Source organism: Streptomyces sp. LaBMicrA B280 (assembly GCF_049222185.1).
GTDB classification, from domain to species: domain Bacteria; phylum Actinomycetota; class Actinomycetes; order Streptomycetales; family Streptomycetaceae; genus Streptomyces; species Streptomyces murinus.
On the sequence record NZ_JBMJCT010000007.1, the window covers coordinates 164,984 to 213,040 of the forward strand.

The 48,057-nt window shown below is 72.8% G+C and carries 45 protein-coding genes and 3 pseudogenes; 24 read left to right on the forward strand and 24 right to left on the reverse strand.

Going from position 1 to position 48,057, the window contains the following annotated elements; all coding sequences use genetic code 11:
* Nucleotides 1–445: 445 nt before the first annotated feature.
* Nucleotides 446–739, reverse strand: coding sequence for a heavy-metal-associated domain-containing protein (locus tag ACLF5H_RS07460; RefSeq protein ID WP_421675267.1), 294 nt, complete (start codon nucleotides 737–739; stop codon nucleotides 446–448).
* A 238-nt stretch (nucleotides 740–977) separates the two neighbouring features.
* Between ACLF5H_RS07460 and ACLF5H_RS07465 the strand changes: the two genes are divergently transcribed.
* Both ACLF5H_RS07465 and ACLF5H_RS07470 read left to right on the forward strand, forming a co-directional pair.
* Nucleotides 978–1,409 (forward strand): DUF6153 family protein, encoded by a 432-nt coding sequence (locus ACLF5H_RS07465; protein WP_421675268.1) that lies wholly within the window; start codon nucleotides 978–980, stop codon nucleotides 1,407–1,409.
* Nucleotides 1,410–1,499: 90 nt separating this feature from the next.
* Complete coding sequence (locus ACLF5H_RS07470) at nucleotides 1,500–3,146, forward strand: multicopper oxidase family protein (RefSeq protein WP_421675269.1); 1,647 nt, start codon at nucleotides 1,500–1,502, stop codon at nucleotides 3,144–3,146.
* A 53-nt stretch (nucleotides 3,147–3,199) separates the two neighbouring features.
* On the opposite strand, the gene icmF is transcribed toward ACLF5H_RS07470, so the two are convergent.
* Complete coding sequence (icmF, locus tag ACLF5H_RS07475) at nucleotides 3,200–6,430, reverse strand: fused isobutyryl-CoA mutase/GTPase IcmF (protein ID WP_421675270.1); 3,231 nt, start codon at nucleotides 6,428–6,430, stop codon at nucleotides 3,200–3,202.
* 284 nt (nucleotides 6,431–6,714) lie between these two features.
* Between icmF and ACLF5H_RS07480 the strand changes: the two genes are divergently transcribed.
* Nucleotides 6,715–7,863: an acyl-CoA dehydrogenase family protein gene (locus tag ACLF5H_RS07480; RefSeq protein ID WP_421675271.1), complete on the forward strand. Its 1,149-nt coding sequence runs from the start codon at nucleotides 6,715–6,717 to the stop codon at nucleotides 7,861–7,863.
* 139 nt (nucleotides 7,864–8,002) lie between these two features.
* Nucleotides 8,003–9,250 (forward strand): TetR/AcrR family transcriptional regulator, encoded by a 1,248-nt coding sequence (locus tag ACLF5H_RS07485; protein WP_421675272.1) that lies wholly within the window; start codon nucleotides 8,003–8,005, stop codon nucleotides 9,248–9,250.
* Between the two features lie 7 nt (nucleotides 9,251–9,257).
* On the opposite strand, the gene ACLF5H_RS07490 is transcribed toward ACLF5H_RS07485, so the two are convergent.
* On the reverse strand, nucleotides 9,258–9,632 hold the full coding sequence (locus tag ACLF5H_RS07490) for a MerR family transcriptional regulator (RefSeq protein ID WP_421675273.1): 375 nt from the start codon (nucleotides 9,630–9,632) through the stop codon (nucleotides 9,258–9,260).
* A gap of 118 nt (nucleotides 9,633–9,750) precedes the next feature.
* Between ACLF5H_RS07490 and ACLF5H_RS07495 the strand changes: the two genes are divergently transcribed.
* From ACLF5H_RS07495 to ACLF5H_RS07505, 3 genes are all read left to right on the forward strand, one after another.
* Nucleotides 9,751–10,689, forward strand: a complete 939-nt coding sequence (locus ACLF5H_RS07495) for an NADP-dependent oxidoreductase (protein ID WP_421675274.1) — start codon at nucleotides 9,751–9,753, stop codon at nucleotides 10,687–10,689.
* Between the two features lie 61 nt (nucleotides 10,690–10,750).
* Nucleotides 10,751–11,353 carry a nitroreductase family protein gene (locus ACLF5H_RS07500; protein WP_421675275.1) on the forward strand — a complete coding sequence of 201 codons (603 nt, stop codon included), beginning with the start codon at nucleotides 10,751–10,753 and terminating at the stop codon, nucleotides 11,351–11,353.
* A gap of 71 nt (nucleotides 11,354–11,424) precedes the next feature.
* Nucleotides 11,425–12,285, forward strand: a complete 861-nt coding sequence (locus ACLF5H_RS07505) for a class I SAM-dependent methyltransferase (RefSeq protein WP_421675276.1) — start codon at nucleotides 11,425–11,427, stop codon at nucleotides 12,283–12,285.
* Between the two features lie 6 nt (nucleotides 12,286–12,291).
* On the opposite strand, the gene ACLF5H_RS07510 is transcribed toward ACLF5H_RS07505, so the two are convergent.
* On the reverse strand, nucleotides 12,292–13,377 hold the full coding sequence (locus ACLF5H_RS07510) for a barstar family protein (protein ID WP_421675277.1): 1,086 nt from the start codon (nucleotides 13,375–13,377) through the stop codon (nucleotides 12,292–12,294).
* Between the two features lie 139 nt (nucleotides 13,378–13,516).
* Here ACLF5H_RS07510 and ACLF5H_RS07515 point away from each other — a divergent pair, with 139 nt between their 5' ends.
* Nucleotides 13,517–14,818, forward strand: a complete 1,302-nt coding sequence (locus ACLF5H_RS07515) for a DUF4157 domain-containing protein (protein WP_421675278.1) — start codon at nucleotides 13,517–13,519, stop codon at nucleotides 14,816–14,818.
* Here ACLF5H_RS07515 and ACLF5H_RS07520 read toward each other — a convergent pair.
* Both ACLF5H_RS07520 and ACLF5H_RS07525 read right to left on the reverse strand, forming a co-directional pair.
* Nucleotides 14,802–15,788: an amidohydrolase family protein gene (locus ACLF5H_RS07520; protein ID WP_421675279.1), complete on the reverse strand. Its 987-nt coding sequence runs from the start codon at nucleotides 15,786–15,788 to the stop codon at nucleotides 14,802–14,804. The genes ACLF5H_RS07515 and ACLF5H_RS07520 overlap by 17 nt on opposite strands.
* A 33-nt stretch (nucleotides 15,789–15,821) precedes the next feature.
* The gene (locus ACLF5H_RS07525) at nucleotides 15,822–16,274 is read right to left on the reverse strand and encodes a MarR family winged helix-turn-helix transcriptional regulator (RefSeq protein ID WP_421675280.1); all 453 of its coding nucleotides are present in this window, start codon (nucleotides 16,272–16,274) and stop codon (nucleotides 15,822–15,824) included.
* Between the two features lie 71 nt (nucleotides 16,275–16,345).
* Here ACLF5H_RS07525 and ACLF5H_RS07530 point away from each other — a divergent pair, with 71 nt between their 5' ends.
* Entirely contained in the window at nucleotides 16,346–17,296 is a 951-nt protein-coding gene (locus tag ACLF5H_RS07530) for an NAD-dependent epimerase/dehydratase family protein (protein WP_421675281.1), read from the forward strand.
* A 43-nt stretch (nucleotides 17,297–17,339) separates the two neighbouring features.
* Here the strand turns inward: ACLF5H_RS07530 and ACLF5H_RS07535 are convergent, their stop codons facing one another.
* Nucleotides 17,340–18,428, reverse strand: coding sequence for an alcohol dehydrogenase catalytic domain-containing protein (locus tag ACLF5H_RS07535; RefSeq protein ID WP_421675282.1), 1,089 nt, complete (start codon nucleotides 18,426–18,428; stop codon nucleotides 17,340–17,342).
* A 91-nt stretch (nucleotides 18,429–18,519) separates the two neighbouring features.
* Here ACLF5H_RS07535 and ACLF5H_RS07540 point away from each other — a divergent pair, with 91 nt between their 5' ends.
* Nucleotides 18,520–19,413 (forward strand): LysR family transcriptional regulator, encoded by an 894-nt coding sequence (locus ACLF5H_RS07540; protein WP_421675283.1) that lies wholly within the window; start codon nucleotides 18,520–18,522, stop codon nucleotides 19,411–19,413.
* Between the two features lie 84 nt (nucleotides 19,414–19,497).
* Here ACLF5H_RS07540 and ACLF5H_RS07545 read toward each other — a convergent pair whose 3' ends face one another.
* A complete protein-coding gene (locus ACLF5H_RS07545) occupies nucleotides 19,498–20,739 on the reverse strand; it encodes an MFS transporter (protein WP_421675284.1) in 1,242 nt (413 codons plus the stop codon).
* 85 nt (nucleotides 20,740–20,824) lie between these two features.
* Between ACLF5H_RS07545 and ACLF5H_RS07550 the strand changes: the two genes are divergently transcribed.
* On the forward strand, nucleotides 20,825–21,286 hold the full coding sequence (locus ACLF5H_RS07550) for a MerR family transcriptional regulator (protein ID WP_421675285.1): 462 nt from the start codon (nucleotides 20,825–20,827) through the stop codon (nucleotides 21,284–21,286).
* Nucleotides 21,287–21,342: 56 nt separating this feature from the next.
* Here the strand turns inward: ACLF5H_RS07550 and ACLF5H_RS07555 are convergent, their stop codons facing one another.
* On the reverse strand, nucleotides 21,343–22,470 hold the full coding sequence (locus ACLF5H_RS07555) for a helix-turn-helix domain-containing protein (protein ID WP_421675286.1): 1,128 nt from the start codon (nucleotides 22,468–22,470) through the stop codon (nucleotides 21,343–21,345).
* A 286-nt stretch (nucleotides 22,471–22,756) separates the two neighbouring features.
* On the opposite strand from ACLF5H_RS07555, the gene ACLF5H_RS07560 reads away from it, so the two are divergent.
* From ACLF5H_RS07560 to ACLF5H_RS07575, 4 genes and pseudogenes are all read left to right on the forward strand, one after another.
* Nucleotides 22,757–24,106 (forward strand): flavin-containing monooxygenase, encoded by a 1,350-nt coding sequence (locus tag ACLF5H_RS07560; protein ID WP_421675287.1) that lies wholly within the window; start codon nucleotides 22,757–22,759, stop codon nucleotides 24,104–24,106.
* Nucleotides 24,103–24,954 (forward strand): SDR family NAD(P)-dependent oxidoreductase, encoded by an 852-nt coding sequence (locus ACLF5H_RS07565; RefSeq protein ID WP_421675288.1) that lies wholly within the window; start codon nucleotides 24,103–24,105, stop codon nucleotides 24,952–24,954. Before ACLF5H_RS07560 ends, ACLF5H_RS07565 begins: the two co-directional genes overlap by 4 nt.
* A 98-nt stretch (nucleotides 24,955–25,052) precedes the next feature.
* A pseudogene (locus tag ACLF5H_RS07570) lies at nucleotides 25,053–25,226 on the forward strand (MFS transporter); the annotation flags it as partial.
* Nucleotides 25,227–25,359: 133 nt separating this feature from the next.
* The gene (locus tag ACLF5H_RS07575; RefSeq protein WP_421675289.1) at nucleotides 25,360–25,797 is read left to right on the forward strand and encodes a hypothetical protein; all 438 of its coding nucleotides are present in this window, start codon (nucleotides 25,360–25,362) and stop codon (nucleotides 25,795–25,797) included.
* Here the strand turns inward: ACLF5H_RS07575 and ACLF5H_RS07580 are convergent.
* Genes ACLF5H_RS07580 through ACLF5H_RS07605 form a run of 6 tightly spaced genes read right to left on the reverse strand, consistent with a single transcriptional unit; the run spans nucleotide 25,745 to nucleotide 31,999 of the window.
* The gene (locus tag ACLF5H_RS07580) at nucleotides 25,745–26,656 is read right to left on the reverse strand and encodes an STM4011 family radical SAM protein (RefSeq protein ID WP_421675290.1); all 912 of its coding nucleotides are present in this window, start codon (nucleotides 26,654–26,656) and stop codon (nucleotides 25,745–25,747) included. The two genes, ACLF5H_RS07575 and ACLF5H_RS07580, sit on opposite strands and share 53 nt — an antisense overlap.
* Nucleotides 26,657–26,666: 10 nt before the next feature.
* Nucleotides 26,667–28,049, reverse strand: a complete 1,383-nt coding sequence (locus ACLF5H_RS07585) for an STM4012 family radical SAM protein (protein WP_421675291.1) — start codon at nucleotides 28,047–28,049, stop codon at nucleotides 26,667–26,669.
* On the reverse strand, nucleotides 28,046–28,852 hold the full coding sequence (locus ACLF5H_RS07590) for an STM4013/SEN3800 family hydrolase (RefSeq protein WP_421675316.1): 807 nt from the start codon (nucleotides 28,850–28,852) through the stop codon (nucleotides 28,046–28,048). The genes ACLF5H_RS07585 and ACLF5H_RS07590 overlap by 4 nt, the downstream gene beginning before the upstream one ends.
* Nucleotide 28,853: 1 nt before the next feature.
* Nucleotides 28,854–30,095 (reverse strand): STM4014 family protein, encoded by a 1,242-nt coding sequence (locus ACLF5H_RS07595; RefSeq protein WP_421675292.1) that lies wholly within the window; start codon nucleotides 30,093–30,095, stop codon nucleotides 28,854–28,856.
* Nucleotides 30,076–31,041 carry an STM4015 family protein gene (locus tag ACLF5H_RS07600; RefSeq protein ID WP_421675293.1) on the reverse strand — a complete coding sequence of 322 codons (966 nt, stop codon included), beginning with the start codon at nucleotides 31,039–31,041 and terminating at the stop codon, nucleotides 30,076–30,078. Before ACLF5H_RS07600 ends, ACLF5H_RS07595 begins: the two co-directional genes overlap by 20 nt.
* Nucleotides 31,042–31,048: 7 nt before the next feature.
* Nucleotides 31,049–31,999, reverse strand: a complete 951-nt coding sequence (locus ACLF5H_RS07605; protein ID WP_421675294.1) for an STM4015 family protein — start codon at nucleotides 31,997–31,999, stop codon at nucleotides 31,049–31,051.
* A 174-nt stretch (nucleotides 32,000–32,173) separates the two neighbouring features.
* Between ACLF5H_RS07605 and ACLF5H_RS07610 the strand changes: the two genes are divergently transcribed.
* Nucleotides 32,174–32,500, forward strand: coding sequence for a hypothetical protein (locus ACLF5H_RS07610; protein ID WP_421675295.1), 327 nt, complete (start codon nucleotides 32,174–32,176; stop codon nucleotides 32,498–32,500).
* Nucleotides 32,501–32,784: 284 nt separating this feature from the next.
* Nucleotides 32,785–33,891, forward strand: coding sequence for a DUF6745 domain-containing protein (locus tag ACLF5H_RS07615; RefSeq protein ID WP_421675296.1), 1,107 nt, complete (start codon nucleotides 32,785–32,787; stop codon nucleotides 33,889–33,891).
* A gap of 109 nt (nucleotides 33,892–34,000) precedes the next feature.
* Here the strand turns inward: ACLF5H_RS07615 and ACLF5H_RS07620 are convergent, their stop codons facing one another.
* The 4 genes from ACLF5H_RS07620 to ACLF5H_RS07635 all read right to left on the reverse strand — a co-directional run bounded on the left by ACLF5H_RS07620 (nucleotide 34,001) and on the right by ACLF5H_RS07635 (nucleotide 37,392).
* A complete protein-coding gene (locus tag ACLF5H_RS07620; RefSeq protein WP_421675297.1) occupies nucleotides 34,001–34,558 on the reverse strand; it encodes a cysteine hydrolase family protein in 558 nt (185 codons plus the stop codon).
* A 71-nt stretch (nucleotides 34,559–34,629) separates the two neighbouring features.
* The gene (locus tag ACLF5H_RS07625) at nucleotides 34,630–36,054 is read right to left on the reverse strand and encodes an MFS transporter (protein ID WP_421675298.1); all 1,425 of its coding nucleotides are present in this window, start codon (nucleotides 36,052–36,054) and stop codon (nucleotides 34,630–34,632) included.
* Nucleotides 36,047–36,493 carry a MarR family winged helix-turn-helix transcriptional regulator gene (locus tag ACLF5H_RS07630; protein ID WP_421675299.1) on the reverse strand — a complete coding sequence of 149 codons (447 nt, stop codon included), beginning with the start codon at nucleotides 36,491–36,493 and terminating at the stop codon, nucleotides 36,047–36,049. The genes ACLF5H_RS07625 and ACLF5H_RS07630 overlap by 8 nt, the downstream gene beginning before the upstream one ends.
* Before the next feature lie 110 nt (nucleotides 36,494–36,603).
* Nucleotides 36,604–37,392, reverse strand: coding sequence for an SAM-dependent methyltransferase (locus ACLF5H_RS07635; RefSeq protein WP_421675300.1), 789 nt, complete (start codon nucleotides 37,390–37,392; stop codon nucleotides 36,604–36,606).
* Between the two features lie 174 nt (nucleotides 37,393–37,566).
* Between ACLF5H_RS07635 and ACLF5H_RS07640 the strand changes: the two genes are divergently transcribed.
* The gene (locus tag ACLF5H_RS07640) at nucleotides 37,567–38,538 is read left to right on the forward strand and encodes a hypothetical protein (RefSeq protein ID WP_421675301.1); all 972 of its coding nucleotides are present in this window, start codon (nucleotides 37,567–37,569) and stop codon (nucleotides 38,536–38,538) included.
* Nucleotides 38,539–38,688: 150 nt separating this feature from the next.
* Nucleotides 38,689–39,768, forward strand: coding sequence for a fatty acid desaturase family protein (locus ACLF5H_RS07645; RefSeq protein ID WP_421675302.1), 1,080 nt, complete (start codon nucleotides 38,689–38,691; stop codon nucleotides 39,766–39,768).
* Here the strand turns inward: ACLF5H_RS07645 and ACLF5H_RS07650 are convergent.
* Both ACLF5H_RS07650 and ACLF5H_RS07655 read right to left on the reverse strand, forming a co-directional pair.
* A pseudogene (locus ACLF5H_RS07650) lies at nucleotides 39,696–40,818 on the reverse strand (nucleotide disphospho-sugar-binding domain-containing protein). The gene ACLF5H_RS07645 and the pseudogene ACLF5H_RS07650 sit on opposite strands and share 73 nt — an antisense overlap.
* Nucleotides 40,819–41,113: 295 nt before the next feature.
* Nucleotides 41,114–41,719, reverse strand: a complete 606-nt coding sequence (locus tag ACLF5H_RS07655; protein ID WP_421675317.1) for a CatB-related O-acetyltransferase — start codon at nucleotides 41,717–41,719, stop codon at nucleotides 41,114–41,116.
* A gap of 292 nt (nucleotides 41,720–42,011) precedes the next feature.
* On the opposite strand from ACLF5H_RS07655, the gene ACLF5H_RS07660 reads away from it, so the two are divergent.
* The 3 genes from ACLF5H_RS07660 to ACLF5H_RS07670 all read left to right on the forward strand — a co-directional run bounded on the left by ACLF5H_RS07660 (nucleotide 42,012) and on the right by ACLF5H_RS07670 (nucleotide 44,855).
* Complete coding sequence (locus ACLF5H_RS07660) at nucleotides 42,012–42,659, forward strand: FMN-binding negative transcriptional regulator (protein ID WP_421675303.1); 648 nt, start codon at nucleotides 42,012–42,014, stop codon at nucleotides 42,657–42,659.
* A 185-nt stretch (nucleotides 42,660–42,844) separates the two neighbouring features.
* Entirely contained in the window at nucleotides 42,845–43,519 is a 675-nt protein-coding gene (locus ACLF5H_RS07665; RefSeq protein WP_421675304.1) for a CBS domain-containing protein, read from the forward strand.
* A 55-nt stretch (nucleotides 43,520–43,574) separates the two neighbouring features.
* A complete protein-coding gene (locus ACLF5H_RS07670) occupies nucleotides 43,575–44,855 on the forward strand; it encodes an MFS transporter (protein WP_421675305.1) in 1,281 nt (426 codons plus the stop codon).
* Nucleotides 44,856–45,024: 169 nt separating this feature from the next.
* Here ACLF5H_RS07670 and ACLF5H_RS07675 read toward each other — a convergent pair whose 3' ends face one another.
* Nucleotides 45,025–45,936 (reverse strand): universal stress protein, encoded by a 912-nt coding sequence (locus ACLF5H_RS07675; RefSeq protein WP_421675306.1) that lies wholly within the window; start codon nucleotides 45,934–45,936, stop codon nucleotides 45,025–45,027.
* Nucleotides 45,937–46,108: 172 nt separating this feature from the next.
* Here ACLF5H_RS07675 and ACLF5H_RS07680 point away from each other — a divergent pair, with 172 nt between their 5' ends.
* Both ACLF5H_RS07680 and ACLF5H_RS07685 read left to right on the forward strand, forming a co-directional pair.
* Entirely contained in the window at nucleotides 46,109–46,267 is a 159-nt protein-coding gene (locus tag ACLF5H_RS07680; protein WP_421675307.1) for a hypothetical protein, read from the forward strand.
* A 93-nt stretch (nucleotides 46,268–46,360) separates the two neighbouring features.
* Nucleotides 46,361–47,257, forward strand: coding sequence for a universal stress protein (locus ACLF5H_RS07685; RefSeq protein ID WP_421675308.1), 897 nt, complete (start codon nucleotides 46,361–46,363; stop codon nucleotides 47,255–47,257).
* Nucleotides 47,258–47,296: 39 nt separating this feature from the next.
* Here ACLF5H_RS07685 and ACLF5H_RS07690 read toward each other — a convergent pair whose 3' ends face one another.
* Nucleotides 47,297–47,851 carry a hypothetical protein gene (locus ACLF5H_RS07690; RefSeq protein WP_421675309.1) on the reverse strand — a complete coding sequence of 185 codons (555 nt, stop codon included), beginning with the start codon at nucleotides 47,849–47,851 and terminating at the stop codon, nucleotides 47,297–47,299.
* Nucleotides 47,852–47,957: 106 nt separating this feature from the next.
* Nucleotides 47,958–48,057: pseudogene (locus ACLF5H_RS07695) on the reverse strand (IS982 family transposase); the annotation flags it as partial.

The following is a 48,057-nucleotide window of genomic DNA, read 5'->3' on the forward strand; positions in this document are numbered from 1 at the left end:
GGTGACCCCTCACTGGCGGACCCCCCCCGCGAGGCCCACGGTGACGGCCTGCTCGACGGGTCCGGGTCACCGACGTACCGCTGCGGAGCGGCGGCCATCCGCTCGTGCCTGGCGAGGCGCCGGGCCAGGACTGCCGCCCCGGCGCCGTGCTGGATCGTCGGCTCGCAAAGTATCGGCGAGGCGGGGGAGTTGTGCACCGTGCTGAGTACCCCGTGCCGACCTGCCACGCTCGCCCGCGCGCCGTCGCGTTCTCGCGCGCCGCGGCCGCCACGACCGAGCCGGTGACCGGCACCGTCCAGCCGGTGATGAACACCCTGCGTACACGTTGAAGATGCATACCGGTAGGGGGTGTGCGTGCGGTCGTGAAAAGGTGAAGGCCCCTCCATCCCCTGGGGGTTGGAGGGGCCTTCGTCCGGGAGTTGCGGCGCTCTGTCGGGGCGGATCCTCAGATCTGGCCGACGAGTTCGTAGCCCGCCTCGTCCACGGCGGCGCGGACGGCTTCCTGGTCGAGCGGGGCGGCGGAGGTCACCGTGACCTCGCCGGTGTCGGCGACGGCCGTGACCGCGGTGACGCCGTCCAGGGCGGAGACCTCCTCGGAGATGGCGGACTCGCAGTGGCCGCAGGTCATGCCGGAGACCTTGTACACGGTGGTGACGGCGCCGCCGTGGACCTGTACGTCGGTCGCCGCGCCGGTGCCGCAGGAGCCGCAGCAGGAGCCGGAGTTCGTCTGTTCGGTCATGGCCTCTTCCTCGGGTGTGAGCATGGGTCGATCCGCGGAAGGGCGGTCGCCCGGCCTTCCGACCCCACGAACGATATACCCCCCAGGGGTACTCAGTCATCTGATCGTCATCTCGGAGGGTCGGCTGGACGTCGTACCCCTAGGGGGTATAGTGACGTGTCTGGGGCCTGTGGCGGACGGGACGCGGTCCCGCATCGCGTGGTCTCGGGCATGGCCTCGGAGATGGGGAGGGCGGCAGGTGACGTACCGGCGGACCGGTTCCCGCGGCGGCGCGGCGCGCCGGTCGTGGGCCGCCGTCCTGGCCCTGCTCGCCGCCTTCGCCGTCCTGGTCCACCACGACCTGGGCGCGGCCCCCGCCGCACCCGCGACCGCCATGACCGCGATGCCCGGCACGGATCACATCGCGCACCGCATGGCCGGGCAGGACATGGCCGCCGAGGCCCTGACCTCGGCCATGGACCATGACACCGGCGGCGCCTGCTCGGGCGTCGGCATGCAGCACTGCACCTCAGGGGCCGTCGGCTCACCGCAGTGGCTCGATCCGCCGACCGTGCCGATACACACCGTCCAGGCCGCCCCGCCGCGGAGCGTCCTCGCCGGGCGCGGCCTGCCGGGCAATCCGCACCGCGCGCCGCCTGACCTCTCCCTCCTCTCCCGATTGCTGATCTAGGCCGCCCCCGCGCGGCCCGTTCCCCCGTACCCCGTGGGGGCGATGCCGCATGCGCGCAGGTCAACGGCATCCCGAGAAGAGGCATCACAGATGAACAGCATCAACCGTCGGTCCGCCCTGCTGGCCGGTCTCGCCGTCGCCGGGACGGGAGCGCTCGCCGCGTGCGGCGGCTCCGGGTCCGCGCCGGCCCTGGTGAGCCCCGACAGCAAGGTGGTCGCGACCACCGAGAGGAAGCGCAAGGGCACCGGCAAGGTGCGCGAGGTGACCCTGACCGCCGCGCCCGCCGTGCTCGACCTCGGCGGCAAGGTGACGGCGAAGAGCTGGGCCTACGGCGGCCGCACCCCCGGCAAGGAGATCCGGCTCTCGGCCGGTGACACCCTAGCCGCCGAACTCTCCAACCAGCTCCCGGACCGGACCACGACCTCCGTCCACTGGCACGGCATCGCCCTGCGCGCCGACATGGACGGCGTGCCCCCGGCCACCCAGAACGCGGTGCGCGCCGGCCGCAACTTCACCTACCGCTTCCTCGCCGACACCCCCGGCACCTACTTCTTCCATCCCCACGTCGGCGTCCAGCTGGACCGGGGACTGCACGCCCCGCTGATCGTGGAGGACCCGAGGGAACCGCTGTCGTACGACGACGAGTGGGTGGTCGTCCTGGACGACTGGGTCGACGGTGTCACCGGGACCCCTGACCAGGTCCTCGCCGAACTGCGCCATGGCATGGGCGACATGGACATGGACATGGGCGGCTCGGGGCACGGTGGTTCGGGCCACGGCGGCTCCTCCGGCCATGACATGGGGGACATGGGCGGGATGGACATGGGTGATATGGACGGCATGGACATGAGCGGCGGCGCTGCGGGCAAGGGGGGCGGCAAGGCGTCGTCCGGCTCGATGAAGTTCATGCTCATGGGCGCGCGCAGCGGTCTGCTCGGCGGCGACGCCGGTGACGTCAAATACCCGTACCACCTGGTCAACGGCCGGGTGCCGACCGACCCCGACGTCTACACCGGCAAGCCAGGCAAGCGGGTGCGGCTGCGCCTTGTCAACGCCGGCGGCGACACGGCGTACCGCGTCGCGCTCGGCGGCCACAAGCTGACCATCACCCACACGGACGGCTTCCCCGTCGCCCATCAGCAGGTGGACGCGCTGCTGGTGGGCATGGGGGAGCGGTACGACGTCCTTGTCACGCTCGCCGACGGGGTCTTCCCGCTGGTCGCCCTCGCGGAGGGCAAGGACGCGAGCGGCCTGGCGCTGGTGCGCACCGGTTCCGGCGCCGCGCCGAAGGCGACCGTCCGCCCGAAGGAGCTGGACGGCATGATCATGAACGCCGCCGGGCTGACGGCCGCCGACGACGTACGCCTGGACACGCGGAAGACCGACCGCGTCCACCGGATCGAACTCACCGGCGGCATGGCCGCGTACGACTGGGGCATCAACGGCAGGCGGTACGACATGAGGCACCCCACCGCCGACCCCGTCCTGGTCGAGCAGGGCCAGCGGGTCCGGCTGGACTTCGTCAACAAGACCGGCATGTGGCACCCGATGCACCTGCACGGACACACGTACCAGCTCGGTACGGGCGGCCCGCGCAAGGACACCACCATCGTGCTGCCCGGACGCACGGTGTCCGTGTACTTCGACGCCGACAACCCCGGCCAGTGGATGCTGCACTGCCACAACGCCTACCACGGCGAGGCCGGGATGATGGCGCTGCTGGCGTACCAGGCGTGAGAGCACGAGGGGGTGGTGCGGGCCGCCCGGCCCGTACCACCCCCTCCCGCGCGTCAGACGTTGCGCCGGTACTGGCCGCCCACCTCGAAGAACGCCTCCGTGATCTGCTGCAGGGTGCACACCCGCGCGGCGTCCATGAGCACGGAGAACACATTGTCGCCCGCGACCGCCGCCGCCTTCAGGGCGTTCAGCGCGGCGTGCGCGTCCTGCTGGTGCCGGGCCTGGAAGTCATGCACCCGCTCCAGCTGGGAACGCTTCTCCCGCTCCGTGGCGCGGGCCAGTTCGATGGCGCCCGGCTCGGCGCCCTCCGCGTGCGGGTTGCGGAAGGTGTTGACGCCGATGATCGGCAGCGAACCGTCATGCTTGCGCTGCTCGTAGAGCATCGACTCGTCCTGGATACGGCCGCGCTGGTAGCCGGTCTCCATCGCGCCGAGCACGCCGCCGCGCTCGCTGATCCGCTCGAACTCCAGCAGCACCGCCTCCTCGACCAGGTCGGTCAGCTCGTCGATGATGAACGACCCCTGGAGCGGGTTCTCGTTCATCGCGAGGCCCCACTCCCGGTTGATGATCAGCTGGATGGCCAGCGCCCGGCGAACGGACTCCTCGGTCGGGGTGGTGACCGCCTCGTCGTAGGCGTTGGTGTGCAGGCTGTTGCAGTTGTCGTAGATGGCGATGAGCGCCTGGAGCGTGGTGCGGATGTCGTTGAAGTCCATCTCCTGGGCGTGCAGGGAGCGGCCCGAGGTCTGGACGTGGTACTTGAGCTTCTGGGAACGCTCGTTGGCGCCGTACTTCCGCTTCATCGCGACCGCCCAGATCCGGCGGGCGACCCGGCCGAGCACCGAGTACTCGGGGTCCATGCCGTTGGAGAAGAAGAACGACAGGTTCGGCGCGAAGTCGTCCACGTCCATGCCGCGCGCCAGGTACGCCTCCACATAGGTGAAGCCGTTGGCCAGGGTGAACGCCAGCTGGCTGATCGGGTTCGCGCCCGCCTCGGCGATGTGGTAGCCGGAGATCGACACCGAGTAGAAGTTGCGGACCTTGTGCGCGATGAACCACTCCTGGATGTCGGCCATCATCCGCAGCGAGAACTCGGTCGAGAACAGACAGGTGTTCTGGCCCTGGTCCTCCTTGAGGATGTCGGCCTGCACCGTGCCCCGCACGCTCGCCAGCGCGTGGGCGCGCAGCTGCTCCGCCTCCTCGGCCGAGGGTTCGCGGCCCTCGGCGGCGCGGAACCGCTCGATCTGCTGGTCGATCGCGGTGTTGAGGAAGAACGCCAGCACGGTGGGCGCCGGGCCGTTGATCGTCATCGAGACCGAGGTCGTCGGCGCGATCAGGTCGAAGCCGTCGTACAGCGCCTTCATGTCCTCCAGGTTCGCGACCGAGACGCCGGAGGTGCCGACCTTGCCGTAGACGTCGGGGCGCTCGCCCGGGTCGCGGCCGTAGAGGGTCACCGAGTCGAAGGCGGTGGACAGCCGGGTGGCGGGCTGGCCCTCCGAGAGCAGCTTGAAGCGCCGGTTGGTGCGGAACGGGTCGCCCTCACCGGCGAACATCCGCGCCGGGTCCTCGCCGTCGCGCTTGAAGGGGAACACGCCCGCGGTGAACGGGAAGTAGCCGGGCAGGTTCTCCCGCCGCCAGAACCGCACCAGCTCGCCGTGGTCGGTGAACCGGGGCAGCGCCACCCGGGGGACCTTGTTGCCCGACAGCGACTCACGGGTCAGCTTGGTGCGGATCTCCCGGTCGCGGATCCTCACGACCTGCTCGTCACCGGAGTACGACGCCACGACGGCGGGCCAGTTCTCGATCTGCTCGCCGACCTCGTGCGGGAGCCGCCTGCGGGCGTCGGCGAGCAGCGCGTCCACGTTGTCCGCGTCCGAACCGGCCGCCGCCAGCTCGCCCTTGACCAGGTCGAGGCGCTGGACGCGCCGGGCCGCCTCGGCGAGCACCTCGGTCTCGGCGTGGTACGCGCGGACCGACTCGGTGATCTCCGCGAGGTAGCGCACCCGGTCGGCGGGCACCACCTGGCGGATCCCGGAGGAGTGGCGCACATCGACGGGCGCGAGGGTGCCCTCCTGAAGGTGCAGCCCCTTCTCGTCCAGGCACGACTTCAGATGCTGGAAGAGCGCGGTGACCCCGTCGTCGTGGAAGGTCGCGGCCGAGGTGCCGTACACCGGCATGTCCTCGGGCCTCTTGTCGAACGCCTCGCGGTTGCGCACCAGTTGGCGGCTCACGTCGCGCAGCGCGTCCTTGGCGCCGCGCCGCTCGAACTTGTTGACCGCGACCACGTCGGCGAAGTCGAGCATGTCGATCTTCTCCAGCTGGGACGCGGCGCCGAACTCCGGCGTCATCACGTACAGCGAGGTGTCGACGAACGGCACGATCGCCGCGTCGCCCTGGCCGATGCCCGGGGTCTCCACGATCACCAGGTCGTACCCGGCGGCCTTGACCACGTCGATCACATCGGTGAGGTGCTCGGGCAGCTCATGGCTGCCGCGGGTGGCCAGGCTGCGGAAGAACACCCGGTTGCCGTCGAGGGAGTTCATCCGGATCCGGTCGCCGAGCAGGGCGCCGCCGCCGCGCCGCCGGGTCGGGTCGACCGCGATCACCGCGATGCGCAGCTTGTCCTGCTGGTCCACGCGGAAGCGGCGCACCAGCTCGTCGGTCAGCGAGGACTTGCCGGAGCCGCCGGTGCCGGTGATGCCGAGCACCGGCACCACCCGGCCGGCCGCCGCGGCCCGCAGCCGGGCGAGGAACTCCGGTGACAGCTTGCCGAGTTCGGCGCCCGTGATGGACCGGGCAGTGGCGAACCGGTCGCCCGCGAGCACGGCGTCCACGTCGGCGGGCTTGCCCTCCCACAGGTCGAAGTCGCAGTCCCGTACGACGGAGTTGATCATCCCGGCGAGGCCCATCCGCTGGCCGTCCTCGGGCGAGAAGATGGTCACCCCGTGCGCCCGCAGCCGGGTGATCTCCTCCGGCACGATGACGCCGCCCCCGCCGCCGACCACCCGGATGTGCTCCGCGCCCCGCTCGCGCAGCGACTCGACCAGGTACTCGAAGTACTCGACATGGCCGCCCTGGTAGGAGGAGACGGCCACGCCGTGCGCGTCCTCCTCCAGCGCCGCGTTCACGACCTCCTGGACCGACCGGTTGTGCCCGAGGTGGATCACTTCGGCGCCCTGGGACTGGAAGATGCGCCGCATGATGTTGATCGACGCGTCGTGCCCGTCGAACAGAGCGGATGCGGTGACCAGGCGTACGGGGTGCACGGGGGAGTGCAGTTCGCTCATCGGGGGCCTTCCGGGACAGGTCGAGGGGACGCTGATCAGATAAATACTAGGACGTCCTAGTAAAACGCAGTAGTCGGGCCGGATGTGAGCAGCGGCACAGTCGGGGAAGCCTCTTTGTGAATCCGGATCAGTGTGCGGGTGCGGCGCACTGGATCCGATCGACCCGCTTCACCCGCCCTCACTTCACCACTTCCGCCTCAAGTGAATCCCGAGTAGTCTCCGCTGGCGCACTCGATCGCACGACGGCACCGCTGCGGTTCTCGATCCCTCTGAGAAAGCTGGTCATGAAGCGAACCCTTTTCGAAGCCGAGCACGAGGACTACCGCGAGAGCGTGCGGGCCTTCATCGCCAAGCATGTGGTGCCGCACTACGCGGACTGGGACAAGGCGGGCATCGTGCCCCGTGAGCTGTTCACCGGTCTGGGCGAACTCGGCGCGCTCGGCATCGCCGTGCCGGAGGAGTTCGGCGGCGCCGGGATCAAGGACTTCCGCTACAACACGATCCTGCACGAGGAGGGCGCGCGGGTGGGCGCCATTCCGGCGATCCTCGGGCCGACCCTGCACGCGGACGTGGTCCTGCCCTACTTCCTGGACCAGACCGACGACGAGCAGAAGGCGCGCTGGCTGCCCGGCATCGCCTCCGGCGAGACGATCACCGCGGTCGCGATGACCGAGCCCGGCACCGGTTCCGACCTGTCCGGCATCCGCACCAAGGCCGTCCGCGACGGCGACCACTACGTCATCGACGGCGCGAAGACGTTCATCACCAACGGCATCAACGCGGACCTGGTCGTCGTCGCCGTGCGCACCGGCGAGCACCCGCACCGCGGCCTCAGCCTGATCGTCGTGGAGCGCGGCACCCCGGGCTTCGAGCGCGGCCGCAAGCTGGAGAAGGTCGGCCTGCACGCCCAGGACACCGCCGAACTGGTCTTCACCGGCGCCAGGGTGCCGGCGGCCAACCTGCTCGGCGCGGAGGGCGAGGGCTTCTTCGCCCTGACGCGCAATCTCGCGCAGGAGCGGATGTCGGTCGCGATCGCCGGTCTGGCGCAGGCGGTGGCCGCCTTCGACTGGACGGTCGAGTACGTGCGCGAGCGCAAGGCGTTCGGCAAGCCGATCGGCTCCCTCCAGGTGATCCGGCACCGCCTCGCCGAGCTGGACACCGAGATCGAGATCGCCCAGCACTACCTTGACCGCTGCGTACTCGCCCTGAACTCGGGCGAGTTGACGGTGGTCGACGCCGCCAAGGCCAAGTGGTGGTGCACCGAGCTGCAGGGCCGGGTCATGGACGCCTGCGTCCAGCTGCACGGCGGATACGGCTACATGCTGGAGTACCCGATCGCGCGGGCCTGGCAGGACAGTAGGGTGAGCCGGATCTACGCGGGCACGACCGAGATCATGAAGGAGATCATCGGCCGTTCGCTGGAACTCGGCTAGACCGCCGGTCCAGGAGGAGTCGGCTCGCTGTCTGGAGGTACCGGTGAGGGTCGAGGTCGGGACGGAGCCGGGAAGCGTGCGCGCACAGGCGGCGGGACCGGGTGCCCCAGGGGTCCGTGCGGGGGCGACGGGATCCGGTGTGGAGACGGCCGCCCGTGCGGAACCGGTCGCCCCGAGCGGTACGGCCGTGGCGGGACCCGGTGTGGAGCCCGCCGTCCCGCTCGTGCGGGCCACGCGGCCACGCAATCGCCGGGAGCTGATCATCGCCGCCGCGCGGGAGCTGTTCTCCCGGGACGGCTACGCCAACGCGGCGATGAGCGACATCGCGGCGGCCGTGGGCATCGGCCCCTCCGCGCTGTACCGGCACTTCGGCGGCAAGCAGGAGCTGCTGCACGCCGTCGTCACCGAGGCCCTCGACTCCTGTCTGGCCGGCCTGTACCCGGCCGGACCCGGCGAACTCGACGCCCTGGTGCGGGACTTCGCCGAATCCGCGCTGGCCCGGCGCGAACTGGGCGTGCTCTGGCAGCGCGAGGCCCGGCATCTGCCCGCCGAGCAGTACGCGGAACTCACCCGGCGGCTGCACGCGGCCCGGCGCACCCTCGCCGGGCAGTTGACCGCCGCCCGGCCGGGCCTGGGCCCCGCCCACGCCGAGCTGCTGTCCTGGGGCACGCTCGGGGTGGCGGCGAGCCTCGCCTACCAGCACGTGGAACTGGCATCGCCGGACCTCGTCGCGCGCCTGATGCGCCGCGTCGCCACCTCGGCCCCGCCCGGACTCGGCGCGCCCCGGCTCGACGCGCCCCGGGGCACCCTGCGCCACCGCTCCCGCCGGGAGGCCCTGCTCGCCGCCGCGACCGAGCTGTTCGCCGAGCGCGGCTACGCCTCGGTCAGCCTGGAGGACACCGGCGCGGCCGTCGGGATCGCCGGGCAGAGCATCTACCACCACTTCGCCAGCAAGCACGACCTCCTCGCGACCGCCGTGCACCGGGGCGTCGAACGGCTGTGGGTCGACCTGGCCGAGGTGCTCGCCTCGGCACGGGACCACGCGGACGCGCTACGGCACCTGGTGTGGCGCTACATCCGCATGGCACTGGTCTCCCGGCACCTGGTGACCGTGATCGCCACCGAGGCCGAGCACCTCCAGGAGGCGGACCGGCTGCGCACCCGGCAGTTCCAGCGCGACTACATCGCCGAGTGGCTGCACCTGCTGCACGCGGTCCACCCGGCCATGACCCCGGCCGAGGCCCGAGTTCGGGTGCAGACCGTCCTCACCGTCGTCAACGACGTGGCCCGCACCCCCCGGCTCGCCACCCGGCCGGGCATAGACCGGGCGCTGTACCAACTGGGCTGTGAACTCCTGGAGTCGGAGACCGGCCCGCCGCCGGAATGACTCCGGCCTACCGCGATCCGGCCGCCACCGGCTGCGGGCCCGCCTCGATGACGATGTCCAGCAGGGCGCGCGACGCCTGGAGATCGTCGATCGCCCGGCTGATCCGCTCCCGCTCCCCGCGCAGCCCCGCGACGAGGTCCGCGCAGACCGGCACCAGCCGCTCGCCCTCCTCGCGGACACACGGCAGCACCCTCGCGATGGTGTCCGTGGTGAGTCCGGCGGCGAGCAGGGCGCGGACCCGGCGGACCGTCTCGACGTCCCGCTCCGCGTAGACGCGGTACCCGCTGGGCAGCCGCTCCGGCGTCAGCAGGCCCTGCTCCTCGTAGTAGCGCAGCAGCCGCTCGCTGACGCCCGTGCGCCGCACCATCTCACCGATCCGCATGGCGGCCTCCCCGGCTTGACTCTCACACCGATGTCAGACTTTAGCGTGAGCTCCGAAGCGGGACCACGACGGTCGCCGCCCGGCCGTGACCCGGCCTGGAACAAGAGGAGTTGCCGCCATGCGTGCTGTTCGGATCGAGGCCCACGGCGGGCCCGAGGCACTCACCGTACGGGAGATCGCCGACCCGGAGCTGGAGTCGGGACCGGAGCCTGGGCCGGAGTCGGAGTCGGAGTCGGAGTCGGAGTCGGGGCCGGGCGCCGGTGAGGTGCTGGTGCGGACCGTGGCGAGCAGTCTGAACCCGGTGGACTGGAAGACCCGGGCCTGGGACGTGGGCCCCGCCCTGCCGGCGACGCCGGGCTGGGACCTGGCCGGGATCGTCGTGGCGAGTTCGGCACCGGAGTTCGCGGTCGGCGACCGGGTGATCGCGATGTCCGCGCAGTTCGCCACCGGCCTGGGCACCTGGGCCGAACTGGTCCGCCTGCCGGTACGGTTGCTCGCCCACGCCCCCAAGACGCTCACCCTGGCCGAGGCCGCGACGCTGCCGCTCGCGGGGACCACGGCGCTGCAGGCCCTCGCGGCGCTGCGCCCGGAGAGCCGCACCCGGCTCCTGGTCACCGGTGCCGCGGGGGCGGTCGGCGGCCTGGCGGTCCAACTGGCCAGGCAGGCGGGCGTGTCGGTGGACGGCCTGGTCTCCCGACCCGAACACCACGCGATCGTGCGGGAGTTCGGTGCCTCGACGGTGACGCACTCGGTGGCGGAGCTTCCGCGGGGGGCGTACGACGCGGTGCTCGACACCGCGGGCGTCGACGTCACCCGCGCGCTCGCCGACGGGGGGTCGTACATCTCGGTCTCCGACGCGCCCCTGCCGGACGCGCCCGGCGCCGCGAAGAGTTACGTCCAGGAGAGCGGCAAGGACCTGGCGGAACTGGTGGGTCTGGTCGACGCGGGGCGGCTGAAGGTGCGGGTGGCCGCGCACTATCCCCTGTCGGAGGTGCGCGCGGCCCATGAGCGGTTCGAGGCGGGCGGTCTGTCGGGCAAGGTCGTGCTGCTGTTCTGAGCCCGGCCGGTGGCCGTAACCGGGTGGGTGGCGCCGGGCGTTCGTGGCAGGATCCCCCACCATGGAATTCTCCGAGGTGCTCCGCCGCAGGCGCATGGTCAGGCACTACTCCGACAAGCCGCTGGCGCCCGAGGTGGTCGAGCGGATCCTCGCCTCCGCCCTGCGCGCCCCCTCGGCCGGCTTCTCCCAGGGCTGGGCCTTCCTCGCCCTGACCGACCCCGCGGACCGCGCCCGCTTCTGGCCCTTCGTCCCCGTACGGGTGGAGAAGACGCCGACGATGCAGGACGCTCCGCTGGTCGTGGTGCCGCTGGCCCACAAGGAGGCGTACCTGGACCGCTACGCCCAGCCCGGCAAGGGCTGGGTGGACCGCTCCGAGGCCCGCTGGCCCGCGCCCTACTGGTACGTCGACACCGGCATGGCCTCCCTGCTCATGCTGCTGAGCGCCGTCGACGAGGGCCTCGGCGCCTGCTTCTTCGGCATCATGCCCGAACACATCCAGCCGTTCCGCGAGGAGTTCGGCGTCCCCGAGGAGTACGCCCCCGTCGGCGCCCTCACCATCGGCTACCGCGCCACCGACCTGCCCTCGCAGGACCCCGGCGTCCAGGCGCGGCGCCGGAACGCGGAGGAGGTCATCCACCGGGGGAGCTGGGGGCGGCACGGCTGAGCCCGCCCCCTTCGCGGACAGGCGCCGCACGAGCCAGGAACCGGGCCCCCGTCACACACGTCTCTCGCACCATGACTTCTGACGAGCGGCACGGGCGGGACGGGCAGCGGGGGCGCGACGGGCAGCGCGGGCAGCGCGAGCCGCATGAGCACACGAGCCGTACCCCGCCCGCCCCGGCGTCCGCGGTGGCCGTGGCTTCACCGAAGGTCAATGACTACACCGGCTTCGCCGAGGCGTACGCGGCCGACAATGAGACCAACCTGCTCAACGCCCACTACGAGCGGCCCGCGATGCTGGATCTCGCCGGGGACGTGGCCGGGCGGCGGATCCTGGACGTCGGCTGCGGCGCCGGGCCCCTGTCCGCGGCGCTGCGGGACCGCGGCGCCCTGGTGAGCGGATTCGACGCGAGCGCCGGGATGGTGGAGCTGGCCAGGCGACGGCTCGGCGACGACGCGGACGTCCGGGTGGCCGACCTGGGCGGCCCCCTTCCCTACGCCGACGACACGTTCGACGACGCCATGGCGTCCCTCGTGCTGCACTACCTGAAGGACTGGGCACCGGCGCTGTCCGAGCTGCGCCGCGTGCTCAGGCCCGGCGGCCGGCTGATCGCGTCCGTGGAACACCCCTTCGCGATGAACCTGATGCACCGCCAGGCCGGCCGCGCGGCCGAGTACAACTACTTCGACACCACCAACTGGACCGACGAGTGGACCATGGGCGGCCGTACCGCCCTGATGGGCCGCTGGCACAGGCCGCTGCACGCGATGACCGACGCCTTCACCGCGGCGGGCTTCCGGATCACGGTGATCAGCGAACCGGCCCCCGATCCCGCCGCCCGCGAACTCTTCCCCGAAGCCATCGCGGCCGCGCCCCGCTTCCTGTGCTTCCTGTTCTTCGTCCTGGAGGCCGACCGGGCCGTCTCCGGCGACTGACGCGCATCAGGCCAGGGTGACGTCCGTGCCACCGTCGGCCAGGGCTTGAAGGACCACGGCGAACAGGTCGTAGGGATCGCCGTCCGGGCTCAGGGCCCGGGACAGGTGCGCCCGCGCGGTGGCCGCGTGCCGCCAGAGCAGGCTCGCGGGGGCGGTGTGGCCGAAGCCGCCGCGCAGGCAGTCGTGCAGGGCGGCGACGCAGCCGCCGAAGTAGCCGCCGGGACCGTTCACCGCCTCGCCGAGCGCCAGGTAGAGGCCGGGCTCGTCGGTGATGTACCGGCCGTCGAGTACGTAGGCGTGATCGCCCGGCCGGTCGCGCCGCGCGCGTCGGCAGCCCCGCTCCCGGACGAGGTCGAGCCAGGCCCCGCGCTCTCTGGTGCCGAGGCGAGTCCAGGCCCCCGGAGCGTCGGGCGGCCCGGTGAGCCACCGCTCCCAGGCGGGCCGCGCGTAAGCCGGGACGGGCGTGCAGAGGCTTCCGTCGAGTTCCAGGTCGATCAGTTCGGTCCCGGGCGCGGACGGACGCCAGGCGAGGACCTTGCCCCTGAACAGGCGTTCGGTGAGCGGCTCCCCCTGGTCGTCGGACATCTCCAGCGCGGCCTCCCCCAGGTCCAGGGCCCGTTGGGTGCCCTTCGCCAGCGCCGCCCGCAGCCGTTCCGCCGGGGCGAGACCCCGCAGCACGAGCCGGGGCGCCGACGGCTCGGCGGCTGGCAGGACGCGGGTGAACTCCCGGCAGGAGCCCAGCCAGCGGCGCCCGTCGTGCACCCGGACGCGCCCCCGGTGTCCCTCGGGTGGACCCTCGCAGTCGTCCAGGCCGGTGAGTACGAGACTGTCCGTCCCGGGGGAGCGGCCCAGGTCCAAGCTCTCCGCGTCCTCCAGCAGCCAGGGATCGAGCGCCTCGCCGTCCGGCACCAGCCACACCCGGTCGCCGACCCAGCCGCGTACCTGGGCTCGCGGCACCCAGCCGAACAGCTCGTACGTCCCGCGCCCGGACTCCCCGAACAACCCCTCCACCTCGGCGCAGCCGCCCCAGGCGCCCCCGTCCGTCGTGTCGGTCAGTGTGTACCGCGTTCTCCCGCGGCGATCCTCGTGCACCAGGGAATGATGCCGTGTCCGTATCCCCGACGACGAGCCGATCACCGCCTCTTCGGGCAACTGTTCTGCCCTCGCGTACCTGGTCCCTGTCGCCATGGGCCTGTATCCAAAGGGGCGGAGCCCAGCGAAGGAGTCCCGTATGCATGCCCGAGACACCGCCGAGGCGGCAGAGCGCACCGGCACCCGTAAGCCGCCAGCTCCGGCCGCTCCGGCACGGCAGGCTCCGGCCGCGCTGGCCCCGCTCCAGCGCAGTGTCGGCAACGCGGCCGTCGTCCAGATGCTGCGTCGGCACCAAGACGCGGGCGGACAGGGCACGGAGGAGGAGGCCGCGGTCCAACGGTCCGCCGTGCACGGGGTGTTGCGCGCTCCCGGGCGGCCGCTCGCGGAACCGGTGCGCCATGAGATGGAGGCGCGGTTCGGCACGGACTTCTCCGATGTGCGCATCCACGACGACGCCGCCGCCCAGTCCTCCACCGCGGGCCTCGGCGCCCGCGCCTACACGTCCGGCAGCCATGTGGTGATCGGACCCGGCGGCGCCGACCGGCACACGCTCGCCCATGAGTTGACCCATGTCGTCCAGCAGCGGCAGGGCCCGGTCGCGGGCACGCCGACCGCCGACGGGCTGCGGGTCAGCGATCCCGCCGACCGCTTCGAGCGGGCCGCCGAGGCCAACGCCCACCGGGTGCTCGCCGGGCCGGCGCCCGCCGCTCGGCGGGAGCAGGAGGAGGCCGGGGGCAGGTCGGTCGCGGGGGCCGAGGGGTCCGTGCAGCGGTTCACGGACCAGGACGTGAACAACATGGGTGAGCTACGCGTCTCGGTCAACGGGGCTTTCGCCATCACCGACGGCGCGAACCACATATGGGTACGGGCCGACGCCCTCAACGGGATCGCCGGGGCCCTCCAGGCGGATAACCAGCAGGCTCAGTTCCTGGGGGCCACCTACCATCGCTACTCGCTGGGCGGCGATGTGCTGAACCAGTGCCTGCACGTGGCCGAGGAGATCATCAACAACCGGGTCAACCAGCTGCCGCACGGCCAGTACGCCAGCACGATCGACACCCGCAGCAACAAGCACGGCGACCGGACCGAGTTCTTCGGCCAGCCCAAGGACGGCACCAACCGCCGTATGGCCAGGGAGTTCACCGGCGCCCGCGACGAAGCGGCGAACCCCCAGGTGGGCCAGGCGTTCGTGATCGTCGCGCTGAAGCCCGGGGAACGGGAGATGAGCCAGTTCCACGCCGCCGCGGTGGTCGCGAGGGACGGTGACGACTGCGTCACCCTGGAGGCGTTCGCGGGCGCCGAGGAGCAACTGGAGCCCGCCTCCGCCCGGATGTACACCGTCAACGGTGGAGGGGAATCGTTCCACGGCTACTGGACCGGCGAGGAGATGTACTACCACGGGGTCAGCGCCACCACGGTGATCATCAATCCGGCTCTGTGAGGCAAGCCCAGGAATCCCGCCGCGGCGGAATGTGCCCCAGCCCGAACAGCTCCGCCGCGTTGTGGTGGCAGACGGCCCGCAGCCATTCCGCTCCGAGGTCCAGCCGCTCCAGGGCGTGGAGTTGATGGAGGTAGGGGTAGGGGATGTTGGGGAAGTCGGAGCCGAGGAGGACGCGGTCGCCGAGGTCCGCGAGCCGGGGGAGCGCCCGGCCGGGGAACGGCATCAATGTCTCGGTGAAGTCGGTGAACGCCATCGTCGTGTCCAGCCGCATCTCCCGGTACCGCTCGGCGAGGCCGAGGAAATCCTCGTACTCGGGCATCCCCAAGTGCGCGACGATCAGCCGCAGCCCCGGGTGCCGCGCCAGCACCCGCGCGATCGGTCCGGGGCCGGTGTGCTTGCCGGGCGCGGGCCCGGACCCGCAGTGGATCACCACGGGGACCCGGGCCTCGGCCAGCACTCCCCAGGCCGGCTGAAGCAGCTCGTCGGCGGGGTCGTACGCCCCGACCTGCACATGTGCCTTGAACACCCGCGCGCCCGCCTCGACCGCCTCGCGCACGTACGCCTCGACGCCCGGCTCGGGGAACAGGGTGGCGGTGTGCAGGCAGTCGGGGGTCCGGCGGGCGAAGTCGGCCGCCCAGCTGTTGAGCCACCGGGCCATGCCGGGCTTGTGCGGGTAGAGCATGGCGGTGAAGGCGCGGACGCCGAACCGCCGTAGCACCGCCGCGCGTTCCGCCTCCCGCTGCCGGTAGCTGATCGGCCAGGCGAGCCCGCCGGTCAGCGGGCCCTGGGCGTCGAAGTACTCCCAGACCTTGTGCAGGACACGCTCGGGCATGAAGTGCGTATGGACGTCGATCAGACCGGGAAGTCCGAGCCGCCCCCAGAAGCGGCGGACCTCGGTGGCCTCCGCGTCGGAGCGGCTCGCGGAGGCGGCTTCGGCGAGGTCGGCGGGGGCCGGTCGGTGATCGTTCATGGCGCCCACGATCGTCCCGCCTCGCCGGTCACGTCAATCGTGTCCGCCCGGCGGCGCGAGTACGGCCCGTAGCGCCCGCCGGAACAGCGCGGCCGCGGGCGCGTCGAGCGGGGCGAGGAACTCGTCCTCCGCCGCGCGGTACGCCGCGTCGGCCTTTTGGTAGAGCGCGAGCCCGGGCCCGGTCAGCTCGATGGCGTTGCGTCGGCGGTCGGCTGGGTCGGGCTTGCGGGTGACGATCCCCTTGGCCTCGAAGCCGTCGATCAGGGCGACCATCGTGGTGCGGTCGACGCCGAGCTTCGCCGCGACCGCCTGCTGCGACATCGGCTCGCGCCCGACGAGCACGCGCAGCACGCCGAAGTCCTTGCTGTCGATGCCGAGCGGGGCGAGCGCGGCGTCGGTGAGCGCCGTCAGCCGCAGGTGAGCGTGCTTGACGAGGTACCCGAGCGCGTCGTGCGGCTCTTTGGCGTGCGGGGCGGGGGTTGGCATACCCCATATCCTATCTCTAGGCTGATAATCAGTAGCACTGACAATCAGCTGGACCGACGGAAGAGATCGTGATGATTCTTGTGACAGGCGGAGCCGGATTCATCGGTTCGCACACCGTTCGCGCGCTCCACGAGGCGGGAGAGGAATGCGTGCTCCTCCAGCGCCGCACCCCCGCCCTGCCCCCGCAACTGGCCGATGTGCCCGCGGCGATGGCGCGGGGCGATATCGCCGACCTGGCGAGCCTGCGCGCGGTGGGCAGCCGGTACGCGATCACCGGGATCGTCCATCTCGCCATCACACCGCCGTGGGCGGCGGGCGACGAGGACGCGATCGGGGCCGCGGGCCGCGCGCTCGACGGCTTCCTCAACATCGTGCGCGTCGCGAAGGAATGGGGTGCCCGGCGGGTCGTCGTCGCCAGCACCATCGGCGTCTACGGGGGCGTGACCGCCGAGGGCGCGCTCGGCGAGGACCTGCCGCTGCCCATGGGGCACTTCCACGCCATCCCGACCCTGAAGAAGATCACCGAACTGCTGGCCGGGCAGCTCGCGGCCGAGACCGGCATCGAGATCGTCGCCGCGCGCATCTCCGGCACCTGGGGCCCGGGCGGCCACCTGCCCGACCCGTTCTTCCCGGCCCCGTCACTCGCCCACGCCGCCGCGCGGCGCACCGCCCCCGACCTGTCCGGCCTCGCCCGCCGGCCGTACGCCGAGGACTCCCTCGACCTCTGCTACGTCAAGGACACCGGCCGCGCCCTCGCCCTCCTCCAGCTCACGCCGGAGCTGCGCCGCACCACGTACAACGTCGGCTCGGGCCGTGCGACGAGCAACGCCGAGGTGATCGCCGCGCTCGCCGCCGCTGAACCCGGCTTCCACCTCGAACTGCCCTCCCGCCACGCCACGACACCGCGACAGTGGCTCGACACAACCCGGCTGCGCGAGGACACCGGCTTCACCCCGGAGTACGACACCGCCGCGGCCGCCGCCGACTACATCGCGTGGCTGCGCGCGGGCAACGACCGATAGGGCCGGCGCGGCGCGACCTTCCCGGCGGCGCCGGGTACGGCCGTCAACCGGCGCGCGGAGTGAGGACCGTACGGTCGAACGGGCCGCCGTGCGCGGCCGCGTACGCGACGGCGTCGTTCACGGCGTCGAGCGGGAAGGTCCGGATCCGGTCGGCGGCGAGGTCGAGCGCCCCGGACGCGATGATCCGTATCAGGCCGACGTTCGCCGTGCGCGGGCACGACCACTGGCCGCGCACGGTGACCGAGTTGCGCATGAGCCATGGGTAGGGGAGGGCGAGGTCCGCGCCGCCGAGCATGCCGACGCCGCCCATGAGGACGACCCGGCCGTACTCGCGGACGGTCATGGCCGCCGTCCGCGTCACCGAACTGGGTGCGGAGGGCGGGAGCAGGTCGATCACCACGTCGATCGGGCCCCGGGCGGCCGCGGACATGGCGCCGCGGTCCGTGTCCTCGTCGCCGGTCAGTTCGACCGGCGACACACGCCGCCCGAACCGGTCCGCTAGGAGGTCCAGCGCGTTGCGATCGCGGCCCGGCGCGATCACGCGGCCCGCCCCCATGGCGAGCGCCATGGCGACCGCGGCGCTGCCGAGATTGCCGGTGGACCCGCTGACCAGCACCGTCTCCCCGGCTTCCAGGCCCGCCGCCAGCAGCCCCCCGTAGGGGATGGCGTAGACGATGAGGCAGGACCAGCGAGCCGGGTCCTCCAGCGCCTCGGGCGGAAGGGGGTGGACATTCTCCGTGGGCACCCGCATGAATTCGGCGAACGCCCCGTCGGGCAGATGGCGGGCGAGCCGGGCACCGCCCTCGCCCCGGGAACTCAGGCCCTGAAGCATGATGTCGGGGGTCAGCGCGTCATCGCGGGAACGCACCGTCGGATCGCACCACACCAGGTCACCGACGCGCAGCCGGGTGGCATCCGGGCCGACCCGCACGACGCGCCCCACGCCACCGGGACCCGGCACCACCGGGGGTTCGAGCGGATAGGCGCGCCGTCCGCTGAAGACCTCCCCGGTGTACGGCAGGACACACGTCGCCAGGACCTCGACCACGACTTCGCCCCCGTCGGCCCGGGGCTCGGGCACCGATCGCACGGTCAGCGGGGCGCCGAACCCGGTCAGAACTGCTGCTCGCATCTGCGGCCTCCTTGATCGCCTGAGGCGAGGCTAGGCACGCCCAGGGCATGCGCCAAGCGACGATCTCGCACATCTGGTATGCGTAGTGCGCATGGACTTCTCCAGTACGGCTCTACGGGTTCTGCGGCAGGTCGCCGACTCGGGGAGCTTCACCGCGGCCGCCGCCCAGCTCGGCTACACCCAGTCGGCGATCTCCCGTCAGGCGGCGGCCCTCGAACGCGGCGCGGGCACCGCCCTGTTCGAGCGCCGCTTCGACGGGGTGCGGCTCACTCCCGCCGGTCTGACCCTGCTGCGGCACGCCCGGACGATCCTGGACTCCGTCGCCGCGGCCGAACAGGAGCTCACCGCCTCCGCCACACCGACGGCACCGGTGCGGCTGGGCATGTTCCCCAGCGCGGGCGCGGTGCTCCTCCCCGGTGTGCTCACCCGGCTCGCGGCGGCCGCCCCGCACATCACCGTGACGACCCGCGAGGGCAGTACGCCCGCGCTGCTCCGGGCGCTGCGCGCGGGCTCGATCGACCTCGCCGTACTGACGTCCCGCCCACCGCACCGGCCCTCGGACGGCGAGTCGCCCCGGCTGCACATCGAGCCGGTCGAGGACACCGAACTGCTGCTGGGCGCCCCGACGACCGGTCTGTTCTCCGGCCGTACCGAGGTGCACATCGACGAACTCGTGGACGCTCCCTGGATCGCCGCGCCGTCCACGAGCACCGAACCCCTGCTCGGCGTCTGGCCCGGACTGCCCGGGCGGCCGCGGATCGCGCACACCACACGGGACTGGCTGACGAAACTCCGGCTGGTCGCGGGCGGTTTCGGCGTGACGACGATCCCGGACCGGATGGCCACGGTGCTGCCGCCCGGCGTGAGCCTCATGCGCGTGGCGGGAGTGCCGAGCGAGGTCCGCCGGATCCTCACGGCCCGGCTCCCCGGCCGACCGGGCCCGGGGATCACCGACGTCCTGCGCGCCATCACCTCGGCGGTCTGATCCGGGCCGGTGCCCCCGGCCGGAACCCCGGTCACGACGGCGCCGGTTGGGGGCTCGCGGAAACGGACGGATACGGGCGAGCGGTCACCCGGGGTCGTGACCGGCCCGCATGCCCGCCACCGCGCAGACGAGCAGGGCGGCGACGAGCGCGGTCAGCGGCGCGGTCCACGTACCGGTGGCGGCGTGCAGCGCGGCGGCGAGGACGGGGCCGGTGGCGGCGAGGAGGAACCCGCAGGTCTGGGCCATGGTGGACAGGGCGGCCACGTGGTCGTGATCGCTGCCCCGGTGGGCGTAGAGCACCCCGGGCAGCGCCTGTCCCGCCCCGAGCCCGACGCCGAGCACGGCGACCCACACCAGCGAGGTGGCACTCGGCGCGAGTAGCAGCCCGGTCAGACCGGCGACGCAGACCAGGACGGTGCCCAGGATGTGCGGACGCTGGTCGGCGCGGCGCGCGGCGAGCACCGGCGCGACGAATCCGCCGACGGCCACGCCGCAGATGAGCAGGGCCTGACCGGATCCGGCGGCGCTCCCGCCGAGCCCGGCCTGGACGAGGATCGAGGGCAGCCAGGCGAGCGTGGTGTAGAAGGCGAGCGTCTGGATGCCGAAGAAGGCGGTCAGGCTCCAGGCCACGGCGGTACGGGCGACCTGCGCGAGTCCGGCACGCTCGGGACCGGCGGCAGTGGCGAGCGGGAGCCGGGCACGGGCGGCCGGGGTGGATCGCGGTGGGCGGTGCCGCAGCTGCGGTGTCATACCGGCGGCGGCGAGGACGGCGGGAACGACGGCCAGGCCGACGGCCGGTCGCCAGCTTCCGGTGGCCTGGGCGACGGGGACGACCAGAGCCGCGACGAGTGCCGAGCCGACGCCCATCGAGAGGGCGTACACGCCCATCATCGTGCCGACCCGCCGGCGCGGGAACCGCTTGCGGACCAGGACCGGGATGAGCACGTTCACGACGGCCGTCGCCGCGCTGACCACCACGGTGCCCGCGATCAGCCCGGGCAGGCCGAGCATCCGCACTACAGCGCCGACCACCAGGACCGCACCGGCCCACCACAGGCCCCGCTCCTCGCCGGACCGCCGCGCCAGGGCCGCGAGCGGGGCGAAGGCTCCCATGCACAGCGGCGGCAGCAGGCCCAGCAGGGAGACCAGCGCGGGACTGAAGCCCGCGACCGGCGCCAGCGACCCGATCTGCCCGAAGGCGACCCGCGTGTTCAGGCTCATCAGCACGAAACCGACGACGAGCAGCGCCCCGGCACCCCCGGCGCGCGGTGCGGCGCGGTCACGAGGCGTGGAGGCGGTCGCCGTCGGCGGCGCTGAGGGAGACATGGCAGGCCCTCCGGAGTTCGGGAGTTAGGGTTGCTCCCAACCTGCACGCTCAAGTCCACTTGAGCGCAAGCTCCCGGAGGTCCCGATGGAGCAGCTGTACTCGATCACCGAGGCCGCCCGCGCCTTCGGGGTCTCGGTGCCGACACTGCGCTACTACGAGGAGTGCGGACTGATCCGGCCCACCGCACGGCGCGGCCGGGTCCGCCAGTACGACCGTGCGGCCCTGGAGCGGCTCGCCTACGCCCAGCTGTGGCACGACGACGGCATGATGCCCCTCGCCGACACCGCCGCCGTCATGACCAGCCGCGCCGCCCCGGAGCGCCACGCCCTCATCACCGCCCGGCATGACGCGGTGCGGGAGCGGATCGACCGGCTCTCCCGCGCCGCCGCCGTACTGCGGCACATGCTCCAGTGCCCGGCCGACGACCCGATGGACTGTCCCGTCACCGGCGCCTACATCCGCTCCCGCGTCGACGCGGCCCTCGCCGGTGCGGAGCCTCCGGAGCCGGCCTTTCCCGACGTACCGGAGGAGTCCTCGGACAGCTGACGGCCGTCCCGTACCCGGGTCCTCCGTACGGTGCTCTCCGCGCCGCCCGACCGAAGTCAGCCCGGTTCTCCCGAGCCCAGCCAGGCACGGCACAGCCACCACGCGTTCAGGGCGCCGAACGTGTCGAAGGGGTCGATGCCGGTGACGGCGGTGAAGCGCTGCACCCGGTTGCGCACCGTGTTGGGGTGGACGAACAGCCGCTCGGCCGCGGCGGTCACGTCCCGGCCGTCCTCCAGCCAGCCGCGGACGGCGAGTGCGACCGGCTCGGCCTGCGCCCCGAGCGCGGTCCACGCCGTACGGTGACGCTCCGTCAGCACGGCGGCCAAGTCGGCGCGTTCGGCCAGGGCGGCGAGTACGGCGACATCGGCGACGTGCACCACCCCGCTCCGCCGGGTCGCTTCGGCCGCGGTCAGGGTGGCGAGGGCCAGCCGCCGGGCGGTGCCCAGTTCCTCCGGTTCGGCCGGACCGGCCAGCCCCGCGACGGCCCCGGGCCGAACGGCGCGTGCCGTGGGCGCCCGGGCGAGCACCCCGATCAGGAGGCCGTCGAGATGCCCGGTGAGCGCGTGGGGCCGGCCGCGCGGCGCATGCTCCAGGGCGCCGCCGTCCGGCCGGGCGACCAGCACCCACAGGCCACCGGTGACGGGCAGCCCGGCCTCCGCGGCGGCCAGTGCGGCCACCGAACCGCCTTCGAGCAGGCGCCGCAGGATCGTCAGGTCCCGGTCCTCGGCTCCCGCGGCCCGGCCGGTGTCGGCGGCGCGATGGGCCTGGATCAGCCGGGCCCGAACCGCCTCGGCCCAGTCGTCGTAGAGTTCGCGCACATCGAGCAGCAGGCGCGCCTCGATCCCGGCGGCGGCCGCGGCTTCCCGGGCACGGGACCAGATCGCGCGCTCGGCGACATGGATGGCGCCGAGCACCGCCTCGATGGGCACGCCCTGCCGCGCGCGGGTGTGCCCGAGTTCCGCCACGAAGGACAGCTCCGTCTCGGTGGGGCCCCGCCGGGCCGCCAGCGCCCGGGTGGCCGCGGCCAGCAGGGCGCGGGTGTGCCCGGCGATGTCGGCGGGCGCGAGCCCCGCGACCTCCCGGACCGTCGTACGGACCCCTGAGACCACGCAGGACAGGAGGTCGTCCTCGCCGACGACCCGTTCCATCAGGTCGACCACGCTGTCCCAGTCCTCGTGCCGCATGCCCGGCATCTTCGCGCCGGTTGTGGCACGGCACAAGGGAGCGGCCGGATCGGGTGGAGGATGACATGTTCGGCGAGGTGAACGGCCCCTACGGTTGGGCCCAGCCACAACGCGGCGGGCGGCGGCGGTGCGCGTCGGCGTCGACCGCGTCCGCGAGGCGCCTCGGCGGCACTCGTGCCGGGCTCCGGCGGTATCCGCGCCGGGCTCGGGCCGATCCCGCGCCGGGTTTCGGCAGATCCCGCCCCGGGCCTTTGCGGCACCCACTCCGTCCCTCAGGAGATCCACCATGCCCCTACCCCGCCGCGTCGCCGTGATCGGCGCCGGTGCGGCCGGCCTCGCCGCCACCAAGGCCCTGCTCGACACGGGAGCGGAGGTCGTCACCCATGAACAGGGCGACCGGCCCGGCGGGTTGTGGGCGCGGGACAACGCGAGCGGACTGTCCCCGGCCTATCCCTCGCTGCACCTCAACACCAGCAAGGGGCGCACCGAGTTCGCCGACTTCCCCATGCCGCGGCACTGGCCGGACTACCCGTCGGCCGACCTCGTCGCCGGTTATCTCGCCGACTACAGCCGGGAGTTCGGCCTCACCGAGCACATCCGGTTCGGCACGGCGGTCGCCTCCGTCGAGCGCTCGGCGCAGGGCTGGGCCGTGACGACCGGATCCGGTGGGACGGACCGGTACGACGCGGTCGTGGTCGCCAACGGCCACAACTGGCACCCCCGTTGGCCCGAACCGGCGTACCCGGGAACCTTCGACGGAAGCCAGACGCACGCCCACGACTACCGGGGCCCCGAGGACTTCCGGGACCGGCGGGTGCTCGTCGTCGGCATGGGCAACTCCGCGATGGACATCGCCGTCGACGCCTCCTACGTCGCCCGCGGTCCGGTGCTGCTGTCGGCCCGCCGCGGTGTGCACATCGTCCCCAAGTACCTCTTCGGACGGCCCTCCGACGCGACCGGCGGCGCCCTCGCCGCCCTGCCCTGGCGGCTGCGTCAGCGCCTCGCGGAGACGATGCTGCGGCTGGCCGTCGGCACCCCGCAGCGCTACGGCCTGCCCGCACCGGCGGGCGGCCTGTTCCAGAACCACCCCACCGTCAGCGACACCATCCTGCACCGCCTCACCCATGGCGAGGTCGCCGCCCGACCCGGCATCGAACGGCTGGACGGGGACACCGTCGTCTTCACCGACGGCCGCTCGGAACCGGTCGACATCATCGTGTGGGCCACCGGCTACCGCGTCCACATCCCCTTCCTGAGCCCCCGCTGGGTGGGCGAGGACCCCGAGCAACTCCCGCTCTACCGGCGCGTCTTCCACCTGGAGGACCCGAGCCTCGCGTTCGTCGGACTCATGCAGTCCACGGGCGCGGCACTGCCCGTGGTGGAGGCCCAGGCGAAGCTGGCCGCCGCCTGCTTCTCCGGCGGCTACGCCCTGCCCTCGCCCGAGGAGCAACGGCGCAGCGTGGACCGGGCCTTGCGCGCCGCGACCGCCCGCTGGGGCGACCGTCGTCCGCACCTGCGCATCGACTTCGACCGGTATCTCGCCGACATACCAAGGGAGATCGCGGCCGGGCGCGCCCGACTGCGGCGCGGCGCCCGTCCGTTCACCGCCCCGGCCCGCGAAGGGAGCCCCGCGTGAAGACCGCATCCGCCCGGCGCGGAGGAGCGCGCGACGCCGACGGCCTCCGCGTCCTCGTCACCGGCGCCTCCGGCACCTTCGGCCGGGCCATCTGCGCCCGCCTCACCGAACTCGGCGCCCATGTCGTCGGGTTGGATCTCGCACCCTGCCCGGACGACCCGGTCGAGGTGCTCGCCTGCGACATCACCGACGACGACGGTACGGCGAGCGCCGTCGCCGCCGCGATCGACCGGCTCGGCGGCCTCGACCTCCTCGTCAACAACGCGGGGATCGGCGGACCCGCCCCGGCCGAGCTCCCGCCCGGGGACGAGGTGCGGCGCCAGCTCGACATCAATCTGCTCGGCGCCTGGCGGGTGACCGCCGCGAGTGTGGCCGCTCTGGTGGCGTCCCGCGGCCGGATCGTCATGGTCTCCTCACGGATGGCCGCCATGCAGCTGCCCCTCGCCGCCGCGTACGGCGCCTCCAAGCGCGCGCTGGTCGCCTACGCCGACGCGCTGCGCCTGGAACTCGGCACCCACGTGGGCGTGACCTGTGTCTACCCGTCGGCGGTGCGCAGCCCCATCCACGACTCCACCGCCGAGGCCGGGCTCTCCCTGGAGGGCATGAGCAGCTACGAGCCGCTGGCGGGCGTGGTCGACACCGTGCTCCGCGCCGCCCTGGGCCGCCGGGTGCGCCGCGACCTGGCCACCACCCGCCGCGGCGCCGTCGAGTTCTTCCTGGCCCGCCATCTGCCCGCCCTCACCGATCGGATCGTCGCCCGCACTCTCGCCGCCCGCGCCCGCTCCGGCGCCTTCGAGGGCGCCGAACTGGCCGCAGGTGTCGTCAGACGCCACCGCGAGACGCCATGACCGCGGTGACCACGGTGACCCGCGGGACGGGGGGAGCACGACACCGCGACCCGCCCCCGAACCGCCGACCTCACCTGTACGCGACCGGCTCGATCGGCATGGGCGTCCCCGCCGTCCTCGCCGGTACCACCCTGCTGCTGCCGAAGCTCGTGGACGTCCTCGTGCACCCCCTCCTCGGCGCCCTGACGGACCGTCGGGCACGCCGCACGGGGCACCGGCGCGGCCTGCTCCGGGTGGGGCTGTGGCTGACGGCGGCGTGGACCGCCCTGTTCTCCCGTCTCCAGGGGCCTGTCCCGAACTCCCGGCTGCTGCGTCGCCGGGAACCTGCGCACCACCGGCCAGCGCCACCAGTTGGGAGGCGGCGAGGATTCCGGCCAGCAGCAGGGCCATCCGAGCGTAGGCGCGGTGCCCGCCGGAGGCCACACGGCCGCCCTGATGGGCGCCTTCCTGGCTCCGGCGACCGTCACCGGACCCGGCTGGCTGCGCGTGTCCAGACGCATCGGCAAACAGAACGGACCGCTGCTCTCCCAGGCCGTCTTCGTCGCCGGCTCCTACGCGCCGGCTCCCACGCGCCGGCGGCCGCCGAGACGCGTGGCCGCGCCCGCGCGGGCACCTACACCGGGGTGTGGGACCGCCACCGAGGCCGCCGGGACCGCGCTCGGCGCCTATGCCCACGCCACGGTGCTCGCCCTCGGCGGTTTCGTGTCCACCACCGAGGGCCGCTCCGTGCGGCAGCCCCATGCCGCGCACCTGGGACTGCCGCTGGGCGGCACGACGGTCCCGGCCGTGCTCATGGCGGTGGCGATGGCATGCCAACGACGATGCCGCCTCGACCGCCGCTGACCGCGCCCCGACCCGGATCCGGCGCCGGTATCCGCTCCAGCACCCCGCCCGCGAACACGTCGTACAGCGGCAGCGTCTCCAGATGGACATAGCCGATGTGGCAGTCGCAGACCGCGAGCGGACAGGCCCGGGGCCGCAGCGCCCGCCGGTACGAGCCGTCGTAGAGGTTTCCCAGCTCCGCGCGGACGAAGTGGCAGCGGCGCACCGTGCCCTCCCCGTCGACCGATATGACCGACTCCCCGGTACGGCAGGGCAGGCCCGCGCTGCGGTGCGGATGGCGGCTGTACGGGAAGAGCGGGTCCAGCGCGGTCCACTCGTCGGCCTCGGCGTCGGTGTAGGTGTGCCCCTCGGCGGCGTTGACCCACAGATAGACCCGCTCGGGCAGTTCGGCGCGCAGCCGCCGGGCGTGCTCCAGATGCTCGGGCAGGCCGACCACGCCGACGCTGTGCCGGACCCCGCGGGCCGCCAGGTCATGGCACTTGGCGAGGAAACGCTCGTACGGTGTCTGCCCCGGGTGGTACGTGCACCACAGGGCGAGCGTGTCCGGGTCGGCGGCCGTGAGCCAGTCGGTGCGGCAGCTGAGGTTGGTCTGGATCGCCACCCTGCGGATGTGCGGCAACCGGCTCAGCTCCACCAGCGTTCGCCGGTACCAGGACCGCACCAGGCCCTCGCCCCACGGGGTGAACAGCAGCGAGAGCCGGTCGCCCCGCTGCGCGGCCGCCCAGTCGGCGAACCGTTCCAACGCGGCACGGTCGGCGGTCAGTTGGGCGCGGCTGTCGCGCCGCTTGGCGAACGGGCAGTACGGGCAGTCGTAGTCGCACGACGCCAGCGGGCCCCGGTAGAGAATCGTCAGATCCATGCGTGTGCCGTCACTTCACCTCGTAGGCGGCCATCCGCGCCCGCACGGCGGCGGAGAACAGCTCGGGGCCCACCGCGTCCGAATGCGCCAGCCCCTCCGGGCTCAGCCGCAGCAGCCCGGGGCCCGCCGAGTCGTCCAGCCAGCCACGCCCGGCGAACCGGTCCAGTTCGGCCGCGAAGTCGTCGCCCGGCGCGCTGCCGAACCGGTCCCGGTACCCGGCCACCGGCATGCCCTCGGCCTGGAGCAGCGACTGGAGCAGATGACGGCGGCGCGCCTCGTCCCCGGTCATCTCCCAGCCGAAGTCCGCGTGCCGGAAGTCGTCGGCGGAGCGGGCGGTGTACGTGTCGATGATCCCGCGTATGCGGTGCATGTCCACCGCGTAGTCGAACGAGTGGTGCAGCCGGGAGGTGTACGACCGCGCGCCGCAGCCGAGTCCGACCATGCCGTCCGTCTGGCACGCGTAGTCGCCCGCACCGGTGTCCGGGGCGTCCGCGCGGCGGAACATGCGCATCGACACCTGCTCGTAGCCGTGCGCGAGCAGATGGTCCCGGCCGTGCCGGTACAGCCGCAGCCGCTGCTCGTCCCACTCGGCGTCGGCGCTCACCACCCGCTCGGCGTCGGCGGACATCGCCCGCTCGCGCTGCCGGCCGAGACCGGTGCGCGGGCGCACATAGAGGGGATACAGATACAGCTCCTCCGGCCGCCAGGCGAGGGCCGCGTCCAGGGAACGGGTGAAGGACTCCTCGGTCTGGCCGTCGATGCCGTAGATCAGATCGATGTTGAGGACGGGGATCCCCGCCTCGCGGACCCGGGCGAGTGCCGCCTCCACGTCCGCCCGCCGCTGCGGTCGTACGGCGGTGCGCGCCTCGGCGTCCACGAAGCTCTGCACGCCCAGGCTCAGCCGGGTGGTGCCCCGCTCGGCCAGCACCGCCAGCCGGTCGGCGGTCGCGGTGGCGGGCGAGGCCTCCACCGACAGCGGGATCGCGGCCAGATCGGCGCCCAGTCCGCGCTCGGCCAGATCGCACAGCCGCGCCAGCTCGGCCGCCTCCAGGAACGTCGGAGTGCCGCCGCCGAAGGCCGCGTTCGCGAACCGCGCCCCCTCGCCCAGCGCCTCGCGCACCGCCGACGCCTGCCGCTCCAGCGCGTCCAGATAGGCGCCGGTCAGGCCGTCCGGCGCGCCGATCCGGGTGAAGAGGTTGCAGAAACCGCAGCGCACCTCGCAGAACGGGATGTGGAAGTAGAGCGACAGGGTGCCCTTCGGCTCGTCCGCCCACAGCTCGCGCAACGACGCCCGCGCACGGGGCAGCGGGCGGTAGGCGGTCTTGTGCGGATAGGCGTATACGTACTGCTGGTACGGGCGGACGGCGGCGGCCGTCTCGGTGGCGCTGGTCATCGGGCCTCGTCGACGAAGAAGTGGGCATAGGGGACGGTCCAGACGACGTCATGGCCGATGCGATGGCCCGTGTAGCCGTCCTCGCCGTACGCGGTGCCGTGGTCGGAGCAGACGATCGCGAGGCACGGGCGGCGCGCGGAGGCGGCGGCCAGGAGCCGGCCCATGTGCCGGTCCACGTACTCCAGGGCCGCCGCGTGGGACTCCCGGGTGTCGCCCGCCTCCTTGGTGGCGCCGGGCAGATGAAACCAGTTGGGCTGGTGCAGCGCCGACACGTTCACGAACAGGAACAGCGGCTGGTCCGCGGGGAGACCGGCGACGACCTTCTCGGCGCACGCCACCTGGGCCTCGAACGAGGTGGGGGAGGCCACCCCGAACTCCGGCTCCCAGTGGCTCTCCTGGAACATCCCCGGCAGCACCGAGCCCAGCGGGCCCTGCTTGTTGAAGAAGCCCACCCCGCCGACGCACACCGTGCGATAGCCCACGGCGGCCAGACCGGAGACCAGGTCGGGCGTGTCGTAGACGAAGGTGCCCGGCGCGGTGCTCTCACTGCCCGCGAAACGGGCGGCGAACAGCCGCGGATGCGGACCCGGAGCGGCGGGCGTCGGCAGGAATCCCGCGAACATCGCCTGATGGGAGGCGTAGGTGAAACTGCCGGGCGCGTGCCTGCGCTCCCATGTGCCGCCCGGCAGATGCCGGGCGAGATTCGGGATGCGCCCGGCCGCCGCCAGCTCCTGCGCGACGTCGTGGCGCAGGGTGTCGAGCGTGACCAGCAGCAGATCGTGGCTGCCCACGATCTCGGTCATGTCAAGCGGGGATGTCATGGTGGTGCTCCTCGTGTTCCGGCCGCCGGACGACCTGCTGTAGGGGTCGTGCGACGGGTTCCGGAGGTTGTACGACGTGCTCGGGCCGCCATCCGGCCTGTTCCGCCGGTTGTACGGCGGCCCGGGCCGCGGCGACCTGCGCGGCGTAGGTGTCCAGGTGCTCGGCGCCGCTGCCGGGGAGGCCGGTCAGCCGGGGGAGCAGATCCCCGAAGGCGTTCACCTCGCCGACGGTGAAGCGGCGCCATCCGGTGCTCGGCAGGATGTCCACGCCGACGCACAGCGTGCCCGGGAAGCACCCGGCCGCCCGCTCGGCCACCTCCAGGACCTCGGCGAAGTCGCCGCCCGCGGCCCGGATCGCCGCGCGGACCGCGTCCAGATCGCCCCGGGCGCCGCCGAGATGCAGATTGGTCATGGGGTGCCGACTGGTCCGTACGACGGCATGCGTGGCGCGGCCCGCGATCACGACCACCCGTAGGTCGGCCGCCCGGCCGTCCCGCATGGCCTTCGGCAGCCACCGCTCCACATGGACGCCGTCCGGGACCAGCGCGTCGACCAGGGCGGCGACCTCCCGCTCCGAGGTGTAGTCCCGCACCCGCAGCGAGTTGTACAGCCGGCCGTCCTCGGTCCGCTCCACGGACGTCGTCGCCTTCACCCGCCCCGGGCCCGCCACCGAAAGCGCCACCACACCGGAGGCCGACGAGCCATGGGCCGCCTTCACGAACGCCCGCGAGAAACGGGCCTCCCCGAGCCGCCGCCGAAGCCCGTCCCAGCCGTCGAACGGGCCGGTCAGCGCGGGCGGCACCGGGACACCGGCGGCGGCGAGCCGGGCATGGCAGCGCCGCTTGTCGAACATCACGGCGACCTCCTCCGGGTCCGCGCTCGGCACCGCTCCCGCCTGCTGTGCCGCCCGCGTCAACTCCCTTACCACGGAGGTGAAACGGCGGTACCACAGCGCCGTGCCCTCGACCCGGGTCGGCTCGTCGACGTCCCGCAGGAGCCGGTCGACCTCGGCGTTCTCACCGGGGGAGTCGATCCGCACCCACTCGCCCGGCGCGAAGTCGTACCGGCCGCGCAGCACGTCACCCCAGGCGAGCACGCGCGGTGCCGGATGCCCAGCGGCGCGTACGGCGTCGGCGAACATGGTGGTCCGCCGGTTCTCGGGGTTGCCGACGACGGCGAACCGGAGGCCCCCGCCGGGCGCCGGGCTACTCGGAGACGGCGACATAGCGCCACTCCTCGTCCTGCCACCGGTGCGGCTCCTGACGTCCCGACAGGTCCACCTCGGTCCCGGCGGAGCCGACGGCCGCCTCGATCCGCTCGGCCATGGCGTCGCCGAGGAAGTGGTGGTGCAGGTCGAGCCGCTTGAGATGGGTGAGCGGCTGGCCGCGCAGCAGGGCCTCGCCACCGGCGTCGGTGAGGATGCCCATCGACAGATTCAGCGACTCCAGCTGGGCCACGACCGGCGCGGCGGCGATCGCGGCCGCGATCTCGTCCTGCACCTCGCTGTCCTGGAGGCCGAGATGGCGCAGCGCCGGGAAACGGCCCCCGGCGAGGATCGGCGCGAGATCGGCCACCGTCGCGTCGCCGCCGTACGTCTGCACGCCGAGCCACAGCTCCAGCCGCTCCAGGGCGGGCAGTTCACAGGCGCCGACCGCCCGCACCACCTGTCCGGGCAGGCCGCCCGACTCGAACCGCAGCACCCGCAGCGCCTCATGTCGTACGGGCCGCAGCGACAGGGGCTCCTCGCCGAGCCCCTGCGAGTCGCCGCCGCGCACGCCCAGCTCCTCCAGCAGCGGGAAGGTCTCCAGGACCGGGGTGACATCGGTGAGCTGGAGCCAGGAGATCTCGCACTCCTCGCCGGTGACATCGGCGAGGAACAGGGCGCGCAGCGCGGGGAAGCGCCCGGCGTCGGCGAGGATCAGCTCCAGTGCCGGACGCAGTTCGCTGTACTCGTCCTCCCACCAGGGCCCGATGACCAGCGCCCGGACCTCCGCGCTCGGCACCCGGTCCGTGAAGCTCTGCCACACCTCGGGGAAGGGGATGTCCCCGGCCTCGAAGCAGTCCAGCCGCCAGGCCACGCCGCCCGCGGCCGGAAGCGCGTCCTCACCCGGCTCGGGCAGCGTGAAGACAGGCAGTCCGTGAAAGGTCTCGAAGTGCTCGGCGAAGGTCATGCCGGCCTCACTCCGCGACCGCGGTGTAGCGGTGCACGACGCCCTCGTGCTCCCAGGTGTCGCCGGGCTCGGACAGGTCGAGCTCGACACCGGACGGCTCCAGCGCGGCCCGGACCCGCTCGGCCACCGGCTCGGTGACGTAGTTGTGGTGCAGGTCGAGCTTGGTCAGATGGGTGAGCGGCTGGCCGTCCAGCAGCGCGATCACGCCCTCGTCGGTGAGCACGCCCATGGACAGGTCGAGCGAGGTCAGCTGGGCGACGACCGGGGCGCCGGCCACGGCGGTGGCGATCTCGTCCTGGATCTCGCTGTTGCGCAGGCCGAGATGGCGCAGCGCCGGGAAGCCGCCCCCGGAGAGGAACGGGGCGAGGTCGGCCACCGTCGCGTCGCCGCCGTACTCCGACACACCGAGCCACATGTCGAGGTGCGCCAGCGCGGGGAGTTCGCTGCCTGCGACACCGCGCACGACCTCGCCGGGCAGACCGCCGGTCTCGAACCGGAGGGTGCGCAGGTGCTCATGGCGCACCGCGGGGAAGCGCAGCCCGGAGCCGCCGCGGATGCCGAGCTCCGCCAGCCGCGGATAGGCGGCGAGGACCGGGGTGACGTCGGACTGCTCGATCCAGGAGATCTCCGCCTCCTCCATCTCCAGGTCACCGATGAACACGGCCCGCAGACCGGTCAGCCGCTCCCGGTCCCGCACCAGGCGGTTCACGACGAGTTCGGAGCTGTTGTCGTACGCCTCGCCCCACGGGCCCACGATGATCGCGCGTATTCCGGCGGGATCCACGGTCTCCAGGAAGCGGTCCCACAGTTCCTCGAAGGCGATGTCCGAGTCGCCGTACGGATCGACGGCCACCCGCCACGCCACGGCACCGGCCTGCGGCAGCTCCCCCTTCGGCTCGGGTTCGAACTCGAAGGCCGGGAGGCCGTGCAGTTCCTTCAGATGCTCGACGTTCGACATGACGCGCTGGCCTCCTGGACCGTGATCGTGCGGTGGTTGCAAGAGTTCTACCAACCCGCACTGACAACGCGGATGACGGGCTGTGGGAAAGCCGCTCGCGGGGCCGTTGTCAGACCCTCCGCGTAGCGTCGTGGTCATCGGTCGGCGAGGTGCCGACGGGGAAGGGAGACACCTGTGTACCGGCAAGGAGACGTCCTGATCGTGCCCGTCGCGAAAGAGGCCGTGCCGCCCGGCACCGACCGGCTGCCGCGCCAGCCGAGGGACGCCCGGGGCAGGCTGGTGCTGGCCCTCGGCGAGGTCACCGGCCACGCGCACGCCGTGGTCGGCCCGGGCACCCTGGTCCGCGAGACCGGGCCCTTCGGCACCGCCTATCTCCATCTCCCGGACGGCGGACGGGTGGTGCACGAGGAACACGCCGCGATACCGCTGCCCAAGGGCTGGTACCGCGTGGTGCGCCAGCGCGAGTACGTACCCGGCGCGGTCCGCGTCGTGGCCGACTGAGAGGGCGGGACGCGACGGTGACGGCGGTCGGCGGGGAAACGGGGACGGAGACAGTGACGGCGGTCGGTGAGGAAGACGGGGGACCGATGGTGTCGGTCGGCAGGCGAGTCGCGGGATCGACGGCGGCGGTCGGCGGGAACACCGGGGGATCAATGGCGGCGGTTGTCGGGGGAGTCGAGGGTTCGATGAGTGCGGTCGGCGGGGGAGTCGGGGGATCGATGGATGTGGTCGGCGGGGATGCCGGGAGGCCGATGAGTGCGGTGGGCGGGGGAGTCGAGGCAGCGATGACGGCGGGGAGCGGCGCGGTGACGACGGCGGAGATGGCCCACACCTGGCGGGCGGTGGCCTCGGCGACCGGTCCCGCGGACCGCGCGGCCGCCGAGGAGGGCGTGCGCCTGGCCTACCGGCTGGCGGGACTGCCCGAGCCCGGGACCGTCGTCTGGGCGGACTCGCCCCGCGAGGGCGCGGCCCTGGTCGCCCGGCTCGCGGCGGAGGGCACGGCCGGGCGAAGCGTCCGTGACGCGGTACGCACCCGGCCGTGGGCGACCGCCCGACGGCAGCTGCTCGACCGGCTGGGCTCGGACGGCTGGGCCGAGCACTGGGCCCTGACCGGGGCTCAGCTGTGGGACGGCCTGGTGATGCTGACCGAGCGGATACGGACCGGACTGATCGAGGAACTGGCCGTCACCGCGGCCGCTTCGAGGGGTGCGATCGGTACCCCGGTCGATGAGGGGGCGGCGAAGGAAGCGGCGGCGGCGGAGCAGGCCGTCCGCCTGACGCTCCTCGACGCCGTCCTGGGCCAGCACGACGCCGCGTGGCTGGCGGCGTTCGACGGTCAGGAGGGCGGGGAGGCCCTGGCCGGGATCGCCGCGGTGGCCCGCGCCGCGGGCTGGTGGTGGCCGTACGAGAAGACGGCGGTCGTCTGCGAGCGTCCCGTGGCACTGCACCTGGACGAGGCGGGCCGGCTCGACCGCGGCGACGGCCCCGCGCTCGCCTTTCCCGACGGCTTCGCCCTGTACGCCTGGCGCGGCATGCCGGTCCCGGCCGAATTCCTCGACGGACTCGCCGAGTTGACGCCCCGGCGCATACGCGAGGAGGAGAACGCCGAACTGCGCCGTGTGATGCTGGAGCACTACGGCTACGACCGCTACCTGAAGGAGTCCGATGCCGCACCGGTCCAGCGGGACGAGACGGGCGTGCTCTGGCGCCTCGAACTGGAGGGTGACGAACCACAGGTGATGGTCGAGGTCGTCAACTCCACCCCGGAACCCGACGGCACCCACCGCACCTACTGGCTCCGCGTCCCGCCCCGCACCCGCACGGCACGGGAGGGTGTCGCCTGGACCTTCGGCCTGGAGGAGGCGGAGTACGCGCCGATGCGCCAGACCTGAGCCGGCCGCACCACGCCGGGCCTCGACGTGGGCCTCGGTGCGGGCGACAGCAGGCCGGTCGTCGTCGGTCCGGGGCCGGGCCGGGGACGACCGACCGGCCGCAGCCCGCTCAGGCGCCGGTGTGGAGCGTATGTCCCCATGCCTCGACCGTCGTGACCTCGCCCCGCTGGGTGAGGACGTCGCTGACGAGAGTGTCGTGCACCGAGGGCTTGGGGTCGGCGCAGGCGTCGGACAGAACGGTGACCCGGTAGTCGAGGTCGGCGGCCTGGAGCGCGGTGGACAGGACGATCCCACTGGTGGCTATGCCCGCCAGGACGAGATGGTCGATGCCCTGGGCGCCCAGGATCTGCTGGAGATTGTTTCCGGTGAACGCGCTGACCCGGTTCTTGTACACGACGATCTCCCCGTCCACGGGGGCGACATCCGGGTGGATGGCCGTACCGGGGTCGTCCGCCGTGAACAGGTGCGGCGGCAGGCCACCAAAGGTCTTGTTGAAGGGGTGGGCGTCGACATGCCCGGTACGCAGCTGGAGCGCCACATGGATGACCGGGACACCGGCGGCGCGGGCGGTACGCAGGGCTGCCACGGCACGGGGGAGGTAGTCCTCGGCCACCTGGGGGACATGGCAGTTCTGGAGGTCCATGAGCAGTAAAGCGGTGCGGGGCATGGTGGTGCCTTTCGTACGGTCGTGCGGTCTTACGGTGGTGCGTCTTCGGCCTTCGGGGGGGGATTCCGGGGCTACTTCGCCGCCTGGGTGCCCGGGGCCGGGGCCCGGCCGAGGGAGCGGTCGAAGACGCTCAGCAGCAGGTAGAGCGCGCCTGCGGCGAGCATGATCCAGACTAGGTGGTGCATACCGCCGGTGTCGATGTGCTTCCCGAAGGAGGCGGCGGCCGCGGAGGAGGCGATCATCGAGCCGATGTAGGCGAAGGTGCGCAGCAGCCCGGCCGAGGACGCGATTCGCTCGGGATCGGCCTGGAAGTAGACGGAGTTCTGGAGGGCCAGATTGTTCAGCCCCTGCGGGATGCCGAAGACCAGCGTGACGAGGAACAGCGTCCACAGCGGGCTGCTCCCGCCGAGCGTGAGCATCAGCAGACAGGCGACGATCTGCCCCGCCGCGCCGACCAGCAGCTTCCCGCGTACGCCCGGCCGCCGTCCGGAGACGATCGAGACACCGATCGCCACCAGGAACGTGGGGATCTGCACCAGCCCGGCGCGGAAGGGGGACAGTCCGTAGCCCTCTTCGGTCCACTGGCTGAAGCCGTAGAGGAAGGCGTAGGCGACGACGTACGCGACGAGCGCGCGCAGATATGTGGCCAGGAGCGGCGTGTTGCCGCCGAACACCCGCAGGTCGATGAAGGGGGCGGTGGCGCGCAGCTCCCGCACCGCGAACCCGGCGCCCAGCGCGGCGGCGATCACCAGCAGATACCAGTCCCGCGGATGCGGGTTCATCAGGAACAGCAGCAGCGAGGTGAGCGTCGCGGCGAACAGGACCATGCCGGGCAGGTCGAGTTGGGAGACCAGAGGCCCGCGTCGCTCGGCCGGATCGTCCGTCACGGGCGCCGACCTGGGCAGCCAGAGCAGGCCCAGCACCACGGAGGCGACGGACAGCGGCACGTTCAGGGCGAAGGTGGCCCGCCAGCCGCCCACCGCGATCAGCAGCCCGCCGAGCAGCGGGCCGATGACCGCGATGGTCTGGTTGGCGACCGCCAGCGCGGTCAGTACCCCGCCGGGACTGTCCCGCCCGGTGCGCTTGGCCTCGCTGCGCACCAGGGCCATCGCGGCGGGATAGCCGGAGCAGGTACCGAACCCGAGCAGGACACGGGCGACGATCAGCACCGCCATGTTCGGGGCCAGGGTGCCGACGACACCGGCGATCCCGACGAGGCCGGTGCTCGCGAGGAAGAGCCTGCGCGGCCCGAAGAGGTCGATGAGCCGTCCCACGACCGGCTGCCCCAGCGAGGTGGCCAGATAGAGGGCGGACACCAGCCACGCGGTCTGCGAGGCCGGCGCGCCCAGGGCCTTGCCGATGGGGACGAGCGCGACGGAGATGATGGTGGAGTTGATCGGGTTCAGGACCGAGCCCAGCATCATCGGCGGCAGCAGCCGCCGGTCGAATCCGGGCTGGTCCGTCTTCCGTATCGCCCCCGGCTCCGTGTCAGTCATGGGTCAGCCGTTCCAGTACGGCCATGGCGGCGATCACATTGCGGCGTTCCTCTTCCGTGCACCGCTCCTGCAACCGGCCGGCGAGCCACTCCGTGCGGGCCTGCCGCCCCTTCTCCACCCGGCGCCGGCCCGCCGCGGTCAGCTCGATCAGCAGCCGCCGCCCGTCGTCCGGGTCGGGGGCGCGTTCCACCAGCCCCAGCGCGAGGAGCGCGGCGACCATCGCTGTCATCGACTGGTGCCGCACCCCCTCGGCCGTGGCCAGCTCGCTCGCCGTGACACCGCCCTTGTCGGCCAGCCGGGCCAGCACGGACGCCTGCCCCAAGGTGATGTCCTCGGTCTCGGAGGCCTTCAGGATGCGCCGCCGCAATCGGCTGATCACCGCGCGGACCTCACGCGACGCCTCGACCGCCGACGGCGACAGACTCGGATTCTCACTCATACCCCGCACCTTAAGCTGTACAGCCTCACCTGTACAGTTTCCCCTGTACGGCTGTCGTGTCACGGGAATGCCCGCCGTCCGGTCGGCGAGCTGTTTCGGCCGGGAGACGTCTATGCCTTCCTGGCCAGTCCCGCCGCGATGAGCTGTTCCCAGACGGTGGGTGTCCGGATCTCCTCCGAGGGGTCGGGCCGCCATCGGACGGCGGGCACGATGCCCGGGGGCTGGAGGGTCAAGGTGCCGAAGAGGGCGTGGAGTTCGGCGTCCGTGCGCCAGCGGCCGCGGCCGAAGGTGTCGATGAGCTTGGCCTGGGCGGCCTCGGTCTCCTCGTGGTGACCGGAGCGGAAGTGGGAGATGAAGACATGGCTGCCGGGCGCGATCAGTTCGGCCCAGTAGCGGACGATCCCGGCCGGGTCCTCGTCGTCGTTGAGGTGGTGCAGGACGGCGCTGAGGATGATGCCGACCGGCTGCCCGAGGTCGATCAGCCGCTCGACCTCCGGATGGTGGCGAAGGGCGCCGGGGTCGCGGACATCGCCCTTGACGAGGGCCGTGGACCCGTTCTCCGCCAGCAGCGCCCGGCCGTGCGTGAGGACGGTCGGGTCCGTGTCGACGTAGACGACGGCCGCCCCGGGCCGATGGCGCTGGGCGACCTGGTGCACAGGCTCGGCGGTCGGCAGCCCGCTCCCCAGGTCGATGAACTGCCGGATGCCGCCGCGCGCGAGGGTGCGGACCGCGCGGATCAGCGCCCCTCGATTGGTGTGGGCGATGGCGACCGACCCCGGCAGGTTCACCTTGAAGTGGTCGCCGATCTCCCGGTCGACCGGGTGGTTGTCCCTACCGCCGAGCAGATAGTCGTACACCCGGGCAATGCTCGGCGTCTGCTCACCCTCGTCCGCCACCATGGTCAACTCCCCTTCCTCGGACCGTCGTCGGCGTCATCGTAGGTATCCGCCGAGCCGGATGTACGCGCCTTCGCCCCGGTGTGCCCGGCGGTGGGCGGACCTGCGTGGAGACGGGCTCCCGCGTCGATCACCCCCGTCCGAGGGCAGGGGGCGTCCGCCGTATCGTTGCCTCGCATGTGGCCAGGAGAGCAGCCACCGGGGGGCGGACAGAAGCCGCAGCAGCCCCCGGTCGAACATCAGCCGAACCCGTATCAGCAGGCCGGGTACCACCAGCCGAACCCCTACCAGCAGCCCCCACCCTGGAACGCGCCGACCCGACCGGCCGGCCCGCCCGTGCCCCCGCCGACGGGCGGCGGTGGCGGCCGGGACCGTACCAAGCTCGTCGCGGTCATCGCCGCCGCGGCGGTCGTCGTCGCCGCGGGCGTCACCGGCTTCGTACTGCTCGGCGGAAACAAGCACGACCAGGTGGACCCGGGCCCCACCCCGGCCCCGACCGGGGCGTCGCAGCAGAGCACCGACAACCCGCGCGGCCCCGACGGCCGTACCGCCACGGTCAAGGGCTGGAAGGTCGTCACCAACCCGGCCCAGGGCATCGCCTTCGACGTGCCGCCGCAGTGGAAGCTGCAGACCCCCGACTGGGTCACCTACGTGTCCAAGAACGAGGACCCCGACGACAAGCCGCTCATCGGCGTGCAGGCCCCCGCGTCCCTCCAGCCCAAGTGGTGCTCCGCGGACACCGACAAGAACGGCACGGTGGACGACACCGCCCTGGCCACCGCGGGCAGCAGGCGCAACAACGGGGCCCGCAGCACCGAGCAGATAGCCGGGGCCGACCCGAGGACCTGGGTCTTCGGCGCCTACACCCAGCCCGACGAGACCAAGGTGAAGTCCGGCACCGTCGAACCCTTCACCACCACCTCCGGCCTCAAGGGAGACCTGGGCAGCGCCTGGTCCGCGGGGGTGAAGAAGTCCCAGAAGTGCGTGACGGACGGCAAGGCGTGGACCTTCGCCTTCAAGAACGCCCAGGGTGACCTGGTCTCCTGGTCCTTCTTCGGCGCCAAGGGCGTCTCCGGCGAGGTGACGGACGAGACGGTACGGAAGATCGCCGCCACGGTGCGCCTGTACAAGCCCCCGTCCGACTCCTGACGCCCCGCACCGACCGCCCCGGAGCGGCCGTTCGGCGAAGCCGGACGGCTCCGGGGTGGTAGCCCCCCTGACCCGACCGGGGGACAGCCCCCGGTCGGTCCGGTGGCTGGCAGGCTGTCTCGGGCGGACGGCCGTCGGGAGACTCGACGCATGACGATTTCCACCGACGCGTCCGTGGTCGCCGGACCACCTGCCGCCCCTTCCCGCACCTCTCCGTCCCGGGTCGGCAGCGACTTCGCCGTACTCTCCCAGCGCATCGCCGAGGCGGGTCTGCTGAAGCGGCGTCCCGGCTACTACACGGTGCGGCTCGGCCTGGTGATCGCGCTGCTGGCGGCGGGCTGGGGAGCCTTCGCCGCGCTCGGCGACACCTGGTGGCAACTCGCGGTCGCCGCCTTCCTGTCCCTGGCCTTCGGCCAAGTCGCCCTGGTGGCGCATGACTTGGCTCACCGGCAAGTGTTCCGGCGGCGCCGGCCGAGCGAGACATGGGGCCGGCTCTTCGGCAACCTCGCCATCGGCATGAGCTACGGCTGGTGGATGAACAAGCACACCCGCCACCACGCCAACCCGAACCACGAGGAACTCGACCCCGATGTCGCCCCGGACATCCTGGTGTGGTCCACCGGCCAGGCCCGCGACAGCAAGGGCGTGGCCCGCCTCATCGGTGGCCACCAGGCGTTCCTGTTCTTCCCGCTGCTGACCCTGGAGGGCTTCAATCTGCATGTCGCGAGCGTCCGCGCGCTGCGCTCGCCGTCGATGAAGAACCGGCTCCTTGAGGGCTCCCTGCTCTTCCTCCACATAGCGGCCTACCTGTCCGCGCTGTTCCTGGTGCTCTCCCCGGGGAAGGCGGTGGCGTTCCTCGCCGTGCACCAGTGCCTGTTCGGCGTCTATCTGGGGTGCACCTTCGCGCCGAACCACAAGGGCATGCCGACCCTCAGCGGTGACGAACGGCCCGACTTCCTGCGCCGCCAGGTGCTCACCTCCCGCAATGTGCGCGGCGGCCCGCTCACCGATGTGATGCTCGGCGGGCTCAACTACCAGATCGAGCACCACCTGTTCCCGAGCATGCCCACGCCCCATCTGCGCCGGGCCCGGACCATCGTGCGGGCGTACTGCGCGGAGATAGGCGTGTCGTACCACGAGACCGGACTGACCCGGTCCTACCGCGAGGCGCTCACCCATATGCACCGGGTGGGGGAACCGATCAGGCGGGCGCGCAAGCTCGCGTCCTGACCCAGGGTCCCCGGGAGAGTCAGCCCGGCATCTCCTCGATGAGGTAGGTCGGCGGCCCGCCCGGTGCCGCCCTCGGCCCGTGCCCCGGCACTCAGTCGCGCCGAGCGGTGTGCCACCTCCGGGTCCCCGGCCAGGTCCAGCTCCACCAGCCGGTCGGCGTTCATGAACTGCTCGGCGGCCTGCGGTACGGCGATCATCGGGACCCCCGCCAGCAGGCCCTCGCCGCAGCCGCCCATACCGGCGTGGGTGAGGAAGGCGTCCGCCCGGTCGAGGATCGCCCGCTGCGGGACCCACGAGTGGACCTCGACATCGGGCGGGACGGCGCCGAGTTCACGAGGATCCGTGTACTTACCGATCTGGAGGACGACATGCCAGCCGGGCAGATTGCCGTAGGCCGTAAGGCACCGGCGGTAGAACTCCGGTTGCCGGGTGAACGCCGAGCCCAGGGAGACCAGCAGCACCTTCTCGGCACCGGCCGGTCGGGTCCACTCCTCCCTGGCGTCCGTCGTCCGGTCGAAGCAGGGTCCGACATAGGTCACGGTGCTGGTGTCGACGCGATCGGAGTGCGGCTGCATCGCGCGGGGGATGAGCGCCAAGGCACGTGCGGGGCGGCCGGTGAAGGAGTCCACATCGGTCGAGGACGCCCCGCACCCGGCGAGCCACTCGGTGAACCTCGCCCAGTAGGCATCGGCGCCCGGCAACTGCCGGATGTGCGCGCCGATTTCCTCGGCGTAGCCCTCCCAGGCCACGAACGTCGGGGACAGCTGAAGCACCGGTCGGCCCTGAGCCTCGGCGAGGGCGCGCCCGGCGTAGGCGCGCCTGGACGGCGTCGGAGAGGAAGAGGTCCATCGTGGCGACGGGGTCCTCGGGCCAGATGTTGTCGGCGAACGGCAGTCCGGACGGGCAGGGGACGAATTCGGCGCCGGCGCCCGTGATCAGGTCGGCGACCGCCGGGTCGTTGGCGTACGTCACCCGGTGGCCGCGCGCCACCAGCTCACGGATGACGGCGAGGCTGGGCAGGACATGGCTGACCATCGGGGTGCCGACCATGGCGATATGGGCAGGGTGGCGCGACGCGGAAGACGAAGACAGGGAGGAAGAGGAGGACAAGGGGACTCACTCGTCTCGGGTCTACGGCGAAAGGGGTACGGCAGGCCGGCGCGCCGCCGGAACTCGGTCGTCGTGGCGGACGCGTTGAGGCATGCGGAGGGGAACCGGGGCGGGGCCCCGACCCGTTCAGCCGTAGATCTGAGTGAACTGCATGCCCGTGACCCCCGCCGTGCCCGGGCGTCGCGGCACCGGAATCATGTCGTGGCGCGACGCACCCGGGTCCTTCTCCGGCTCCTCACGCGTGAGGGGCGGCCATCTCGAGTTCGGCGATGCTCCCCGCCATGATGATGCGGATGTGCTCGGTGATGTGCTCCACGGGCCAGTCCCACCAGGCCACCGCGAGCAGCCGGGCGATGTCCTCGGCGCTGTAGCGGGTGCGGATCAGGCGCGCCGGGTTGCCGCCGACGATGCCGTAGTCGGGCACATCCGCGGTGACCACGGCGCCGGTCGCGATGATCGCGCCGTGGCCGATCCGCACGCCGGGCATCACCGTCGCGCCGTGCCCGAACCAGACGTCGTTGCCGACGACGGTGTCCCCTCGGTTCGGCAGGCCGGTGAGCAGGTCGAAGTGCGCGGACCAGGAGCCGCCCATGGTGGGGAAGGGGAAGGTCGAGGGACCGTCCATGCGGTGGTTGGCGCCGTTCATGATGAACCGGACACCGGTGCCGAGCGCGCAGAACCTGCCGATGACCAGCTTCTCCGGCCCGTAGTGGTAGAGCACGTTGCGCGTCTCGAAGGCGGTCGCGTCGTCCGGGTCGTCGTAGTACGAGTACTCCCCGACCTCGATCAGCGGGGACTTCACCAGGGGCTTCAGCAGGACGACGCGCGGCTGCTCCGGCATCGGATGCAGGACGGTCGGATCGGCCGGTACAGGCACGGCGGGGCTCCTCGGTGGACTCGGCTGCGACGGGACGTTCCATGATCGCAGCGCGGGTCCGCCCCGGACATCGATTTACGAAGCCCCGCGGTCCGATCATCCTCCCACCGCCGTGGTGCAGTGAAATGGACCGCACGGTCAAGTGGTTGACGCTGCCCGGTCGAGCTGTTGTACGGTCCACTCGTTCCGCCGCTGGTGAGGGACGTGCCGTGCCCGGTGTCGCCCGACCCGCCGCACCACCGCCGAGGAGACCCATATGTTCATCCAGCCCTGGGACGCCGGTCTGGACGACGCCGAATGGCAGACCTGGATCGCCGACGGCCATGACTTTGGACACCTCTGCGTCAACGGTCTGCCCGGTGCGGCGCCCGTCGTCGTCCCCACCCACTTCGTCAGCGACGGCAACCGGCTGCTGATCCACCTCGCCCGGCCCAACCCGGTCTGGAAGGCGATCGAGCACGACCCGAACGTCACCTTCGACGTCAGCGGCGACTACGCCTTCATCCCCGGCACCTGGCGCGCCGCGCCCGGCGTCCCGGCCACCGACGGCGTGCCGACCAGCTACTACGCGTCCGTCCAGTTCACCTGCCGCGCCCGCGTCATCGACGACCCCCGGGCCAAGGCCGAGCTGCTGCGCCGTCAGCTGGCGCACTTCCAGCCCGACGGCGACCACGGCCCGGTCGAGGTCGACCAGCCGCCCTACGGCCGGATGCTGCCGGGCATCCGCGGCCTGGAACTGGATGTGGTCGAGGTGCGCGCCAAGTTCAAGTACGACAACCAGAAGCCCCTGGAACTGCGAACCACCGTCGCCGACCGCCTCACCGAACGCGGCGAGGGCCTCGACGTGCCCACGGCCCGCCAGCAGCTACGCCGGGTGGACCGCATCGGCACCTGGAAGGCCTGACCTCCGCCTCCCGGCCGGGCGAGCACGCCTCACCCGGACGCCGAGCCGGGCGCCGGAGTGCGCTCGCATGATCGCCGTACTCTCCGCAGAATGGTGCTGTATCCGACCTGCCACGCGGGCCTCACCGCCGTACGGCGCCGCAGCCCGGTCTCCGCGAGGTGGGCGCCCCGTATCCGGGAGGCGACATGCACCACCGCACGGTCGAGGAGCTCATGACCCGGGACGTCGTCCGGGCCCGCAGGGACACCTCGTTCAAGGAGCTCGCGAGGTTTCTGGAGGAGAACGACATCACCGCCGTACCCGTGGTGGACGAGACGGACCGGCCGATCGGCGTGGTGTCCGAGGCCGATCTGCTGCGCAAGAGCGCCGATCAGGCCGACCCTTCGGGGCTGGCCCCCGTCCCGCACTTGGAGGCATGGGAGCGGGCCAAGGCCGAGGGCGCACGCGCCGAGGAACTGATGTCCGCTCCCGCGGTGTGCGCCCGGCCCGAGTGGACCGTGGTGGAGGCGGCCCGGCTCATGGAGACCCAGCACGTCAAACGGCTGCCCGTGGTGGACGAGGCGGACCGGCTCGTGGGCATCGTCAGCCGGGCCGACCTGTTGCGGATCTTCCTGCGCCGCGACGAGGCGATCCGTGAGGAGATCAACCGGGATCTGCTGCGGGGCACGCTGCTCCTGGACCCCCGCGATGTGACGGCCGACGTGCGCGACGGCCGGGTCACCCTCTCCGGCATCGTGGAGTTCAAGAGCCAGATCCCCGTCGTGGAGCAGCTGTGCCGGGGGGTCGACGGGGTGGTGTCGGTGTCCGGGGACCTCACCTTCCGGACCGACGACGTCCGGGACGCGCCCGCCGGGACGTGACCGCCGGTTCCGGCCGGGGGCCGTCCCCGGTCCCGCCGCCGGTCCCGCCGCCGGGATGAGGCCGCTCGGCCTGGGGGAGACGTTCGCCGCGCTGCGGGTGCGCGACTTCCGGCTGTACTTCACGGGCCAGTGCGTGAGTCTGGTCGGCACCTGGATGCAGGCGGTGGCCCAGTCCTGGCTGGTCCTCGACCTGACCGGCTCGGGCACGGTGCTGGGGCTGGTGGTGGCCGTACAGTTCCTGCCGGTGCTGCTGCTCGGCCCGTACGGCGGGCTTGTCGCCGACCGCGCCGACAAGCGCCGCCTGCTGCTGGCCACCCAGACGGCCCTGGCCGCGCTCGCCCTGATCCTGGGCCTGCTCACCGTCACCCATCTCGTGCGGCTGTGGATCGTGGTGATCCTCGCGATCGCCCTGGGCACGGTCAACGCGATCGACAACCCGACCCGGCAGACCCTGGTGCCCGAGGTGGTCGGGCCGGATCTGCTGCGCGACGCGGTCGGTCTGAACAGCGTGACGACCAACGCCGCCCGCGCTGTCGGCCCGGCGCTCGCCGGCATCCTGATCGCCTCCGTCGGCGTGGGCGTGTGCTTCCTGGCCAATGCCGCCAGCTTCGCCGCCGTGCTGCTCGCCCTCGGCATGATGCGCGCCGACCGGCCCCGGCCGAACCTGCCCGTCGAGAAGGGGCCGGGACAGCTGGCGGCCGGGCTGCGCTACGTCCGCGGCACCGCGGGGCTGTGGGCGCCGCTGGCCATGATGGCGCTGATCGGCACCCTCGCCTACGAGTTCCAGGTGGTCCTCCCGGTGCTGGCCCGCACGAGCGCGCACGGCGACGCGCGCACCTACGGGTTCATGACCTCGGCCATGGGCCTGGGCGCGGTGGCCGGCGGGCTTGCCGTGGCCGCCTTCGGCAGGGCCGGGACGGTCCCGCTGATCCGAGCCGCCGCCTTCTTCGCCGCCGCGCTCACCGCGGCGGCCGTCATTCCGTGGCTGCCCGGCGTGCTCGCGGCACTCGCCGTCGTGGGCGCGGCGAGCACCGCGTTCCTGGCGACCGGGAACACCACCCTGCAACTGGTCGCCGAGCCGTCCCTGCGCGGCCGGGTGATGGCGCTGTGGTCGGTGACCTTCCTCGGCAGCACCCCCGTCGGCGGACCCGTCGTCGGGGTCGTGGCCCAGCACCTCGGCCCGCGGGCCGGGCTCGGCCTGGGCGCCGCCGCCTGTCTGGCCGCCACCGTCCTCGGCCTCGCCGTCCTGCCACGGGTCGCACCGGAGCATCGGCACCTCGAACCCCGGCCGGCCCCTTGTCACCCGCTGCCGCCCACCGAGACCGACCGGACCTGAGCCGTCAGAGCCGTGACCGGGCGCGGGTCAGCTTTGGGCGCCCGCCCGGGCTCCACCGGGCGGGACCCGGTCCGCTTGCCGGAAGCGGGCCGCGCCCGGACGCCCGCCGACGGCTCGCCTGCGGTCACGATGGCTCGTGGCTCCCTTCGTACCGGCTCGGCGCCCCGGCTCACCCGTGGGTCGGGACCGCGATCACGGGGCAGCGGGCGTGGTGCAGCACGCCCTGGCTCACCGAGCCCAGCAGCATGCCGGCGAAGCCGCCGCGCCCCCGCGTGCCCACCACCAGGCCCAGCGCGTGTTCCGAGGCCTCGGTGAGCACCTGCACCGGATGACCCGCGATCACTTCGTGGTGCAGGTCCACCTCGGGATAGCGGGCATGGCGGCCCGCCACGATCTCGGAGAGCAGCCGCCGGGACTCGTCCTGCGGCCCGCGCTCGTCGAAGACCCGCAGCGGACCGTGCTCCCACACCAGCAGGGCCCGCAGCCCCGCGCCGCGCAGCGCCGCCTCCTCGAACGCCACGTCGACCGCCGCCGCCGAGCGTTCGCTGCCGTCGACGCCGACGACGTAGTACGGCGGGTCCTGAGCGGTGTGTTCCGGCTCGGGCACGACCACCAGGGGGCAGCGCGTGCGGGCCATCACCGGGAGGGCGATCGACGCGGAGCCGAACACCTCCTGGCGCCGGCTCAGGTGGTGCGAGCCGAGGACGAGCGAGCTGGCGTCGCGGCTCTGCTCGCACAGCGTCCACACCGGATCGCCCTCGGCGAGCAGCGTGTCCACCTCCAAGCCCGGGTGCCGGGCCGTGACGAACTCCGCGGCCTCCTCCAGCACCTTCTTCCCGGCCTCGTGCAGCGCCTCGTTCCACCCCTCCCAGGAGGGCGGCACCGCCGTCCTGCGGTCACCGGGGGTCGGTACGCCCTCGACATGGACCAGCCGCAGCGGCAGCCGGCGGCGGGCGGCCTCGTCCGCCGCCCAGGCCGGTGCCGTCCGGCGGGCGGGGTCGGGATCGAGCCCCACCACGATCGGCCGACGGCCGGAGCCGGGGTCACGGTCGTCCTTGCGCGCGGGTACGGGAGCGGACATCGCCCCATCTCCTCCCTGCGGCGGAGCGCCGCCGCGACTTCCATGAAAGCCCGGAACCGGAGGCCCTGCCAGGGGACCATCGGCCCCCGGCGGGACCCTTCGGAGCGACCACGTGGGACCCTTCGGCGCGACCACCGGGAATCGGGACGAATAGGATCTATGGGCTGGGATCATGGGCGCCGACCGGGACGCCGTGCAGGTGGCCGTGCGCGACGGCATCGTGGAACTGACCGGACGGATGCCCGCGGCGACCGCGCGGCGACTGCTCGCGGAGACCCAGCGGATCGCCGACGTGGCCGGGGTGAAGAACCTCCGCACCCCGGGCACCTGACACCGGTCGCCACCGCGGCATCACGCCGGTGCCAAAAACCACCGCGGCATCACGCCGGTGCCGGAACCGGAACCCACCCCGGAGGCGCGGACCATGTCCCGAACCGTCACCGCAGGCATCGACGACTCGCCCGAGAGCCGGGCCGCCGCCGAGTGGGCGGCCCGCGAGGCACTGCTGCGCGGCCTGCCCCTGAAGATCGTGTACGTCCAGGAGCCCATGTCCAGGATGGCGGCCCGGACCCCGCTGTTCGACCTCGACAGCTACCGGCGCTGGGCCGAGCGGATGGCCGAGGAGGCCGCCACCGGCCTCCGGGCCCGCCATCCGGACCTCGACGTGAGCACCGCGCAGCTCACGGGGACCGTGGCCGATGTGCTGTGCGAGGCCGCGGGCGACGCCGAACTGCTCGTGCTGGGCTCCCGGGGCCTCGGCCGGCTCGGCGGGTTCCTGGTCGGCTCGGTGAGCCTCGCCGTCGTGGCCCGCGCCGAACGCCCGGTGGTGCTGGTGCGGGCGGGGGAGGAGACCGGTGACGGGCGGCGGACGGAGCCGGCGGGCGCACCGCCCGGCACCGGAGCCGTCGTGCTCGGACTCGACGTCGACGAACCGGCCGAACCTCTGCTGGAGTTCGCCTTCGAGGCCGCCGCGCGCCACGGAGTCCCGCTGCGCGCCGTCCACGTCTGGCCCGAGCCACCGACCTCCTTCTACCGCTTCTACGGCGACGCCGAACTCTACGACGACCTGCAGCGCGGGCAGGCCACCCTGCTGACCGAGGCGCTGCGCCCCTGGCGGCAGAGGTACCCGGACGTCGAGGTGATCGAGGCGAGCCGCTGCGGCCGCGCCGCACAGGTTCTCGTCGACCAGTCCCATGACGCCTGTCTCGTGGCCGTCGGCCGCCGCGTCCGCACCCGCTCCTTCGGCTTCCACCTCGGCCATGTCCTGCACTCCGCGTTGCACCACATCGCCGCCCCGGTCGCGGTCGTCCCGCACAGCTGACGTCCCGCACAGCTGACGGCCGCCCCGCGCGAGCGCTGTTCAGCGGGGCCCCACCAGATCCCACTCCCGGTCCCAGAGGGCCAGTCGGCGCCGGTCGAGACGGGCCCGCGCGAAGGCGCCCGCGCCCAGCACCGGGGCCGCGGCGACCAGCGCGGCGCCGGCGGCGAGCAGACCGGCCTCGATGTGCCCCTCGGCACGATCCGTGGGCGCCGTCGTGACCAGCCGTCCCCGGTCGTCCTGCCACAGATGCACCGTCGTGCCCCGGGGCAGGCTCGGGTCAACCAGCGTGTGCCCGGTACGAGGCGTACCGTCCGGCGCCACCCAGCGCACGGCGTCCTGCACCCGCCCGTCCGCCGACCACTGCGCGGCGATGCCCTGCGGCGCGTCGGCCGTCAGGACCGCCCGTACGGGATGGCGTTGCGCGCGCTGCTCCGCGAACCGGTGCTCGGCGGTGCGGAACGCCAGCGGCGCGACGACCGCGCCGACGAGCACCACGACCGCCCAGACGGCCAGCACGAGCCACGCCTCCAGGACGTCCTCGCGCCGTCGCAGCGGATTGCTCCGCCACCGCCACAGATGCCGTTTGCCGCTCATCACGGAGACCTCCGCCTCATGCCGGATCCTTCGCCTTCGACGATGCCTCCGAGGGACCCGCGCGCACAGGGGCCGAGGGACCTCTAGATGAGTGAGTCCGATGTTCTCAGTGGTCGTAGGCGATCAGGGATCGTTTGATCTTGGCGCCGGTGGTCCAGTTGTGCCAGATGCCGGCTGCCAGGGCGAGGAGTCGTTGTCCGGTGCGG

Bases quoted from the DNA above. Each gene is read 5' to 3' on its own strand.
- ACLF5H_RS07690 (WP_421675309.1), bottom strand. From the start codon at position 47,851: ATGAGCGGCAAACGGCATCTGTGGCGGTGGCGGAGCAATCCGCTGCGA.
- ACLF5H_RS07685 (WP_421675308.1), top strand. From the start codon at position 46,361: ATGTCCCGAACCGTCACCGCAGGCATCGACGACTCGCCCGAGAGCCGG.
- ACLF5H_RS07660 (WP_421675303.1), top strand. From the start codon at position 42,012: ATGTTCATCCAGCCCTGGGACGCCGGTCTGGACGACGCCGAATGGCAG.
- ACLF5H_RS07525 (WP_421675280.1), bottom strand. From the start codon at position 16,274: ATGCCAACCCCCGCCCCGCACGCCAAAGAGCCGCACGACGCGCTCGGG.
- ACLF5H_RS07530 (WP_421675281.1), top strand. From the start codon at position 16,346: ATGATTCTTGTGACAGGCGGAGCCGGATTCATCGGTTCGCACACCGTT.
- ACLF5H_RS07615 (WP_421675296.1), top strand. From the start codon at position 32,785: ATGACGGCGGGGAGCGGCGCGGTGACGACGGCGGAGATGGCCCACACC.
- ACLF5H_RS07535 (WP_421675282.1), bottom strand. From the start codon at position 18,428: ATGCGAGCAGCAGTTCTGACCGGGTTCGGCGCCCCGCTGACCGTGCGA.
- ACLF5H_RS07560 (WP_421675287.1), top strand. From the start codon at position 22,757: ATGCCCCTACCCCGCCGCGTCGCCGTGATCGGCGCCGGTGCGGCCGGC.
- ACLF5H_RS07460 (WP_421675267.1), bottom strand. From the start codon at position 739: ATGACCGAACAGACGAACTCCGGCTCCTGCTGCGGCTCCTGCGGCACC.
- ACLF5H_RS07645 (WP_421675302.1), top strand. From the start codon at position 38,689: ATGACGATTTCCACCGACGCGTCCGTGGTCGCCGGACCACCTGCCGCC.
- ACLF5H_RS07655 (WP_421675317.1), bottom strand. From the start codon at position 41,719: ATGCCGGAGCAGCCGCGCGTCGTCCTGCTGAAGCCCCTGGTGAAGTCC.
- ACLF5H_RS07520 (WP_421675279.1), bottom strand. From the start codon at position 15,788: ATGAACGATCACCGACCGGCCCCCGCCGACCTCGCCGAAGCCGCCTCC.
- ACLF5H_RS07665 (WP_421675304.1), top strand. From the start codon at position 42,845: ATGCACCACCGCACGGTCGAGGAGCTCATGACCCGGGACGTCGTCCGG.
- ACLF5H_RS07640 (WP_421675301.1), top strand. From the start codon at position 37,567: ATGTGGCCAGGAGAGCAGCCACCGGGGGGCGGACAGAAGCCGCAGCAG.
- ACLF5H_RS07620 (WP_421675297.1), bottom strand. From the start codon at position 34,558: ATGCCCCGCACCGCTTTACTGCTCATGGACCTCCAGAACTGCCATGTC.
- ACLF5H_RS07470 (WP_421675269.1), top strand. From the start codon at position 1,500: ATGAACAGCATCAACCGTCGGTCCGCCCTGCTGGCCGGTCTCGCCGTC.
- ACLF5H_RS07590 (WP_421675316.1), bottom strand. From the start codon at position 28,852: ATGACCGAGATCGTGGGCAGCCACGATCTGCTGCTGGTCACGCTCGAC.
- ACLF5H_RS07625 (WP_421675298.1), bottom strand. From the start codon at position 36,054: ATGACTGACACGGAGCCGGGGGCGATACGGAAGACGGACCAGCCCGGA.
- ACLF5H_RS07605 (WP_421675294.1), bottom strand. From the start codon at position 31,999: ATGTCGAACGTCGAGCATCTGAAGGAACTGCACGGCCTCCCGGCCTTC.
- ACLF5H_RS07495 (WP_421675274.1), top strand. From the start codon at position 9,751: ATGCGTGCTGTTCGGATCGAGGCCCACGGCGGGCCCGAGGCACTCACC.
- ACLF5H_RS07635 (WP_421675300.1), bottom strand. From the start codon at position 37,392: ATGGTGGCGGACGAGGGTGAGCAGACGCCGAGCATTGCCCGGGTGTAC.
- ACLF5H_RS07480 (WP_421675271.1), top strand. From the start codon at position 6,715: ATGAAGCGAACCCTTTTCGAAGCCGAGCACGAGGACTACCGCGAGAGC.
- ACLF5H_RS07550 (WP_421675285.1), top strand. From the start codon at position 20,825: ATGGAGCAGCTGTACTCGATCACCGAGGCCGCCCGCGCCTTCGGGGTC.
- ACLF5H_RS07490 (WP_421675273.1), bottom strand. From the start codon at position 9,632: ATGCGGATCGGTGAGATGGTGCGGCGCACGGGCGTCAGCGAGCGGCTG.
- ACLF5H_RS07630 (WP_421675299.1), bottom strand. From the start codon at position 36,493: ATGAGTGAGAATCCGAGTCTGTCGCCGTCGGCGGTCGAGGCGTCGCGT.
- ACLF5H_RS07670 (WP_421675305.1), top strand. From the start codon at position 43,575: ATGAGGCCGCTCGGCCTGGGGGAGACGTTCGCCGCGCTGCGGGTGCGC.
- ACLF5H_RS07540 (WP_421675283.1), top strand. From the start codon at position 18,520: ATGGACTTCTCCAGTACGGCTCTACGGGTTCTGCGGCAGGTCGCCGAC.
- ACLF5H_RS07555 (WP_421675286.1), bottom strand. From the start codon at position 22,470: ATGCGGCACGAGGACTGGGACAGCGTGGTCGACCTGATGGAACGGGTC.
- icmF (WP_421675270.1), bottom strand. From the start codon at position 6,430: ATGAGCGAACTGCACTCCCCCGTGCACCCCGTACGCCTGGTCACCGCA.
- ACLF5H_RS07545 (WP_421675284.1), bottom strand. From the start codon at position 20,739: ATGTCTCCCTCAGCGCCGCCGACGGCGACCGCCTCCACGCCTCGTGAC.
- ACLF5H_RS07600 (WP_421675293.1), bottom strand. From the start codon at position 31,041: ATGACCTTCGCCGAGCACTTCGAGACCTTTCACGGACTGCCTGTCTTC.
- ACLF5H_RS07675 (WP_421675306.1), bottom strand. From the start codon at position 45,936: ATGTCCGCTCCCGTACCCGCGCGCAAGGACGACCGTGACCCCGGCTCC.
- ACLF5H_RS07505 (WP_421675276.1), top strand. From the start codon at position 11,425: ATGACTTCTGACGAGCGGCACGGGCGGGACGGGCAGCGGGGGCGCGAC.
- ACLF5H_RS07515 (WP_421675278.1), top strand. From the start codon at position 13,517: ATGCATGCCCGAGACACCGCCGAGGCGGCAGAGCGCACCGGCACCCGT.
- ACLF5H_RS07500 (WP_421675275.1), top strand. From the start codon at position 10,751: ATGGAATTCTCCGAGGTGCTCCGCCGCAGGCGCATGGTCAGGCACTAC.
- ACLF5H_RS07595 (WP_421675292.1), bottom strand. From the start codon at position 30,095: ATGTCGCCGTCTCCGAGTAGCCCGGCGCCCGGCGGGGGCCTCCGGTTC.
- ACLF5H_RS07680 (WP_421675307.1), top strand. From the start codon at position 46,109: ATGGGCGCCGACCGGGACGCCGTGCAGGTGGCCGTGCGCGACGGCATC.
- ACLF5H_RS07585 (WP_421675291.1), bottom strand. From the start codon at position 28,049: ATGACCAGCGCCACCGAGACGGCCGCCGCCGTCCGCCCGTACCAGCAG.
- ACLF5H_RS07580 (WP_421675290.1), bottom strand. From the start codon at position 26,656: ATGGATCTGACGATTCTCTACCGGGGCCCGCTGGCGTCGTGCGACTAC.